The organism is Phreatobacter aquaticus, assembly GCF_005160265.1.
Classification (GTDB): Bacteria; Pseudomonadota; Alphaproteobacteria; order Rhizobiales; family Phreatobacteraceae; genus Phreatobacter; species Phreatobacter aquaticus.
Genome location: NZ_CP039865.1, coordinates 2,375,828 through 2,433,498 on the forward strand (window position 1 = coordinate 2,375,828; position 57,671 = coordinate 2,433,498).

At 65.2% G+C, this 57,671-nt stretch carries 50 protein-coding genes and 1 other RNA gene (2 of these 51 running past the window's edge); 25 read left to right on the forward strand and 26 right to left on the reverse strand.

Translation table 11 applies throughout. From position 1 onward, the window contains the following. Positions 1–292: the 3' end of a class I SAM-dependent methyltransferase gene (locus E8L99_RS11125; RefSeq protein WP_137099597.1), read on the forward strand. The gene continues 332 nt to the left of window position 1, outside the view; the window shows 292 of its 624 coding nt (coding positions 333–624); its start codon lies off the left edge, out of view; the stop codon is at positions 290–292. A 186-nt stretch (positions 293–478) separates the two neighbouring features. On the opposite strand, the gene E8L99_RS11130 is transcribed toward E8L99_RS11125, so the two are convergent. The 6 genes from E8L99_RS11130 to E8L99_RS11155 form a co-directional block, all read right to left on the reverse strand. Further along, positions 479–1,300: a DUF2336 domain-containing protein gene (locus E8L99_RS11130; protein WP_137099598.1), complete on the reverse strand. Its 822-nt coding sequence runs from the start codon at positions 1,298–1,300 to the stop codon at positions 479–481. 132 nt (positions 1,301–1,432) lie between these two features. Next, the gene (locus E8L99_RS11135) at positions 1,433–2,188 is read right to left on the reverse strand and encodes a hypothetical protein (protein ID WP_137099599.1); all 756 of its coding nucleotides are present in this window, start codon (positions 2,186–2,188) and stop codon (positions 1,433–1,435) included. A 35-nt stretch (positions 2,189–2,223) separates the two neighbouring features. Continuing rightward, a complete protein-coding gene (locus E8L99_RS11140; RefSeq protein WP_137099600.1) occupies positions 2,224–2,484 on the reverse strand; it encodes a hypothetical protein in 261 nt (86 codons plus the stop codon). A 143-nt stretch (positions 2,485–2,627) separates the two neighbouring features. Beyond that, entirely contained in the window at positions 2,628–3,062 is a 435-nt protein-coding gene (locus tag E8L99_RS11145; RefSeq protein ID WP_137099601.1) for a TIGR02301 family protein, read from the reverse strand. 53 nt (positions 3,063–3,115) lie between these two features. After that, a complete protein-coding gene (locus E8L99_RS11150; protein ID WP_137099602.1) occupies positions 3,116–3,553 on the reverse strand; it encodes an NUDIX hydrolase in 438 nt (145 codons plus the stop codon). Between the two features lie 36 nt (positions 3,554–3,589). Next, positions 3,590–4,102: a hypothetical protein gene (locus E8L99_RS11155; protein ID WP_137099603.1), complete on the reverse strand. Its 513-nt coding sequence runs from the start codon at positions 4,100–4,102 to the stop codon at positions 3,590–3,592. 118 nt (positions 4,103–4,220) lie between these two features. Here E8L99_RS11155 and E8L99_RS11160 point away from each other — a divergent pair, with 118 nt between their 5' ends. Beyond that, positions 4,221–4,952 carry an SOS response-associated peptidase gene (locus tag E8L99_RS11160; protein WP_137099604.1) on the forward strand — a complete coding sequence of 244 codons (732 nt, stop codon included), beginning with the start codon at positions 4,221–4,223 and terminating at the stop codon, positions 4,950–4,952. 15 nt (positions 4,953–4,967) lie between these two features. Here the strand turns inward: E8L99_RS11160 and E8L99_RS11165 are convergent, their stop codons facing one another. Continuing rightward, positions 4,968–6,413, reverse strand: coding sequence for an FAD-binding oxidoreductase (locus E8L99_RS11165; RefSeq protein WP_137099605.1), 1,446 nt, complete (start codon positions 6,411–6,413; stop codon positions 4,968–4,970). A 155-nt stretch (positions 6,414–6,568) separates the two neighbouring features. Between E8L99_RS11165 and ssrS the strand changes: the two genes are divergently transcribed. From ssrS to E8L99_RS11220, 11 genes are all read left to right on the forward strand, one after another. Continuing rightward, positions 6,569–6,724: non-coding RNA, 6S RNA (gene ssrS / locus E8L99_RS11170), on the forward strand. Between the two features lie 51 nt (positions 6,725–6,775). After that, complete coding sequence (locus E8L99_RS11175; RefSeq protein WP_137099606.1) at positions 6,776–7,705, forward strand: polyprenyl synthetase family protein; 930 nt, start codon at positions 6,776–6,778, stop codon at positions 7,703–7,705. 74 nt (positions 7,706–7,779) lie between these two features. Beyond that, positions 7,780–9,300 (forward strand): ABC transporter substrate-binding protein, encoded by a 1,521-nt coding sequence (locus tag E8L99_RS11180; protein WP_252511339.1) that lies wholly within the window; start codon positions 7,780–7,782, stop codon positions 9,298–9,300. A 60-nt stretch (positions 9,301–9,360) separates the two neighbouring features. Beyond that, entirely contained in the window at positions 9,361–10,278 is a 918-nt protein-coding gene (locus E8L99_RS11185) for an ABC transporter permease (protein WP_137099607.1), read from the forward strand. A gap of 1 nt (position 10,279) precedes the next feature. After that, positions 10,280–11,179, forward strand: coding sequence for an ABC transporter permease (locus E8L99_RS11190; protein ID WP_252511340.1), 900 nt, complete (start codon positions 10,280–10,282; stop codon positions 11,177–11,179). Beyond that, positions 11,176–12,141 (forward strand): ABC transporter ATP-binding protein, encoded by a 966-nt coding sequence (locus tag E8L99_RS11195; RefSeq protein ID WP_137099609.1) that lies wholly within the window; start codon positions 11,176–11,178, stop codon positions 12,139–12,141. The genes E8L99_RS11190 and E8L99_RS11195 overlap by 4 nt, the downstream gene beginning before the upstream one ends. Next, positions 12,138–13,115: an ABC transporter ATP-binding protein gene (locus E8L99_RS11200; RefSeq protein ID WP_137099610.1), complete on the forward strand. Its 978-nt coding sequence runs from the start codon at positions 12,138–12,140 to the stop codon at positions 13,113–13,115. Before E8L99_RS11195 ends, E8L99_RS11200 begins: the two co-directional genes overlap by 4 nt. Positions 13,116–13,154: 39 nt before the next feature. Then, positions 13,155–14,549, forward strand: a complete 1,395-nt coding sequence (locus E8L99_RS11205) for a M20 family metallopeptidase (protein ID WP_137099611.1) — start codon at positions 13,155–13,157, stop codon at positions 14,547–14,549. Next, entirely contained in the window at positions 14,546–15,799 is a 1,254-nt protein-coding gene (locus tag E8L99_RS11210) for an NAD(P)/FAD-dependent oxidoreductase (RefSeq protein WP_137099612.1), read from the forward strand. The genes E8L99_RS11205 and E8L99_RS11210 overlap by 4 nt, the downstream gene beginning before the upstream one ends. 91 nt (positions 15,800–15,890) lie before the next feature. Next, positions 15,891–16,868 (forward strand): TAXI family TRAP transporter solute-binding subunit, encoded by a 978-nt coding sequence (locus tag E8L99_RS11215; RefSeq protein WP_137099613.1) that lies wholly within the window; start codon positions 15,891–15,893, stop codon positions 16,866–16,868. A gap of 77 nt (positions 16,869–16,945) precedes the next feature. Further along, positions 16,946–18,868, forward strand: coding sequence for a TRAP transporter permease (locus E8L99_RS11220; RefSeq protein ID WP_137099614.1), 1,923 nt, complete (start codon positions 16,946–16,948; stop codon positions 18,866–18,868). Positions 18,869–18,930: 62 nt separating this feature from the next. Here E8L99_RS11220 and E8L99_RS11225 read toward each other — a convergent pair whose 3' ends face one another. Both E8L99_RS11225 and typA read right to left on the reverse strand, forming a co-directional pair. Further along, positions 18,931–19,407, reverse strand: coding sequence for a c-type cytochrome (locus E8L99_RS11225; RefSeq protein ID WP_137099615.1), 477 nt, complete (start codon positions 19,405–19,407; stop codon positions 18,931–18,933). Between the two features lie 99 nt (positions 19,408–19,506). Then, complete coding sequence (gene typA / locus E8L99_RS11230; RefSeq protein WP_137099616.1) at positions 19,507–21,330, reverse strand: translational GTPase TypA; 1,824 nt, start codon at positions 21,328–21,330, stop codon at positions 19,507–19,509. Positions 21,331–21,980: 650 nt separating this feature from the next. On the opposite strand from typA, the gene E8L99_RS11235 reads away from it, so the two are divergent. The 3 genes from E8L99_RS11235 (at position 21,981) to E8L99_RS11245 (ending at position 24,223) form a co-directional block, all read left to right on the forward strand. After that, the gene (locus E8L99_RS11235) at positions 21,981–22,331 is read left to right on the forward strand and encodes a hypothetical protein (RefSeq protein WP_137099617.1); all 351 of its coding nucleotides are present in this window, start codon (positions 21,981–21,983) and stop codon (positions 22,329–22,331) included. Between the two features lie 20 nt (positions 22,332–22,351). Beyond that, entirely contained in the window at positions 22,352–23,524 is a 1,173-nt protein-coding gene (locus tag E8L99_RS11240) for a cupin domain-containing protein (protein ID WP_168201647.1), read from the forward strand. A gap of 102 nt (positions 23,525–23,626) precedes the next feature. Then, positions 23,627–24,223 carry a response regulator gene (locus tag E8L99_RS11245; RefSeq protein WP_137099619.1) on the forward strand — a complete coding sequence of 199 codons (597 nt, stop codon included), beginning with the start codon at positions 23,627–23,629 and terminating at the stop codon, positions 24,221–24,223. 19 nt (positions 24,224–24,242) lie between these two features. Here E8L99_RS11245 and E8L99_RS11250 read toward each other — a convergent pair whose 3' ends face one another. Then, on the reverse strand, positions 24,243–25,226 hold the full coding sequence (locus E8L99_RS11250) for a Bug family tripartite tricarboxylate transporter substrate binding protein (RefSeq protein ID WP_168201648.1): 984 nt from the start codon (positions 25,224–25,226) through the stop codon (positions 24,243–24,245). 279 nt (positions 25,227–25,505) lie between these two features. On the opposite strand from E8L99_RS11250, the gene E8L99_RS23785 reads away from it, so the two are divergent. Next, positions 25,506–25,670 carry a hypothetical protein gene (locus E8L99_RS23785; protein WP_168201649.1) on the forward strand — a complete coding sequence of 55 codons (165 nt, stop codon included), beginning with the start codon at positions 25,506–25,508 and terminating at the stop codon, positions 25,668–25,670. A gap of 188 nt (positions 25,671–25,858) precedes the next feature. Here E8L99_RS23785 and E8L99_RS11255 read toward each other — a convergent pair whose 3' ends face one another. The 5 genes from E8L99_RS11255 to E8L99_RS11275 form a co-directional block, all read right to left on the reverse strand. Beyond that, positions 25,859–30,151: a translocation/assembly module TamB domain-containing protein gene (locus E8L99_RS11255; RefSeq protein ID WP_137099621.1), complete on the reverse strand. Its 4,293-nt coding sequence runs from the start codon at positions 30,149–30,151 to the stop codon at positions 25,859–25,861. A 2-nt stretch (positions 30,152–30,153) separates the two neighbouring features. Continuing rightward, the gene (locus E8L99_RS11260; RefSeq protein WP_252511341.1) at positions 30,154–32,064 is read right to left on the reverse strand and encodes an autotransporter assembly complex protein TamA; all 1,911 of its coding nucleotides are present in this window, start codon (positions 32,062–32,064) and stop codon (positions 30,154–30,156) included. A gap of 258 nt (positions 32,065–32,322) precedes the next feature. Further along, entirely contained in the window at positions 32,323–32,586 is a 264-nt protein-coding gene (locus E8L99_RS11265) for a hypothetical protein (RefSeq protein ID WP_137099623.1), read from the reverse strand. Between the two features lie 195 nt (positions 32,587–32,781). Continuing rightward, entirely contained in the window at positions 32,782–33,045 is a 264-nt protein-coding gene (locus E8L99_RS11270) for a hypothetical protein (protein WP_137099623.1), read from the reverse strand. A gap of 105 nt (positions 33,046–33,150) precedes the next feature. Then, positions 33,151–33,600: a cupin domain-containing protein gene (locus tag E8L99_RS11275; RefSeq protein ID WP_137099624.1), complete on the reverse strand. Its 450-nt coding sequence runs from the start codon at positions 33,598–33,600 to the stop codon at positions 33,151–33,153. Between the two features lie 199 nt (positions 33,601–33,799). On the opposite strand from E8L99_RS11275, the gene E8L99_RS11280 reads away from it, so the two are divergent. Beyond that, positions 33,800–35,050: an aminopeptidase gene (locus tag E8L99_RS11280; RefSeq protein WP_137099625.1), complete on the forward strand. Its 1,251-nt coding sequence runs from the start codon at positions 33,800–33,802 to the stop codon at positions 35,048–35,050. A 44-nt stretch (positions 35,051–35,094) separates the two neighbouring features. On the opposite strand, the gene ilvD is transcribed toward E8L99_RS11280, so the two are convergent. The 4 genes from ilvD to E8L99_RS11300 all read right to left on the reverse strand — a co-directional run bounded on the left by ilvD (position 35,095) and on the right by E8L99_RS11300 (position 43,102). Next, entirely contained in the window at positions 35,095–36,936 is a 1,842-nt protein-coding gene (ilvD, locus tag E8L99_RS11285) for a dihydroxy-acid dehydratase (RefSeq protein WP_137099626.1), read from the reverse strand. 141 nt (positions 36,937–37,077) lie between these two features. Then, positions 37,078–40,233, reverse strand: coding sequence for an efflux RND transporter permease subunit (locus E8L99_RS11290; protein WP_137099627.1), 3,156 nt, complete (start codon positions 40,231–40,233; stop codon positions 37,078–37,080). A gap of 11 nt (positions 40,234–40,244) precedes the next feature. After that, positions 40,245–41,375, reverse strand: coding sequence for an efflux RND transporter periplasmic adaptor subunit (locus tag E8L99_RS11295; protein WP_137102081.1), 1,131 nt, complete (start codon positions 41,373–41,375; stop codon positions 40,245–40,247). A gap of 287 nt (positions 41,376–41,662) precedes the next feature. After that, positions 41,663–43,102 carry an aminotransferase-like domain-containing protein gene (locus E8L99_RS11300; RefSeq protein WP_137099628.1) on the reverse strand — a complete coding sequence of 480 codons (1,440 nt, stop codon included), beginning with the start codon at positions 43,100–43,102 and terminating at the stop codon, positions 41,663–41,665. A gap of 244 nt (positions 43,103–43,346) precedes the next feature. Here E8L99_RS11300 and E8L99_RS11305 point away from each other — a divergent pair, with 244 nt between their 5' ends. The 3 genes from E8L99_RS11305 to E8L99_RS11315 all read left to right on the forward strand — a co-directional run bounded on the left by E8L99_RS11305 (position 43,347) and on the right by E8L99_RS11315 (position 46,590). Next, on the forward strand, positions 43,347–44,378 hold the full coding sequence (locus tag E8L99_RS11305) for a Bug family tripartite tricarboxylate transporter substrate binding protein (RefSeq protein ID WP_137099629.1): 1,032 nt from the start codon (positions 43,347–43,349) through the stop codon (positions 44,376–44,378). 45 nt (positions 44,379–44,423) lie between these two features. After that, complete coding sequence (locus tag E8L99_RS11310) at positions 44,424–45,710, forward strand: hydroxymethylglutaryl-CoA reductase, degradative (protein ID WP_137099630.1); 1,287 nt, start codon at positions 44,424–44,426, stop codon at positions 45,708–45,710. 94 nt (positions 45,711–45,804) lie between these two features. Beyond that, entirely contained in the window at positions 45,805–46,590 is a 786-nt protein-coding gene (locus E8L99_RS11315; RefSeq protein WP_137099631.1) for an aspartate racemase/maleate isomerase family protein, read from the forward strand. A 37-nt stretch (positions 46,591–46,627) separates the two neighbouring features. On the opposite strand, the gene E8L99_RS11320 is transcribed toward E8L99_RS11315, so the two are convergent. Beyond that, positions 46,628–47,401, reverse strand: coding sequence for a siderophore-interacting protein (locus E8L99_RS11320; protein WP_137099632.1), 774 nt, complete (start codon positions 47,399–47,401; stop codon positions 46,628–46,630). A gap of 343 nt (positions 47,402–47,744) precedes the next feature. On the opposite strand from E8L99_RS11320, the gene E8L99_RS11325 reads away from it, so the two are divergent. From E8L99_RS11325 to E8L99_RS11335, 3 genes are all read left to right on the forward strand, one after another. After that, a complete protein-coding gene (locus E8L99_RS11325) occupies positions 47,745–49,946 on the forward strand; it encodes a TonB-dependent hemoglobin/transferrin/lactoferrin family receptor (RefSeq protein ID WP_168201651.1) in 2,202 nt (733 codons plus the stop codon). Positions 49,947–50,060: 114 nt separating this feature from the next. Next, on the forward strand, positions 50,061–50,786 hold the full coding sequence (locus E8L99_RS11330) for a ChuX/HutX family heme-like substrate-binding protein (RefSeq protein ID WP_137099634.1): 726 nt from the start codon (positions 50,061–50,063) through the stop codon (positions 50,784–50,786). After that, the gene (locus E8L99_RS11335; protein WP_137099635.1) at positions 50,783–52,456 is read left to right on the forward strand and encodes an ABC transporter ATP-binding protein/permease; all 1,674 of its coding nucleotides are present in this window, start codon (positions 50,783–50,785) and stop codon (positions 52,454–52,456) included. Before E8L99_RS11330 ends, E8L99_RS11335 begins: the two co-directional genes overlap by 4 nt. Positions 52,457–52,475: 19 nt before the next feature. Here E8L99_RS11335 and E8L99_RS11340 read toward each other — a convergent pair whose 3' ends face one another. The 6 genes from E8L99_RS11340 to E8L99_RS11365 form a co-directional block, all read right to left on the reverse strand. Further along, the gene (locus E8L99_RS11340; RefSeq protein WP_137102082.1) at positions 52,476–53,111 is read right to left on the reverse strand and encodes a pyridoxamine 5'-phosphate oxidase family protein; all 636 of its coding nucleotides are present in this window, start codon (positions 53,109–53,111) and stop codon (positions 52,476–52,478) included. 158 nt (positions 53,112–53,269) lie between these two features. Further along, entirely contained in the window at positions 53,270–54,031 is a 762-nt protein-coding gene (locus E8L99_RS11345) for an ABC transporter permease (protein WP_137099636.1), read from the reverse strand. A gap of 8 nt (positions 54,032–54,039) precedes the next feature. Continuing rightward, positions 54,040–54,804 carry an ABC transporter permease gene (locus E8L99_RS11350; protein WP_137099637.1) on the reverse strand — a complete coding sequence of 255 codons (765 nt, stop codon included), beginning with the start codon at positions 54,802–54,804 and terminating at the stop codon, positions 54,040–54,042. Then, the gene (locus tag E8L99_RS11355; protein ID WP_252511342.1) at positions 54,801–55,592 is read right to left on the reverse strand and encodes an ABC transporter ATP-binding protein; all 792 of its coding nucleotides are present in this window, start codon (positions 55,590–55,592) and stop codon (positions 54,801–54,803) included. The genes E8L99_RS11350 and E8L99_RS11355 overlap by 4 nt, the downstream gene beginning before the upstream one ends. A 14-nt stretch (positions 55,593–55,606) precedes the next feature. After that, on the reverse strand, positions 55,607–56,296 hold the full coding sequence (locus E8L99_RS11360; RefSeq protein ID WP_137099639.1) for a GntR family transcriptional regulator: 690 nt from the start codon (positions 56,294–56,296) through the stop codon (positions 55,607–55,609). 8 nt (positions 56,297–56,304) lie between these two features. Next, entirely contained in the window at positions 56,305–57,117 is an 813-nt protein-coding gene (locus E8L99_RS11365) for an ABC transporter substrate-binding protein (RefSeq protein WP_252511343.1), read from the reverse strand. A 232-nt stretch (positions 57,118–57,349) separates the two neighbouring features. Between E8L99_RS11365 and E8L99_RS11370 the strand changes: the two genes are divergently transcribed. Continuing rightward, on the forward strand, positions 57,350–57,671 hold the beginning of the coding sequence (locus E8L99_RS11370) for a fumarylacetoacetate hydrolase family protein (RefSeq protein WP_137102084.1). It continues 665 nt past the right edge of the window; the window shows 322 of its 987 coding nt (coding positions 1–322); the start codon lies at positions 57,350–57,352; its stop codon lies beyond the right edge, outside the window.

Sequence of the window (57,671 nt, forward strand, 5' to 3'; positions counted from 1 at the left end):
CATCCTGCTGACCGCCGTTCTGATGCACCTTGATGAGGGCGACCGGCAGACGGCGATGGCGGTGCTGGCGGGCCTGCTCAAGCCCGGGGGCCGGCTCATCCTGTCGCTGCGCCACGGTCCGGTGCCTCCGGGGCGGCAGATGTTCGATGTCCCGGCCGACGAGGTGACGGCTGTCGGCAGGCGCCATGGGCTGGTCGAACGCCACCGGGCCACGCGCGGCGACATGTTCGATCGCGGCGGCGTCAGCTGGAGCCACCTGGTGCTGGAGACGCCGGTTGGCGGGGCAATGTGATGGGCCGATTGCCACCGGCCTTGCCGTCATGCCCGCCACGAGGGTCGGCGTGACGCAACTGCAGGATGTGCTTTCCCGTGATGTCTTGGAAGAGCGACGCCTCTCTCCTGTTCCACGAAGGCTCCGGATGACAAGCCGGGCGGATCCGGCCTCCGGAGGCCCCGCATGGAACCGGTGGCGCCGATCTCAGACGAAACGCACCCCGATGTGCTTGCCGTCGTGCCAGACCCTTTCACACTCACGGATCACCCCGCCATCCCTGCCGGTGAACACCAGCCGCAAGGCGCGCGGCACCTGATCGGAGGAGCCCATCCTGAGGCGGGCGCCCGTGCGCGAGACGTCGACCAGGGTGCAGGCCGCCACCATTGCGCCCTCGTCGGTCTTGAGTTCTGCCGGGTAGTAGACGGCCTTGCGCACCGACTTGCGGTGCTCGCGCAGGCGCACCTTGCGCCGCGCCTTGATGAGCTCGGGAGCGCGGTCCGAGAAGCTGGCGCCTGGATTGTGCGACAGCGCCCGCATCACGGCCTCGTTGCCATGGACGATCAGGGCATCGGTCAGCGTGCTGGCCAGCTGCGACCGGCGGGCGACGGCCAGAAGATGGGACGGGCCGCGGCGCGAAATGATGCCAAGCAGCGCCTCGTCGTCGAGACACTCCGAATGGATCAGGATCGGCCGCGCCACCTCGATCCAGTCGTCATTGGCCAATTGCTCGACGATGCCGGCCGGCGCATCCGCCTCGGCCGCGACCCATCGGGCGATCTCTTCCTTGACGTCGGGGTCGGCGATGGCGATCAGCCGACCGATGACCTGTTCGAAAATGTCGGCTTCGGTGTCGCTGAGCGTCTCGGTATCGGCGATGAACCGGTCGATCAGGCGCCGGATCTTGCCGGCCAGCCTGTCGCGGCCCGCGTCGGCCAGCAGCTGACCGATCTCGTCCCGCGACGTCTCGCCGGGGCCGGTCGGAACTGGGGCGGACGCGGCCGCGGCTGCAGCTGATTTTTTCGACATGGGGGACCGCTTGCCAAGGCTTCGCGACGCTACGAAATCCAGCAATCATAACGGGTTGAGCATTGCGGATTGCTTAAGCGCTGCCGCGAAAATCCGGGCTGCGGCCGGGTTCGGGCGATGGGCGTGGTCGCCTTATTCGCCCGCCAGGAAGAAGTGGAGCGTTCCGTCCGGGCCGATCCCAAGTCTCCAGAACACCCAGGAATTGAGCGTGCGCATGTCGCGCACGTCCTGCGCGGTCATCAGCCGGTAGAGATCCACCGATTGCTGCGGCGTCAGCGTCGCTAGCGGCACATGGGCGAGATAGGGCCAGACATACATTTCCTGCGGCGTGCCCTTGTTGATATGGGCGGCCGGAAGATCGAGGATGTTCAAGAGGATAGCCAGGATCTCGTGGCCCTGTCCGTCGCCGGAGGCCTGCTTCCAGAAGGCGATCGGGTCGCGTTCCTGGCCGCGCGTGAACACCGGCGTCGTCTCGTTCATCTGGAACACCACGCCGAGCCGCTCGATATTGCCGGACTTCGCCGCCAGGATCAGCTTCTCGCGGGTCGCGCCGACCCGCTCGCGGAGGTCCTCGTTGTCGGGCAAGAGGTCGACCGAAACGGTGCGTGTCGCCGGGCGAGCCGGCTGTGCGGCAGCCGCAGGCGCGGCTTGACGCGGGACTTGGGCCGCAGGGCTCGCTGGAGGGGCGGCAGGGGGTGACGCAGGTGCGCCGTTCGGGCCGGGTGTCACATCGCGGATGGCGGGGCGCAGCGGGCCGCCGGCGGGTGCCTGCGGCTGGGCGGAGGAGGGCAGGCGCGCACGGTCGGACGGCATGATCTGCGCCACCGCGACGCCCAGCGCCAGGGTGGAAATCACCGCTCCGACGATGGCTGCGATGCGCGGGCTCATGCCGGTCTACCCCATGGCATCAAGACGGTGGCAGCTCAGTGTGACGAGCGTTCCACCGTGAACTCACCATTGCGGACGCGCTCGGCCAGCCGCTCGGCGAACACCGCGCTGGCTTCCTCGCCATAGGTCGCGACCATCTCCACGAACGAGGCGAAGATCGCGGCTTGGGCGATGCAGTCGACGTCGAGCCCGTCGAGACGCGCTTCCGCAAAGGCCTCCGAGACATAGCCCATCGCCGCCTGGCGCTGGTCCTCGGCTTCGATCGATCTTGCGTCGGTCACAGGCAGAAAATGCATCATCACGTCCGAAATCGGGCCGCAGAACTGGCCTTACCCCACGACAAGACCCTAGCATGGGTGTCCGGCGCCACGAGCCAATTCTGACCGGAAGGTTAACGCCACCCGGCAATTGCGGTGAAAATGCCGGAACGATCGCGAGGTCAGTTGACGAAGCGGCTGGTGATGTCGCTGACGATCCGCAGGCCCTCGTCGGCATAGCGCCGGGTGGCGACGCGGGCGGCTGCGGTGCAGGTGCGATAGGTCGCCTCGAAACCGCCATAGCCGCGGTTGAAACTCTGGGTCAGGCGGTCGCGGCGCTCGGCGGTGGTGGCTTCGGCATCGATCAGCGCCTGCATTTCGCGGCGCCAGGCACCGGTCTCCGGCGAGGGACACAGGGTGCGCAGATAGTGCAGCGCGCCCATGATCTCCGACAATCGAATTAATTGTGGCTCGTAGGGGGCCTGGAGGAGTGCGTCCGGTACAACCGGAGGTGGTGGAGTGGGTGCTGCGGCGCGCGACTGAGCGAGGGCCGGCGCGGTGGCGAGCGTCAGTCCCAGCAGGGCGGCAAGCGTCAGGGCGGAAGCGAGGCGCAGCATGCCTCCCCATATGCGCCAGCGCCCGCCCGGCCGCAACAGCGGGCTGCGCCCGGTCATCGCGGATCGGCCAGCGCGAAGGCGGCAGCGAGCGCATCGTGCAGCCCCTCGGTGGTCGGCAGGTCTCGCGCCTCGCTGGCACTCACCCACCGGATGTCGGAGGCCTCGGGCGACAGGACGCCTTCGCCGGCGATCCAGCGGGCGGCGAAGGTGACGACGACGAAGTGACGGGAGACCAGGCCCTCGGCGTCCCGGACGATGATGTCGCGGGCGCCGCAGAGACCCACAGGGGCTGCCGTGACCTCGACCTCTTCCATCAGTTCGCGCGCGGCCGCTTCCGCCAGCGTCTCGCCGATCTCGACCACGCCGCCGGGCAGCGAGTAGAGGCCTGCGCCCGGCGCATTGGCGCGGGCGGCAAGCAGCACGCGGCCCTCGCGGATCACGGCGGTGGAGACCGCGAGGATCGGACGGTTCGGATAGGCGCGGTCGGACATCCGGCAGCCTCCGGGCGCGCTTAAGGGAAGCGGGCTCTAGCGATCCATCAGGGCGTCGATGGCGTCCTGTGCGGAGGGCGGCGCCATCAGGTCGTCATCCTCGTCGACGACGGCGTTCATCAGCCCGACCGTGTGGGCGGCGAGCGGTTTCAGCTGGGCTGCCGCCTCGCGGGCAATGACCCCGGCGCGCGGCGTCGGGCCTGCTGCAATCAGGCCAGCGATCACATCGACCATGATCGTGTCCATCTCGGCGACCGCCGCCAGGAACTTGCGCCGGACCACGATCGGCGCCTGCTGGAAGGCAGCGATAGCCAGTTCCTTGTCGCGATAGTTGGAGCGGGCGAAATGGTCCTCATAGGACAGGGGCGTCCAGCCGATCACGTCGTCGATGCAATCCGGCATGGACGGAATCAGCTCGAGAAGCATGATGGCTTCGTTGAAATGGTTGAGGTAATCGGTAGCCAGCCGGGTTTCCGGATGGATGTTGGCTGCCCGCAGACGCTCTGGCGTGAGCTGCGGGGGGGCTTCGTCGATCACCGGGGCAGACATCGAAACCATTCTGGTCCTTCGTGCTTACCCGGCAATCAGCCATGGCTACGGTGAAAGAAGCCTTAAGGAACCACAGGGTCGCCAGGGCAATTCGCATCTGACGGTAAGGGAATGCGGTATGTGCAGCCGTTATGCCATCACGACAGCTCCGGAAGCCCTGCGGGCATCCTTCGGATATGTGGATCTTCCGAACTTCCCGCCGCGCTACAACATCGCCCCGACCCAGCCTGTACCGGTGATCATCTGCGATCACGGGATTCGTCATTTCACCTTGATGCGCTGGGGCTTCATGCCCAGTTGGGTCAAGGAGCCGAAAGACTACCCGCTGATCTTCAACATCCGTGCCGAGACCGCCCGCGAGAAGCCGTCGTTTCGCGCCGCGTTCCTGCGTCGCCGGGCGCTGATGCCCGCCGATGCCTTCTACGAATGGCAGCGCGAGGGGCGGGTCTCCACGCCCTGGATGATCCGCAGCACCGATGGCGCGCCCTTCGCCTTCCCCGCGCTGTGGGAGACCTGGGAGGGGCCGGAGGGGTCGGCCGTCGATACCGTCGCCCTGATCACCACGGCATCGCAGGCGCCGCTCGCGACCATCCATCCGCGCAGCCCGGTGATTCTGAACCGCGCTCTGTGGAGCGAATGGCTCGATCCCGAGACCAAGACCGAGCGGGCCGAGGCCATGCTGACAGCGCCGTCGGCTGACAGCATCGTCCTCAGTCGCATCTCGAAGGCGGTCAACAAGGCCGCCAATGACGGACCTGAGGTTCAGGAGCCCTATCGGGAGACGGCCGAACCGCCACCGGCCCCGAAGAGCCGGAAGGTCGGCGATAGCGGGCAGGGGAGCCTGTTCTGACGGACAGCGCCCGGCTCAGAGCACCTTGCCGGGATTGAGGATGCCCTTGGGGTCGAGCACGGCCTTCAACGTCCGCATCAGGTCGAGTTCGACCGGGTCCTTCACGCCGGGCAGCAGCTCGCGCTTCATCCGGCCGATGCCATGCTCGGCCGAGATCGAGCCGTGATACTTGCCGACAATGCCGTGGACCAGCGCCTGAACCTCGTCCCACCGCCCAAGGAAGGTCGCCTTGTCCATGTCGAGCGGCTGGCTGAGATTGTAGTGGATGTTGCCGTCGCCGAGATGGCCGAACGGCACCACGCGGCAGCCGGGCATCAGCGCCTCGCAGGCGGCATTGGTTTCGGCGATGAAGGCCGGCACCGAGGCGACGGGCACGGACACGTCGTGCTTGATCGAGCCGCCCTCCTGCTTCTGCACCTCGCTCATGCCCTCGCGGATGCGCCAGAACGCATTGCGCTGGTCGATGCTGTCGGCAATCGCCGCGTCCTCGATCAGCCCATCCTCGAAGCCGCTGGAGAGGATCTCCTCGATCGTCTCGCGCAAGCCGCCCGCGGCGGCCGATGACAGTTCCATCAGGCAGTACCAGGGCGAGGGTTGAGCCAGCGGATCGCGCACGCCGGGCATGTGCTTCAGCACGAACTCGAACAGGTTGCGCGGCATCATCTCGAAGCCACTCACGGCCGGCCCCGCCTTCTCCTGGGCCCGCGTCAGCAACGCGAGCGATGCTTCCGGCGACGGTACGCCGACCCAGGCCGCCTCGATCGAGCGGGGTGCGGGCGAAAGCTTCAGCACGGCGCCTGTGATGATGCCGAGGGTGCCCTCGGCACCGATGAACAGGTGCTTCAGGTCGTAGCCCGTATTGTCCTTCTTGAGGGTCCGGAGCCCGTTCCAGATCCGGCCATCGGCCAGCACGACTTCCAGGCCGAGCACGAGGTCGCGGGCCAGGCCATAGGCGACGGCCTGGGTCCCGCCGGCATTGGTGGAGAGGTTGCCGCCGACCGTGCAGGAGCCCTTGGAGCCGATGTTGAGCGGATAGAGCCGGTTGACCTCGGCAGCAGCGTCCTGCGCCTGTTGCAGCGTGACGCCGGCATCGACCGTCATGATGTTGCCGGCCGGGTCGATCGCCCGGATACGGGTCATGCGGTTGAGTGATAGGATGATCTCGGCGCCGTCCTCATGGGGCAGGTGGCCGCCGACCAGGCCCGTGCCGCCGCCCTGGGGCACGATCTTGGTATCGGTCTCGGCGGCAAGCTTGACGATGGCCGCGACCTCTTCGGTGGATCCGGGGCGGAGCACCAGCGAGGTCCGCGTGACATAGAGGTCACGCCAATCCTTCAGATAGGGCTGCTGGTCGTCCGGATCGGTGATCGCATAGCGCTCGCCGACGATCGCCGAGAAGCGCTTGACGAGGTCCTGCGGCAGCGGCGGGGCAAGATGGTCGACGGGCTTTGGCAGAGGCATGGCGGACTTCGGCGTTTCGCTTCGGGGGTCTCGGTCCTTATTGGGCCGGGTGCGGGCGCGGGGTCAACCGGTCAGACCGGATGTCTGGAGTGACGCCATGCGGCCTTTGTGCCGATTGGCTCTTCCGGTTCGGGCCCGCAAGGCCTATCTTGATGACGGAGCTGCGACGTTCGTCAGGGCACAAATTTCCTCGGGGCCTTATCGATCTCTAGGGAGCTGTCCCTGCCCTTGTCCGTGGACTTGGGCACACGGCGCCCACCTACTTAGGTAGGTTCCCGGGATCGCTTGTCCAACGACGAAGCGGCTCCACTTCTCGTCCCCTGCCTCTTGACGGCTGGCGCGTCCTGCGCCACGCCTCGGCCATGGTCGATACGCCTTTCGCGGCCGCCCTTGCCGAGGTCGCAGGCCTTGTCGAGGCGGCCCTCCAGAACATTCTCGATGACGCGCCACTGCCCGGCGAAACGGCTCGGCCCGAGCGGCTGATCGGCGCCATGCGCCATGCCGTGCTGGCCGGCGGCAAGCGGCTGCGGCCGTTCCTGGTGGTCGAGACAGCGCGTCTGTTCGGCGTTCCGGATCAAAGTTCGATCCGCGCCGGAGCCGCCCTCGAACTGGTCCATTGCTACTCGCTGGTCCATGACGACCTGCCGGCCATGGATGACGACGATCTCAGGCGCGGCAGGCCGACTGTTCACAAGGCCTTTGACGACGCGAGCGCCATCCTCGCCGGTGATGCGCTTCTGACCCTGGCCTTCGACGTGATGGCGGATGAACGGGTGGATGCCGATGCCGCGGTGAGGATCCAGCTTGTCCAGGCGCTGGCACGGGCTTCGGGCCTGGGCGGCATGGCCGGTGGCCAGATGCTGGACCTAGCGGCGGAAGGCCGCTTTGGGGACGGCCGGCCCCAACTGCTGGACGATGCGGCGATCCGCCGGCTGCAGGCCATGAAGACTGGCGCGCTCATCCGCTTCGGTTGCGTGGCAGGCGCCATTCTCGGCCGGGCCTCCGCTGCCGAACGGGCGGCGCTTGACGCCTATGGCGCGATCATCGGGCTCGCCTTCCAGATCGCCGACGATCTGATCGACCATGAGGGTGACGCGGCCAGCGCCGGCAAGGCGACTGGCAAGGATGCCGCGCGCGGCAAGGGCACGCTTGTCTCGCTCAACGGGGCAGCCTGGGCGCGCGAGGAACTGGCCCGCCTTGTCGGCGAGGCGGAGACCAAGCTTGCTGCCTTTGGCCCAAGGGCTGACCGGCTGAAAGAGGCCGCCCGCTTCATAGCCATGCGCGATGTTTGAGCACTTCGCCTTGACTCATCACCTGCCGACGTCTCACGATTAGTGAAATCCCTAACGAGCATTGGACGGAGAGCATGATGCGCTGGGTTGTCGGTTTGGTACTGGGCGCAACGCTTGCCTTCGGCATGACGGCGCCTGCGGAGGCGCAGCGCCGCGCCAACACGATCCGCTTCGCCTACGACCAGGTGCCCGAGAACGTCGACCCCTATTTCAACAATGTCCGCATCGGCGTCATCATCGCCCACCACGTCTGGGATACGCTGATCTACCGCGATCCCAAGACCAACGAGTACAAGGGGCAGCTCGCCACCGCCTGGCGCTGGGTCGACGACAAGACGCTCGAGCTCGACCTGCGGCGCGGCGTGAAGTTCCACAACGGCGAAGAGTTCGATGCCGACGACGTCGTCTTCACGCTGAACTATGTGGCCAATCCGGCCAACCGCTCCACCACCCAGTCCAACGTCAACTGGATCGAGCGGGTGGAGAAGGTCGACCAGTTCAAGGTGCGCATCGTCACCCGCCGGCCGTTCCCAGCGGCCATCGAGTATCTGGCCGGGCCGCTGGTGATCCATCCGAACCAGTACTACGAGCAGGTCGGCCCCAAGGGCATGAACGAGAAGCCCGTCGGCACCGGTCCCTACCGCGTGGCGGAGCATCAGATCGGCCGTTCCATCACACTGCAGCGCAATCCCGACTACTTCGGCGAGAGCCCGAAGCCCAAGCCGACCATCGAGCGCGTCGTCATTCGCTTCATTCCCGACCGCCAGACCCAGATCGCCGAGATGCTGTCCGGCGGCCTCGAGTTCGTGATGAACGTCGCCCCCGACCAGGCCGCTCAGATGCGCGCCGTGCCGACGCTGCAGGTCGTGTCGGGCGCCACCATGCGCATCGTCTTCCTGCAGATGGCGACCATGGACAATTCTCCCGCGGCCCCTCTGCGTGACCTGCGCGTCCGCCGCGCCATCGCCCATGCGATCGACCGCAAGACCATGGCAAGCCAGCTCGTCGGTCCCGGCTCCGAGGTGATCAACGCGATCTGCTATCCGAGCCAATTTGGCTGCGATTCCACTGGCGTGATGACCTACGACTACGATCCCGCCAAGGCGCGCCAGCTGCTGGCCGAGGCCGGGTTCCCGAACGGTTTCGATACGGAGATCCACGCCTATCGCGAGCGCAACCAGTCGGAAGCGATGATCAACTACCTGCGCGCTGTCGGCATCCGCGCGACGCTGCGCTTCGGCCAATATGCCGCCATGCGCGAGCAGAGCCGCGCCTTCCGCGTGCCATTGGCGCACCAGACCTGGGGCTCATTCTCGGTCAACGACGTCTCCGCTGCGACCCCGGTCTATTATGGCGGTCTCGACGACGATCTGACCCGCGATCCCAAGGTGGTGGAGCTCCTCAAGCGTGGTGATACGGTCACCGATCCGCAGGCCCGTCTGACCGCCTATCGTGCCGCCCATGCGATCATCGCGGAGCAGGCTTATTCGGTACCGCTCTACAACCTCGTCACCTTCTATGTGGCGGCGAAGGACCTCGACTTCGCGGCCTATCCCGACGAACTTCCGCGGTTCTGGGAAATGCGCTGGAAATGAGCGAAGCTCCCGGCTGCGGCGCCCGCGCCGTGGTCGGAGTTCTAGAAGGCGCATGAACTGATGCTGATCTACACCCTCAAGCGCCTCGGGCTCGCGGCGCTGGTCGCCTTCGCCGTATCCGCGCTGGCCTTCGTGTTGCTGCGTCTCTCCGGAGACGTGGCGATCGCGATTGCCGGCGAGGGCGCGCGCGCCGAGGACATTGCCGCGATCCGCCAGCAATATGGGCTCGATCGCCCGCTGATCATGCAATATCTCGAATGGCTGGGGCGGACGCTGACCGGCGATCTCGGTCAGTCGCTCTACTTCAAGTCGCCGGTGATCGAGCTCATCCGTGAGAAGATCGCGACGACCCTAATCCTTGGCCTTGCCTCGATCGCCTTCGCGCTGATCGTCTCCGTGCCGCTCGGCGTCATGGCGGCGATCTGGCAGAACTCCTGGATCGACAGGCTGTGCCTGGCCATCGCCGTCGTCGGGCAGGCCCTGCCCAACTTCTTCTTCGCACTTTGCCTCGTCATGGTGTTCTCCATCGGTCTGCGCTGGCTGCCGGTCTCCGGCACCGATGGCTGGGAGAACTTCATCATGCCGACTGTGGCGCTGGGCTATTACGTCACGCCGCCCTTCATGCGGCTGGTGCGCGCCGGCATGATCGATGTCCTCGCCTCCGACTATGTCCGCACCGCCCGGGCCAAGGGCCTGCCGCCGCGGACCGTGGTGGTGAAGCACGCGCTGCGCAACGCTCTGGTGCCGGTGGTGGCGCTCACCGCCGTCCAGCTCGGCTTTCTGCTGGGCGGTTCGGTGGTGATCGAGACGGTCTTCGCCCTCGATGGTCTCGGCTATCTCGCCTACCAGTCGATCGCGCAGAAGGATTTCCCGGTGATCCAGGCGGTTCTGATGCTGCTGTCGGTCGGCTATGTCGGCCTGACGCTCGCCGCCGACCTGATCAATGCCTGGCTTGATCCCAGGATCCGGGTGGCCTGACATGACCGATATCCCCAACCCCAATACCTTCGATGTCGCCGAGCCCTCGGCCGCAATTCGCCTGTGGCGTCGCGTGCGCGGGCACAAGGGCCTGATGTTCGGAACAACCCTGTTCCTGATCATCGTGCTGATGGGTCTGACCGCGCCCTTCCTCGCCCCCTACGACCCCTATGACCAGGACCTGATGAACCGCCTCGTGCCACCGGTCTGGTACGAGAAGGGCTCCTGGGCCCATCCGTTCGGTACCGACAATCTCGGCCGCGACTATCTCTCCCGCACGCTCTACGGCGCGCAGATCTCGCTCTTGATCGGCATCGCCGTCATGACGATCTCGGGCGTCATCGGCACGGCGCTCGGCCTGATGGCCGGCTATTTCGGCGGCCGGGTCGACATGGCCGTCACCTTCATCGTCACGACGCGGCTGGCGCTGCCAGTCGTGCTGGTGGCGCTCGCCGTGGTCGCGATGGTCGGCGGCACGCTGCTGATCGTCATCGCTGTTCTCGGTTTCCTCAAATGGGACCGCTTCGCCGTCGTCATGCGCTCGGCGACCCAGCAGGTTCGCTCGCTCGACTATGTCGCCGCCGCGGAGGCCGCCGGCGCCTCGACGCCGCGCATCATCTTCGGCGAAATCCTGCCCAATGTGGCCCCGCAGCTCATCGTCGTGGCAACCGTGGAGGCGGCGAGCGCCATCCTGCTGGAAGCAGCGCTTTCGTTCCTCGGCCTTGGCGTGCAGCCGCCCTTGCCCTCGTGGGGCCTGATGATCTCGGAGGCCAAGAACTTCATGTTCTTCTCGTTCTGGCTGATCGCCATTCCCGGCACCGCGCTGGCTCTGCTGGTTCTCGCCATCAACATGATGGGTGACGGCCTGCGCGACGTGACCGCGCCGGAGGGGCGCTCATGACCGCCGTCCTCGACGTTGCCGATCTCAGGGTCGACCTGCCGGTGGCTGCCGGCACGCTCCATGCGGTGCGGGGCATCTCGTTTTCCATCGAGCGGGGCGAGACGCTCTGCCTGGTCGGCGAATCCGGCTGCGGCAAGTCGATGACCGCCTTCTCGGTGATGGACCTTCTGCCGCCGCGCGCGATCCGCTCGGCAAGCCGCCTGTCACTCGCGGGCGAGGATCTGGTCGCGGCAGGTCCTGCGCGCTGGAATGCGCTGCGCGGCGACCGGATGGCGATGATCTTCCAGGAGCCGATGACGGCGCTGAACCCCGCCTACACGATCGGCGAGCAGCTCACCGAGCACTACCGCCTGCACAAGCGCTCGAGCGCCGAGGAGGCGCGCGAGCGCGCCATCTTCCTGCTCGACAAGGTCGGCATCGCCAATGCCGGTCAGCGCCTGGGGCAATATCCCCACCAGCTCTCGGGCGGTCTTCGCCAGCGCGTGATGATCGCCATGGCGCTGATGTGCGGCCCGGACCTGATTGTCGCCGACGAGCCGACGACCGCCCTCGACGTGACCATACAGGCGCAGATCCTGCGGCTCCTGATGGACCTGCAGAAGGAGTTCGGGGTCGCGCTGCTGCTCATTACCCACGACCTCGGCGTGGTCGCGCGCATGGCCCACCGTGTCGCGGTCATGTATGCGGGCGAGATCGTCGAGACCGGCACCTCAGCCGAGGTCTTCGGGTCACCCAAGCACCCCTACACCCGCGGCCTGATGGACTGCATCCCGGTGCCGGGCCGGACCCTGCCGGGCGATCGCCTCGGCTCCATTCCCGGCGTGGTGCCGTCCCTCGTCGGCGACATCTCGGGCTGCGTCTTCCGCACCCGTTGCTCGCTTGCGGAAGCGGCCTGTGCTGGCGTGGTCCCCACCCACCGCCTTGGCGGCCACGCCTGGACCTGCATCAAGGAGGCCGCATGAGCGCGCTCCTGACCATTTCCGATGTCACGCGCTCGTTCGAGGTGAGCCAGGGCCTGTTTGCCCGCAAGAAGACGCTGCACGCGGTCAATGGCATCAACCTCACCGTCGAGAAGGGCGAGGTACTCGGCATCGTCGGTGAATCCGGCTGCGGGAAGTCGACACTTGCCAAGATGATCCTGGGGCTCCTGCCGGCAACCTCCGGAACGATCGCGCTCGACGGCCAGGACATGCGCTCGCTGGATCGCAAGGCAGTCGCGCGGCGCATCCAGCCGGTGTTCCAGGATCCCTATTCTTCGCTCAACCCGCGCAAGACCATCGCCCAGATCGTCGCCTTTCCGCTGGCGGTTCACGGTCTCGGCTCGGGCGAGGAACAACGCAACCGCGCGCTCGCCGTACTCGACAAGGTCGGCCTGCCCAAGCGCTTCGCGGATCGCTATCCGAATCAGCTCTCCGGCGGCCAGCGCCAGCGTGTGGCCATTGCCCGCGCCCTCGTCATGGAGCCGGAACTGGTTGTCTGCGACGAACCGACATCGGCGCTCGACGTCTCGGTGCAATCGCAGATCCTGAACCTGCTGCTCGATCTCCGCCGCGATTTCGGCCTGACCTATGTGTTCATCTCGCACAATCTGGCAGTCGTCGAGCACATCGCGACGCGGGTTGCCGTGATGTATCTCGGACGGGTGGTGGAGCGCACAGAGACGGCGCGGCTGTTCCATGCGCCCAGGCACCCCTACACCAAGGCACTCCTTGCCTCCGTGCTGACCCCCGAGCCCGGTGGCGGTATCCCCGAGACCGGACTTGGTCTTGCCTTCCCGGACCCGCTCAATCCGCCGCCTGGCTGCCCGTTCCATCCGCGTTGCCCCAGCGCCTTCGACGCTTGCCGCACCGTGGTGCCGCGGCCGATCGAGGATGAGGCGGGCTATGTTGCATGCCACCTTCACGATCCGGACATGGCGAAGGCGCTCGCTGCCTGAGCTAAGGTCCGCTCATCCGACATCGAGACCGAGCCTGACATGACACGCGCCGCCGCCATTTCCGCTGCCCACAAGACCTTCGACGACGGCCGCCTGAAGGCGATCTTCGCCCGGCGCATCGCCATCCCGACCGAGAGCCAGAACCCGGACCGCGCAGCCGATCTGGCGCGCTATCTGACCGACGAGATGAAGCCGAGCCTTGAGGTGCTGGGCTTCACTTGCACGCTCCTGACCCATCCCAATGCCCGCGCGCCGTTCCTGCTCGCGGAGCGCATCGAGGACCCGGCCCTCGTCACTGTCCTTGGCTACGGCCATGGCGATGTCGTGCGCGGAATGGAAGGCCAGTGGCGCGATGGCCGCGATCCCTGGGTGCTCGATGACACGGGCTCGCGCTGGTATGGCCGCGGCGTCGTCGACAACAAGGGCCAGCACACGATCAACATCGAGGCGCTGCGCTGCGTGCTCGAAACGCGCGGCCGCCTCGGCTTCAACGTGCGCTATCTCATCGAAATGGGCGAGGAGGTCGGCTCCATCGGTCTTCATGATCTCGCCCGCGAGCATCGCGACCTGTTCCTGGCGGACATCCTGATCGGTTCCGATGGCCCGCGCCTGACCGCGGAGCGGCCGACCATGTGCCTTGGCTCGCGCGGCGCCTACCGCATCGATCTCGAGATCAAGGCGCGCGACGGCGGCAACCATTCCGGCAACTGGGGCGGCCTCCTGTCGAATCCGGCGGCGCGGCTCTCCCACGCGATCTCGACCATCATCGGCCCGACAGGCCAGGTGCGTGTCCATGAACTGCTGCCGAAGGAACTGCCGGACTCGGTCAAGCGGGCGCTGGCCGACATTGAGCCCCAGAGCGGCCAGGGCGATCCGCAGATCGAGCCCTGGTGGGGCGAGCCCGGCTTCACCGAGGCCGAGAAGGTCTATGGCTGGAACACGTTCGAGGTGCTGGCGCTGGGATCGGGCGACATCGTCAACCCGCAGAATGCCGTGCCAGGCTCGGCCAAGGCCGTCTGCCAGATCCGCACCGTCGTCGGCTCGGATCCCGATGGCTTCATCCCGGCGATCAAGCGCCATCTCGTGCGCCAAGGCTTCCCCGATGTCGAGGTGACGAGCGGCCGCGACTCCGCCTTCAAGGCAACCCGCACAGATCCCGACCATCCCTGGGTGCAATGGGCGGCAGCCTCCATCCAGCAGACGACCGGCAAGAAGACGGCCGTCATCCCGAATGCCGGCGGCTCGCTGCCGAATGACGTATTCGCCGAGATCATCGGCATGCCGACCATTTGGGTTCCGCATTCCTATCCCGGCTGCTCGCAACACGCCCCCAACGAGCACGTTCCCTCCGAGCTTCTGCGCGAGGCGATTGGTCTGATGGCAGGGCTCTACTGGGATCTCGGCGAAGGCGGCCACCCGAAGGTCGTGCGATGAGCGGCGCAGGACGCGTTGACGTCGCCATTGTCGGTGGCGGCATGGTCGGCAGCGCGAGCGCGCTTGCCTGTCTTGAGCGCGGGATGACGGTTGCGCTGATCGATCCAGGCGAAATTCGCGATGCGGCCAGCTACGGCAATGCCGGTGTCATCTCGCGCGGCTCGCTGTTTCCGATGGCGATGCCGGGCCTTCTCTCGAAGCTGCCGCGATATGCCCTGAACCAGGATCCGGCTGTGCGGGTCGACTACGGCTCGCTCTTGTCGGTGATGCCATGGCTCATGGCGTTCGTGAGGCGGTGCAACGTCGCATCCGTGCGCGAGGTTGCCAAAGCCCTCGATCCCTTCTGCGCCGGTGCCTATGACGAGCACTGGCGGGTCGCCGGCGAGATCGGCGCACGCCACCTGATCGAGAAGCGCGGCTGGATCAAGCTCTACAGGACAGAGGAAGCGTTCGCCTCATCGGCCTTCGAACGCGAAATTCTCGCGCAGTACAATGTTGCAACCGAACTGATCGACGGAGCCGAGCTGCCCCAGTTCGAGCCGGCGTTGAAACGGCGCTTTGCCAAGGGCCTCTGGTTCACGGAGACAGGGTCGGTCACCGATCCAGGCGGTCTTGTCCAGCTCTATGGCGAGGCCGCGCGGTTGCGCGGCGCCGATATCGTCAAGGCTCGGGCCTCCTCGATCGCGGAGACCGCCAACGGTGCTGCCGTCCGCCTGGAAGGCGGCAGAACGATCGAGGCCGGGACAGTTGTTTTGGCAGCCGGAGCCGCTGGCGGCGATCTCGCGCGGACCCTGGGCTACCGTTTCCCGTTCGCCGCCGAGCGTGGCTACCACCGGCACTTCGCCGATGCAGGCGAGTTCAAACTGTCCAGGCCGATCCACGATACCGGCGGCGCCTATGTCGTCTCTCCGATGCAGGCAGGGCTTCGCGTGCTGAGTGGCGTACAACTCGCTCGCCACGGTGTACCCCTGAACCCGGTCCAGCTCGTTCATGCCGAGGCCGAGGCGGGCGGAACAGTTGCGCTGGGGGCGTCGCTGGAACAGGAGCCATGGGGTGGTTCGCGGCCGTCGACACCGGACGGCCTGCCGATCATCGGGCGCGCGCCGCGCCATCCTCATGTGATCTTTGCCTTCGGCCACGGCCATATCGGCCTCGGCACGGGGCCGATCACCGGCAAGCTGGTGGCGGAACTGGCGACCGGTGCCAAGCCATCGGTCCCGTTGGAGCCATTTCGCGCGGAACGCTGGTGAAACCCGCCGGAACCGGTTGCCAGCTGCGGATGGCTGGCTAGACTGTGGCCACAATGGGGCAGATGGCCCCGCTTACAAAGGCGGATCGGACATGTTGAAGCGGATCGTAGCGGCCGTCGGACTGGTTGTTCTGGCGGCGACCGGCGCCTCGGCGCAGACCATCGAATGGCGTGGCGGATCGATCGGCGGCGGCTGGTACACGATCGTCTCCGGAGCCGCCAAGCTGCTGGAGGACAAGGTGCCGGGCCTGACGGTGAAGGCCGTTCCGGGCGGCGGCGCCGCCAATCCGATCGCGGTACAGCAGGGCCAGGCTCAGCTCGCCATGTCGATCGATATCTTTGCTTCCATGGCCGCAGGCGCGACCGGCACGTATCAGGGCCGTCCTGTCTCCGACAAGCTGCGGATGATCGGGCAGTCCTTCGGCGACACCCCATTCCACTTCATCCGCGCGCCCGGCCAGACCATGGACATCGCCACGCTGTTCAAGGAAGGCCGCAACATCCGCTTCGGTGGTGCCTCCAACGGCGCGACCGACGAGATCGCGCTGCGCTGGCTGCTCGCCCATTACGGCCAGACCTATGACAGCCTTCGTGCCCGCGGCTGGCGCTTCACCCTGGCCGCCTATGCCGACCTGGCTTCGGCCTATCGCGACAACCAGATCGACTATGCCTTCTTCGCGCTTGGCCTTCCCGGCTCGGCGGTCGTCGACATGGCGACCGGCCGTGACGGCGAGTTGCTCGACATTCCCCAGGACGTGCTGGACGGCTTCAAGCAGCGCCATGGAATGGGATCCGGCAGCATTCCCGCCGCCACCTATCCGCGCTTCCAGGGCAGCCGCGGCGCCGTGAAGACCCTGGTGATGGCCACCACCCTGATCACCTCCGCCGATGTGCCGGACGACGTCATCTACCGCGTCACCAAGGCCATCTGCGAGAACGTCGCGGAACTGCCGCGCATCCACAGTTCGCTCGCCGATTATCGCTGCGAGACGGCGGTGCGAGATCGGCCGGTTCCGGTCCATCCGGGTGCGCTGCGCTACTATCGCGAACGCGGTTTCGCGCCGAACTAAGCTCCGGACTGTAGTGTTCAAGGCTCGGGCGGAGGCGCCCGGGCCGCTTTTCCTTTGGCGATAACCCGGGATCTTCCATGCGCGACCTGAAGGGTCCTGTCTTCTGGCTGGCTGCGGCCCTTGCCGTCTCGGCGTCGCTGTTCCACCTCTGGACGGGCGGGTTCGGCTTCATGGAGCCGCGCGAGCAGCGCTCGGTCCATCTGCTTCTGCTCCTGCCGCTGGCCTTTCTGCTCTATCCCGCCACCGAGCACTCGCCGAAAGACCGCCCGAGCGTCATTGATGCCATACTTTGCGCGCTCGCCATCCTGCCCTGCCTCTATTCCCTGGGCTGCGCCAATGGTGGTCCCTATTGTGCGTCGATCATCAACCTGCGCTTCGAGACGGTTGATCCTGTTTTCCCGATCGAGTGGGTGCTGGGCACCATCGCCGTTGTGCTGGTTCTTGAAGCACTCCGCCGTGCGGTGACGCCGATCCTGGCTGGCCTTGTCGCACTTGGCATCATCTATCTCTTCGTGACCGAGTATATGCCGGGCATTCTGTTCTTTCGCGACATTCCCGCGACCCAGATTGTCGAGACGCTCTATCTGTTCAATTCGCTCGGCATTTTCGGGTCGATCACCGGCATCTCCGCGACCATGGTCGCCATGTTCATCATCTTCGGCGCCTTCATCGAGGGATCGGGCGTCGGCCGCCTGTTCCACAATCTCGGCATGAAGGTCGCAGGGCGCCAGGCGGGCGGTCCCGCCAAGGTCGAGGTGGTGTCGTCAGCCCTGTTCGGCACGATTTCGGGCTCGTCAGTTGCCAATGTCTTTGCCACCGGCTCATTCACCATCCCCGCGATGATCAAACTCGGCTACCGCAAGCAATTTGCTGCAGGCGTCGAGGCGGCATCATCCGTTGGCGGGCAGATCATGCCACCGGTGATGGGGGCAGGGGCCTTCATCATGGCCGAAATCACGAATATCCCCTACCAGACCATCGCAATCGGGGCGATCGCAGGGTCACTGCTCTACTTCTTCATGATCCTGATCAGCGTCCATTTTGAGGCCAAGCGGCTGCGGCTGGTCGGCTGCGATCCGTCGGAAATTCCCGACTGGAGCGAGGTGGTCAAGGACGCGCATCTGCTTCTGCCGGTTTTCGTCATGGTCGGCGCCATGGGATTCGGCTATTCGCCGGCCTTCTCGGCGTTCTGGGGCGTGGTCACCATGGTCCCGGCGTCGTGGCTTCGGCACCATACCCGGCTCTATCCTGCCGATGTGCTGCGCATGCTGGCAGTGGGTGGCCGCAACATGGTCGTGGTGGCCCTAGCCTGTGCAGGTGCCGGCATGTTTGTCGCCTGCCTGACCGTCACCGGCATGGTGATCTCGTTCTCCACCATCGTCACCGGTCTTGCCGGCTCCAATCTCTATCTCGCCGGCATCCTGATCGCGATCACGGTGCTGATCCTCGGCATGGGCGTTCCGACCACGGCGGCCTACATCATCGGCGCGGCGATCGGCGCGCCGATCCTGCAGAAGCTCGGGGTGCCGGAGCTCCCGGCCCATATGTTCGTCTTCTATTTCTCGATCCTTGCCGATGCCACGCCGCCAGTGTCGGTCGCATCCTATGCTGCGGCCTCGATCGCGCGATGTTCGCCAATGGCTGCCGGTGTCGTCGCGTTCCGGCTGGCGATCGCCGGTTTCGTGGTCGGGTTTTCCTATCTCCACTCATCAGCGCTGCTGCTGCAGGACAGCTGGTCGGAGATTATTGGCGAGTTTCTCGCCAATGCGGCGGGCCTCACGCTGCTGGCCGCGGGCTTTTTCGGGTTCTTCCGCGCGCCGCTGCCCATGGCGCTCCGCTTGCCGCTCATTCCCTTCGGCATCGCACTCGCCCTGGCTGACGCGGTGCCGGTCTGGTACCGGGTAGCAACGGCGCTGGCTGTCCTGCTTGTGATGTATGTCGCGCAGAAGGCCGCAGCCGAACGCGAAGGACAAGCCGTGCTGGCTGAACGAACGTCCTGACACCCCGACAGTAAAACGGCGGCCTTGATGGGCCGCCGTTCCAGCAGGAATGACAGGGGTCGTTACGGCTTCGGCTGTGTCGTTGTGTCAGCCGAAGGCGGCGTGGCAGCCGCAGGAGCCGCCGGGGTAGCCGCAGCCGCCGCGCGCGGGCTGCCGTCCGGGTTGAACAGCGCGAGATAGCCGATCAGGTTCTTGATCTGGTCGTCATTGCGCAGGCCAGCGAAGACCATGCGCGTGCCGGGCGTCACAGTGCGCGGATCCCGGATGTAGGCGGCGAAATTCTCTTCGCTCCAGACTTTCGCGGTGACTTCCGGTGTCTTGTAGGCCGGCGAGTAATTGTACCCGGCGACCGATCCGGCGGTACGCCCGAAAAGCCCATTCAACTGGGGGCCGACACCGTTGCGGGCCGTTGGCCCGACCTGGTGGCAGGCGCGGCATTGCGCAAACACCGCCTGGCCCGGGTGCGGGGGGGCATCCTGGGCGGAGGCAATGGACGCAGACAGCAGGAGACCGGCGGCAGAGGCGATGATGATGCGCATAGTGTTCCTCAACGGACTGATCTTGGAAGCGGGGAACGTGGTCAGGACATAGTGCCCCGACCGCGTCCGTTCAATCCGCCCAAGGTCTACTGCGGCAAATCACGCAACGGCCTCGCGGCTCTTCTCGGCCCGCTTGCGCTCGTTCGGATCGAGATGGGTCTTGCGCAGACGGATGGACTTCGGCGTCACCTCGACGAGTTCGTCGTCCTGGATCCAGGCCAGCGACTTCTCCAGCGTCATCCGGATCGGCGGCGTGAGGCGAACAGCCTCGTCCTTCGATGTCGTGCGGATGTTGGTGAGCTTCTTGCCCTTCAGCACGTTCACTTCCAGGTCATTGTCCCGGTTGTGGATGCCGATGATCATGCCGCGATAGATCTTGACGCCGGGATCGATGATCATCGGGCCGCGATCTTCCAGGTTCCACATGGCATAGGCGACCGCTTCGCCGATATCATTGGAGATCAGGACGCCATTCACGCGGCCGGCAATCTCACCCTTGTAGGGTTCGTAGGCCTTGAACAGGCGGTTCATGATCGCGGTGCCGCGCGTGTCCGTCATCAACTCGCCCTGATAGCCGATCAGGCCGCGGGTCGGCGCATGAAACACGAGGCGCAGACGGTTGCCGCCGGAGGGGCGCATCTCGACCATCTCGGCCTTGCGCTCGCTCATCTTCTGCACGACGACGCCGGAATGCTCTTCGTCGACGTCGATCAGCACTTCCTCGATGGGCTCAAGCGTCGCACCGTTCTCACCCTTCTGGTAGACGACACGCGGACGCGACACGGCCAGTTCGAAGCCTTCGCGACGCATCGTCTCGATCAAGATCGCGAGCTGCAATTCGCCGCGGCCCGAGACGAAGAACGAGTCCTTGTCCGGGCTCTCCTCAATCTTCAGGGTCACATTGCCCTCGGCCTCCTTCAGCAGGCGGTCGCGGATCATGCGGCTGGTGACCTTGTCACCCTCGGTGCCGGCCAGCGGCGAGTCGTTGACGATGAAGCTCATCATGACGGTCGGCGGATCGATCGGCTGGGCCTGGATCGGCGTATCGACCGAAAGATCACAGAACGTGTCGGCGACCGAACCCTTCGACAGGCCGGCAATGGCGACGATATCGCCGGCCACGCCTTCTTCGATCGGCTGGCGCTCGATGCCGCGGAAGGCGAGAATCTTCGATACGCGGCCGGTCTCCACCACGGCGCCGTCGCGCGACAGAACCTTGATCTGCTGGTTGGGCTTCACAGTGCCCGACGAGATGCGCCCGGTGATCATGCGGCCGAGGAACGGATTGGCCTCGAGCAGGGTTCCGAGCATCCGGAAGCCACCCTCTTCGACCTTGGTCTGCGGCACGTGCTTCAGGACGAGATCGAACAGCGGACCAAGACCCTGATCGATCGGGCCCTCGGGCTTCTCGGCCATCCAGCCCTCGCGGCCTGACCCGTAGAGGATCGGGAAGTCGAGCTGCTCGTCGGTCGCGTCGAGTGCGGCGAACAGATCGAACACCTCATTGATGACCTCGACATGGCGCGCGTCGGGACGATCGATCTTGTTGATGGCGACAATCGGCTTCAGGCCGATCTTCAGGGCCTTGCCGACCACGAACTTGGTCTGCGGCATCGGCCCTTCGGCTGCGTCCACCAGAACGATCGCGCCGTCCACCATGGAGAGGATGCGCTCCACCTCGCCGCCGAAATCGGCGTGGCCAGGGGTATCGACGATGTTGATCCGCGTGTCCTTCCAGACGACCGAGGTCGCCTTGGCCAGGATCGTGATGCCACGCTCCTTTTCGAGATCGTTGGAGTCCATCACGCGTTCGGCGACGCGCTGGTTCTCTCGGAACGAGCCCGATTGCTGCAGGAGCTTGTCGACCAGCGTAGTCTTGCCGTGGTCGACGTGGGCGATGATGGCGATGTTGCGCATTTTCATGGGAAGGGGCGTCCGGTCGCGGAAAGCGAAAAAGCGGACCCCCGAGATCGCGGGCCCGCATGCCTTGTTGCGGTGCACTTATAGGACGCGGGCCACCGGCGCAATCAAAACAGCACGAAGAGACGCGATTGTGCCGTGCAATCATTGCCCTCGCATTATGGGAGACCCTTGCAGAATGCGAGTCTCAATCCGCGAGAGAGTGGCTTGATTGCATCAACCGAGATCGAGAGGTTGTGGGCGTGGGGTCCGCAACCCACCACATTTAGCGAATATGGCTCGGAGGTTGGCGTGGCATGCCGGGTGCACAACTGAATTCGAACCGGCATCTGGTATTGCGTCGCCGGCTCACTGGCTAGGATGGGAGGGGACCGCAATCTGCGACCCCTTGAAAGCGATCTCCTCCCCTCCATCCCACCAACATCCTCACACCGTCCATCATCGATCGGTCCGTTCCCGGAACGCGGCCATGCCGGGACGCGTGCATATGCCAGCCCCCGAACACAGTCGTTCCGCCAGCAACGTCTGAACCTGTCGGTACGTAAATTGCCGCTTGAGGCTGCCAGCGGAATTGTGCAAATGTTTCCCGATTAGAACGGCTAGAAACTAGCCGTCACGCGAGCGCGTCGGGCAAATCGACGAGGGAGGCTGCAGTGACCGATTCCAATAAGATCGACGCCGAAAAGGCAGACGACCTCGAGGCCCCGTCGAATCCGCTCGACCGCCGCTTGTTCATGTTCAAGACGCTGCTCGGTGCGGCTGCACTGACCGCTGCGACCGCCGTGACCACGTCGACACCGGCCGAGGCCCAGCGCCTGCGAGTGACCGACAGCGATCCCTACGATCGCGAGGGTCGTGGCCGTGGTCGATTCGTACGCCGGCGTGGCACTGACGCCGATCCCTATGATGCCGAGGGCAGGGGCCGGGTGCGGACCTATCGCCGCCGTGTGCGCGTGACGGACAATGATCCGCGCGATCCGCGCGGTGGTGGACGCGGCTGGTAGAGCGGCCTGATATCATGACCTTGGCCACCGCCGCCTTTGAGCTCGCGTTCGCCGGCTTGAAGGCCGAGGACGGCCTTAAGCTGCGCGAAGCGGGCTCGATGCGCCATTTCAAGGCGCAGGACCGTTCCCGCTTCGGCAAGCTGCTGTCCATCCGCGATCTCGACGCGTTCCTGGCGACGGGCTCTGCACAGGTGCCCCGGGTGGCCATGGCGGATTCAGGGCGGAATGGCTCTGCCGCCGTGCCGGAGGAAGATTTCACCTTTGGCGACGGAAAGGTTGACCCCTCCAAACTCTTTCCACTCTTCGATGCCGGTGCGACGCTTGTCGTCTCGCAGTTCCATGAACTGCACCCGCCGCTGGCCGACTTCTGCCGTGGGCTGGAGAAGGTCTTCCAGCACGGTGTCCAGGCCAATATCTATCTGACACCGCCCGGTGCCCAGGGATTTCGCACCCATTTCGACACGCATGATGTGTTGGTGCTGCAGGTGTCGGGCAAGAAGCAATGGCGCGTCTGGAGCGACACGGCCCAGCCTCACGCGACGCGCCGGACACCCTGGGATGGCGCTATCTACAAGCCCGACCAGTCGAAAGCGAACGACCTCCTGCTGGAGGCCGGGGATGTTCTCTATGTGCCGCGCGGCGTGCTTCACGATGCATCGGTGCAGCCGGGTGGCGAACCGTCCCTGCACATCACTGTCGGTTTTCTGGACCAGACCTGGGCCGATGCGCTGAAGGCGGCCATCGACCAACTCGAGCAGACTGAGCCGAAGCTCCGCGAGGCTTTCCCGATGTGGCGCCTGGGTGACGAGGCGAGCCGTCCGGCGCTGGTCAAGGCTGCGGCCGAGCGGGCCGCCATCATCGGTAGCCAATCGGGCGTCGACCTCGCGGCCATGCATTTTCTGCAGGCGCTTGCTCAGGATCGCATGCCGATGTCGGGCAGGACGCTGGTAGCGCCGGCGCTGGGTGCGGATGACCGGCTCGTTCTGGCGGACGCCGTCCATCATTACGTCGTTCCGGTCGGGGATGGCGCGGAACTGCGTTGGTCCGGTGCGCCTGTGCCTTTGACCATGGTCGAACTGGGCTGGCTGGAAAAGCTGTCGCAAGGCGTCTCGCCAACGGCGCTTGGCGGCGGTGAGGCCGCACTGGCATTCTGCCGACGGCTGTTTGCTGTAGGCCTGCTGGTCCGTATCTGATCGCCACGCCCCAACCGTTTGTTAACCCTGCGGTGCGATGGTGCCGCTAGGTAAGTGGCAGGCGTACCAGCGGTGGCGACCTCATCACGGCAACGATTGATCATGGTCGCGCATCCGCTCGCCTTTCAGCGGCGGCTGATCCGGTCGGCGCTGTCCGGCCTTGGGCGATTCCACGAATCCCGCACTGGCTTTGATGTCATCGAAGCGGCGGAGCGTCTTCGCCCCGACCTCATTGTGATGAACCGCAAGCTTCATGGGCTGGACGCTCTGGAATCGACCAAGCTCCTGAGAAGTTCGGCCAGCGAACTGCGCTTTGTGTCGATCATCATGCTAAGCGGCGACACCACGCAGGCCATGCTGAAGGCGGCCCTCGCCGCTGGCGTCAACGACATTGTCGCCAAGCCGTTCAGCCTGGCGATCATGCGGCGGCGCTCGGAAATCCTTCTGCAGGAGCCACTGCCATTCCTGAGGACGCGGACCTTCTTCGGCCCCGTCCCGCGCTCTGAGCGCATTGCCGCCGATGTCATCCAGAAAGCCAGCGCATTGCGCACGACGTCGCTGACATGTGCAATCCGCATGCAGCCGGTTGACCAGGAGCGCTGTCCGCTGACGCGCAACTGCGTCTGCCGGCGCTATGTCAAAGGTCAAGCGCCACCGCCGGTTCACACCGGCAGCGGCTTTGAAGTGGTCGAACTCTAGCCGCGCGTGCGGGAAGGCTTCAATCGACGCGCGCGCCGGAAGCCTTCACGACCTCCGCCCACCTTGGCAGTTCACGCTCGACACGGGCCCGCAGGACATCGGGGCCCTTCATTGTTGAGACGGCCCCCATCTGTTCGAAACGGGCCCGGAATGCTGGATCCTCGCCAATCTTGATCAGCTCCGCCGTCAGACGCTTGGCAATTGCCTCCGGAATGCCCTTCGGCGCCAGCATCCCAGACCAGGAGGTGACATCGAAATCGGGGATGCCGCTCTCCATCATTGTCGCGACATCAGACAGGCCTGGCCAGCGCTTGGCGGTCGACACGGCGATCGGACGAATCTGATTGCCCTGGATCTGGCCGAGGATGGTCGGCAAGTTGTCGAACATGAAGTCGATGCGTCCGGCGATCAGATCCTGCACCGCCACGGCGCCAGTCCGATAAGGCACGTGGAGCAGCTCAAGGCCGGTGCGGCGGGCGAAATATTCCGTACCCAGATGGCCTGTCGTTCCGATGCCGGGGGTGCCATACGACACCTTGCCGGCGCCGCGCTGCTTGGCCCACGCGATGAACTCCTGGATGTTCTTCGCCGGGTTCTGCGGATTGACAACGAAGACGTTCGGAATCTCGTAGATGTCGGCGAGATAGGTGAAGTCAGTCTGCGGATTGAATGGCAGCGTGCGGTAGAGCGCAACATGGGCCGAAAGCGGCCCGATCGTCGAAACACCGAATGTATAGCCATCGGGCTGCGACCGGGCGATCGCATTGACACCGACATTGCCGGCTGCGCCCGGGCGGTTCTCAACGATGACCGACTGCCCGAGAGCCGCGCCCAACCGCTCTGCGATCACCCTTGCCAGAACATCAGTCGAGCCGCCTGGAGGAAAAGGCACGATCATGGTCAGGGGGCGATTGGGGAAGCCGTCCTGGGCCGAAGCCGAGCGAAATGCGGGCGCGGCGAGGCCAGCCCCAAGGGCTGCAAGGGTGGTCCGGCGCGTGATCATGCGAATGTCCTCCATCTCGGCCTCATCATACGGCCTTCACCTCAGAATGACCGAGCAGGCCGTGGCCTTGCAAGCACGCTCTCTGTCGCAATGACGATGGCGCCAGCGCGTGGCCACAGAAGTCTGACCGCGCCTTTTGAGATGCGTGGCTGACAGGCGTGCCGCCAAATGTGGGGCCCGAGGGAACGATCATTTGCCGGCGTCGTTTTCAAGAGGCGGGATAGTCATCGTCACTCAAGGCGGCGGCGGTATCCGACTCTTGAAACGAGGAGACCCCACATGTTCAACAGACGAAGCTTCTTCACGACGCTTTTTGCCGGTGCAGCGATCGCCGGATTGGCTGTCTCGCAGCGCGCTGACGCCAGCGAACTGCTGGAAATGCAGGGCACGCAGAGCCCCCTGCGCCTTCGCCGATTTCGCCCGGTCTTGGCAATGGTGGCATGACCCGCAGCGGCGCAACCCAGCGCGGTGAGGCACGTCGCGGCCGCTGGTATCGCCGCAATCGCCGGATGCATCGCCGTCGGTGGATGCGCCGCAACGCCATGTGATAGCCGCCGTTCGACCGGCTGCTGTCCCGACGGCCCGCCATCTGGCGGGCCGTTTTCGTTTCCGCTCCCGATCACGTCGGTCTGCTAGTATTCGAGTTCCGTTCCAACGCCCACGGACGCCCGCCCGTCGGCACCGATTTCCGTCTGGATCCGCAGCCGCCGCGTCAGGTCGATATCGACGCCGACAGCGCTGTTCTCCGGTTTGCTGCCCGCCCTCACACCCAGGCGTATCCGGTCGTTGATCGCGCGCGACACCCCGACGGCCGGGCCACTTGTTCCCGTTGTCACGTCGAGGTTGTCGACGCCCAAGGCCCGTCGCGCGCGCTCGAAAGCATCTGAACCGCTACCGCTGCCCGACAATTGCACCACGGCTTGGGCCAACTGAAGAGCTTGAAACGGCGACAGGCCGCCTGCGGCGCGCTGAAACAGCAGGCGCGACAAGACCTCGTCCTGTGGCAGGCTCGGCGTCGAGGACAACACGAACTCCGGCTCGTTCGCCCGCCCACGGATACCGATCGTCGCGACAATGTCGGTTGCCCGCGTCTCCGCGACGAAATCGAGATCGGGAACGAGATCGCCACCACCGAACGTGACGCGGCCGCGGGTGAAATCGAGCCGTTGGGTCAAGAGCGACAGGCGTCCACGCCGAAGCTCGAAAGCGCCATTGGCCCTGAGATCGTTGGTTGTTCCCGAAAGGCGCACCTGCCCACCAAGCTCGGCATCAATGCCACGCCCACGAACGAAGACGCGGGACGGAGCATCGATCGCAAGATCGACCGTGGCATTGAAGACCGCCGCCCGCCGTTGTGCCGTAGCGCGCTGGCGGGCAATCTGGGCAAGCCTCGCGCGCGTCTGGGGCGGCGGCGCCACGTGCCGTGCATCGCGGAAGGGCTCTGTATTGCTCGGAAGCCGGTCAGGGACGCGCACCTCCAGCGTCTGCACATCAATCCGGCCACTGATGCGTGGCTGGGTTGCCAGGGGGCCGGTGACTGTCATGTCCAGACTGGCGTTCATCGTCACGACATCGCTGGAGACAAGTTCCGCATTGCGCGCCGCGATCCGCAGATTGGCTGGAAAGCCACGTTGGGCATCGGCATCCACCTGGCCGGTCACCGTAAGCGTGCCGCCGTTCTTGGCCCGTGCAGTCAGCCGCTCGATCACGAGTGACGTACCCCGCCCGATGACGCGACCCTCTATCCCGGTCAGGCTCACGCCCTGAAGCGGGTCGGAGAACGAGCCGCCGGTCAATGTGGCGCTGCCCTGCACCTCAGGGTTCGACCGCGACCCGCGCAGCGCTCCATCGATCGCCACGCGCCCGGCGACGCGACGCCCGCTTCCTGCCAGTGACGCATTGAGGAGACCAGCATCAAGGGTCCCACGGCCCCGCAGATCAAGCGCGTCCGCTGGGCCTATCGGGACCGATCCGCTGACGTCAAACGCAATGGTGCGGCCGCCAGCTATCCGGGCGTTGACGCTTGCCCGCTCGCCCTGGGCTTCGCCTCGCGCCGTGATGTCGAGTGCCGGAATGCCAGCCTCTCGTGTCTGCGGCAGGCTGAAGCCACGCAGGCTTGCCTCATAGGGGCCGCGAGGCGCTGAGGCGGGGCCGCTGAGAGTCGCTCGGGCATCGAGCGTGCCACGGAGCCCGGTTCCGGGCGCGACGATATCGATTGCGGCGAGAGGGACCGCTCGAGCTGCAACGGAGATATCGAGATTGCTGCCGATCCGGCCGCTCACGTCGACGGCGCCGCCAAGGACCGCAAGCGACAGCTTGTCCGTCCTGACCGACCCATCGGAGAAAAGCAGGCTCGCTGGGGCCGTCAGCGTGATGCGTCCGCCCTGTCTCGTCGCAGCGAACGACGCGAGGTCGAGCCGAAGCGTTTCGCCTGGCACCAGCCTGCCGGTGCTGGCGACCTGGAACCCACGCGCCTCGGCGCTCAATGTCAGGTCGCTTCCGGCTGGCGTCCCGACCGCTTTCAGTGCGATGCGCTGGATCGTCTCGCCGCCAGCGACGAGCCGGTCGATGGACACATCGCCATTGACCACCGGACGGCCGAACAGATCCTCGCCGGTCAGGTTGGCGCGGATCGCGTTGAGCGACAGGCCGCCGGCAATGATGCGCCCGCCCACGGCCTGAAGCGCGGCGCGCTGCCGACCGTCCTGCGCATTGGCATCGATCGTTGCCTGAAGGCTACCGCGCAACTGTGTCAGGACGAGAGGCGAGAGATCGTTGAGGTCGCTGGCCGATAGGGTGATGCGTCCGGTTGCCAGCCGGTTCGGCGATATCTCGCCCTGTCCCTGTGCGGAGGCAGTACCGAGGCGGGCCTCCAGTCGCGAGAGGGTCCACGTGCCCGCCGCATCCTTCGCTGCCTGGACATGCGCCGAGAGCGGCTTGCCATCGACCAGGCCTCCGATATTCAGCGTGACCGTGGGTGTCGAGGCAGTCTGGCGGGCCGCGAGTGTCAGCCGCAGATCCCGCACCGGCCGATCAAGCGCCCGGACGTCTCGTGCATCCAGGAGCAGTGACACGTCGGGATCGTCGACCTTGCCGGCGAGATGTGCGCTGGCCTCCGCCGCACCGGCGAGCCTTGGGTCAACCTGCTTGAGCTCCGGCAGGCCGAGGCTTGCCCGCAGATCGAAAGTTCCGTTGGCCATGCCGCCATTGAGGGTCGATGCGACATGCTGGCCTCGCAGGGTCAGGCTTTCGAACCGCAGACTGTCCGGACCTCGTCGGATGGTGCCGGCGATCGTCGCCTGACGGCCCATCAAACGGTCGGCGATGGGGTCACCAAGGGTCAGATTGGTCGCGCGGCCATCGACATTCGCGGCGAGGGACGTCGCAGGGTTTCCAGACAGCGCCGCAGTGACCACCGCCTCACCGGACAAGGTCCGGCCAGCGAGCCGCGATATCGCGCGGAGCCGCGTGATCTCGACGCGTGCGCGACCCTCCAGGACTTTTGCTCCGGCGCGGCCGGCATAGGCCAGTCTGAGATTGGGCGTTGTTGCAGACAGCTCAGAGATGTCAGCAACGGAATCGCCATCGATCATGGCGCGGAAATTGACCGCGACTCGGTCGCCCAGCGCTTCGGAGAACCCCCGATCGGCGAGCGCAAGTCCCTCGGCGCGCCCTTCAAGCGCAAGGCCGTAGCGCTGGCGGGCATCCTCGGGCGCGGGCTCCGCCGACAATGTTGCGGTCAGCGAGCCGAGCGTGATCTGGCTATTTGCTAGGTCACGAAGCGTCAAGCGGCCAGCGATGCGCGGCCTCGCCACCGGTCCCTTGGCGCTCGCGTCGAAAACCAGTTGTCCGAGCGAACCGTCGCCCCGGCGCGTTTGCTGGCCATTGTTCGGCAAGGCCCGGGCGGAAGCCGTCACGTCGAGGATCTGGTTCGCGTCGAGCTTGCCGGCGATTGTCAGTTCGGCAAGGTCCGAGGCCAATCTCAGGTTTTCGATGCCATAGGCGCCGCTATCCTCGAACACGACATCGCTGGTGAGGGCGGTCGTCCCGGCGAACACTGTACCTACCGCCGGCGGAAGCAGGTTCTCGATATGCGCGGTCAGTCGCAGACCAAGACGGCGCAGCGCACCGGTGCGGAAAAGCCGTGCTTCGCCGATGGCATCGGTACCGGCGCCAGCTGCAAAGGCGATACGGGCGCGCCAATCATCAAGCCGCCCGGCTCCTGTCAGATCGAGCTTGACCGGTGGCAGCCCGGGCAGGTTGGCGAGACGGGCCGCAACGCCGCCTGCCGGTTCATCGTGCAGCAGGGTCAAGTCCAGCTGTTCGGTCGCGGGTGCAAAGGCAAGCTTCAGCGTCGTCGTGCCCGGCGCATCCAGCCTGCGAATATCGAGGCTGGTGTTCAGCCCCTCTGCGGGCGGGCCAAGCGTCGCATTGCCCGTGGCTGAGAAGCGCGCAGCAAGCCCGATAACCGGCTCGCCCAGAACAAGCTCTGCGACGGAGAGCCTGCCGATTTCGACCTTGAGCGGCAGCTCCGGGAGGATCGGGTCGGTGCTATTGGCTGGGACCGCAGCCGGATCGCGCGCCGGCCTACGCGAGAATTCGATCCTGCCGATCTCGAGATTCTGGATTTCCAGCCGCCGCGACAGCAGTGCGACCCGGCGCCAGACGAGCCTGATCGTATCGATCTTCAGATAGACGCCATCGGCATCCGCCACCGATACATCCCGGATCATCGCATCCGACGACAGCGGTCCTTCCACGGATCCGACGGTCACCCGCGATGTCGGGGTCGACAGGACGCGCGAGATGAAGCTTGCCAGCACGCCCTGGTCTTCCTGCGCGCGGGGCGTCGACGCCTGGATCATCAGGCCGAAGCCGATGATCAGGACGAGGGGCAGGAAATGGCGGAGCCTGATGTTGCGCATGGTCAGAACGCCTGTCCGATGCCGACATAGATGGCGTAGGGCCGTTCCCCGGGGCGTCTGCCTAGCGGCACGGCAACGTCGAAGCGGATCGGGCCGATGGCGGTATAATAGCGCAAGCCCAGACCGGCGGCGTAGCGCAGAGGCGCGGAACCGTCCGGGTAGGATGACGCATAGGCCTGACCGACATCGAAGAACGGCACAAGGCCAATCGTCTCGCTCACCTTGATGCGCGCTTCCACGGAGGCCTCAAGGAGGCTTTTGCCGCCGATCACATTGCCGAAGATGTCGCGCGGGCCGAGGCTCTTGTAGTCATAGCCGCGCACCGAGCCGCCCCCGCCGGAATAGAACCGTCGGGCCGCCGGTATATCCAGCAGCGTACCCCCGACGATCGACCCGAGGCCGATCCTGCCGGCGAGAATGTAACGCGCCTCGTCGTCGATCGCATAATAGGCCGAGGCCTGAGCCTTGCCGACGGCGAAGACATCAGGCGCGTCGCCAAAGCCGTGATAGGGCGTGATCGACGCGGTAACGCGAACGCCACGCGTTGGATCCAGTGCCCGGTCGGTCGTGTCGTAGGTTACCGACACCGGAACGCCGATCAGCCCGTAATCGACGCGCCGCAAGGGATCGACCGAGCGGCCGATTTCACCCTCAAGCCCGATCTGCATCGAGAAGGCATCTGTGAACCGATGGCGGATCGCCGTGGTGACGTTGATCAGCTGGCTCGTGTAGAAATTGGTCAGCTCGCGCTGGATATAGGCGTCGAACAGGAAGTCGTTGCGGGTGCCCCAGAGCGCCGGTTTGAGGAACGACATCGACAGGCGACCGCCGATGTCGTCGACGTTTAAGCCGCGCCGGCTGCTGCCGCCCGGCCAGTTCTGGTTGCCGGTGAAATAGAACAGGTCAGCGTCGAACCTGAGCCGCTCCGCCCCGCCGAACAGGTTCCTGTGCGCCCAATAGGCTTTGAGCGCCGGGCCGTCGACAGTGGAATATCGGACCGACCCGCCGACCACGCGCGGCAGCCGTTCGGTGATCTCGACGTCCAACGGCAGATTGCCCTCGGCATCAAGTGCCGTGGCCTCCCGTACACGCACCCCGCCGATGGCCTCGATCCGCAGGATCGACTTGCGGATGTCGTTCACCGCGCGGCGGGAATAAGGATCGCCCGGTTGCGCGTAAATGAAGGACCGCACGACGGCGGGGTCGACAGTCTGCGCGCCTTTGACCGCTGTCCGGCCGAGGCCGGCTCTGGCTCGCGGATCGACGAGCAGCACGAGATCGACCGTTTGTGTGCGATGGTCGATGATCGGAACCCGTCGAGAGACCTTTACGAAAGGGTGGCCACGGTCGCGAAAATGGTCTGAAAGCTCAGCCGCCGCATTGAGGACGCTCGACGTCCGCGCGGGTTCTCCGGCCTTCACCGGGACGACGCGCTGTGGGAGGATGTCGCCACTGAACGGCGCCTGCCCGTGCTCCTCCAGCACCTGGACAGATCCGAAGCGATAGAGTGGTCCCGGCTCTACGACAATTGCGACGGGCACCAGGGCCCGTCCACGCAACTGATCCAGCGCTGCGCGTGCGGAAGCCGACAGGGTCCGCTCAAGCATGACCGATTGCCCGCCGATCGTGATCGAAGCGCGCGCTGCATAATAGCCGGAGCCCCAGAGCGCATCGACAATGCGAGGGAGGTCGGCCTCGGCGCGCCGGACCAGTTCGTCACCGGATTGGGGGGGCTCGAGACGCAGCCGATAGAGGGTCGAGACATCGCGGATCGCGCCCAAGGCCTGATCGTCGCCGCCAAGCCCGGTGATGTCCAGCTGATAGGCGACTGTCTGGGCCGACACCGAGGGCTTGTCGGAGCCGAACAGACCAAAGAAATTCTGGGCAAGCGCCTCCGGCGCAGTACCTGCCATCAGGGAGGCTGCAAGCAGAACAAGGCCAGCGCGGGATCGTCCCTTCCCGATAGGCAGCATTCCTGACCTTTCAACTCAAACGCACCAGGGCAGGCGAGGACCGTGCTGCCCAGGCGCCAACACCTCCCCCAACAACGCAGTCTAGGTGAAAGTGGTTGCGATGTCGCTACCGTGAGGACGGGGCTGAACGTCACAACGCAAAACCCCGGCTCTGGTGAGCCGGGGTTTCGGAAGTCTGGGGAAGTGGGCTTTCAGCGATCAGTTGCAGACGCGGACCGTGCGGCGCTCCATGCCGTAGGGGGTGTCGACCCACTGGCGGGTGAGGAAGCATTCGCGGGCCGGCGCGGCATAGGCGTTGGCGGCGATGGCGGCAGCGGCGCCACCGACGATCAGGCCGGCAGCCAGGCCACCGAAGCCGATGCCACGGTGACGGAAGCCGTGGGCTTCGGCGGAGGGGGCGGTTGCGGCCATCAGGGAGGCGGCGGCGACGGCGGCGAGAGCGAGGGTCTTGAAGCGGGTCATGGCGGGTCTCCTTGGAGGTTCGGGTGGGGCTTGATCGCCCCGGTCCTCCATGGGTCGCGGCGCGCCGGAAAAAGGTTCGAGGCCGGACCGAAAAATGTTCGAAATATGTTGGGCCGTTGAGCCGGACCCCAAACGCAAAACCCCGGCTCTGGGGAGCCGGGGTTTCGGGAGACTGGGGAAGTGGGCTGTCAGCGATCAGTTGCAGACGCGGACCGTGCGGCGCTCCATGCCGTAGGGGGTATCGACCCACTGGCGGGTGAGGAAGCATTCGCGGGCCGGAGCGGCATAGGCGTTGGCGGCGATGGCGGCAGCGGCGCCACCGACGATCAGGCCGGCGGCGAGGCCACCGAAGCCGATCCCACGGTGACGGAAGCCGTGGGCTTCGGCGGAAGGAGCGGTGGCAGCCATCAGGGAGGCGGCGGCGACGGCGGCGAGGGCGAGGGTCTTGAAGCGGGTCATGGCAGGTCTCCTTGGAGGTTCGGGTGGGGCTTGATCGCCCCGGTCCTCCATGGGTCGCGGCTTCAGGCCAGAAGGTTCATCGCTCCGCCGAAAAAATCGCGCGCGTCAGGCATTGGCTTCAGGAGGCAGGAAATTCACCTCATGCCGGGCGGAAATGGCCACCACCTCCGCCGGATCGGCGACATTGTGCAGGTTGTTGAACAATTCCTCGAGCATCCGGGCGGGCGACACCCAGAACAGTGCGCGGGCCGGCTTGTCGGACTTGTTGAAATAGCCGTGCGGAATGCCACGGGGCAGTCGAACGAGATCGCCCGCCTTCGCCTTGACCCACTGGCCGTCGAGTTTCAGGTCGAGCACTCCCTCCTGGACCAGGATGAACTCGTCCTGCGTCGGATGGATGTGGACGGGCACGAACTGGCCCGGCTCGCTGTTGGTCTCGAAGGCGAAGGTCGCCTCGCAGACCGCCTTCGGGAAATAGACCTGGCCGAGGATGTTCCACGTCTTCCCGGCATAGCCGCTGCCGCCAGCAGTGATACCCTTTTCCAGTGTCGTCATGGCCTGCTCCTGAGCCTGTGGTCGTCTGGTTGGCAGCGTGCAGGAACAGCGGCGGGGGTTCAATGCCAAAGGCCGCACGCCTGCACACCGGCTCGACAACCTGACGCCGCCAGGCGCCTGCGGTCCTCTCTGAGGGGCGGACAGAATCCGGGGATCGCGCTATGACGGCACACCGAACTCCTTCAGCCGGTGTCCCATCATGTCATCCGCCTCTGCCTCGTCTCCCATCGATCCCGTCAAGCTCGACCGCCTCGCCGAGGTCGCGGTCAAGATCGGGCTCGGCCTCCAGCCCGGCCAGGACCTGTTCCTGACCGCGCCCGTCGCGGCACTGCCCCTGGTCCGCCGGATCGCCGAACATGCCTACAAGGCTGGCGCGGGTCTGGTCACGCCGCTTCTGTCGGATGATCAAGTGACGCTCGCCCGCTACCGCTTTGGCGCGGATGCCAGCTTCGACCGGGCTGCAGGCTGGCTCTATGACGGCCTCGGCAAGGCCTTCGATGCCAATACGGCGCGGCTTGCCATTGTCGGCGACAATCCGATGCTGCTTGCCGCCGAGGATCCGGCGAAGGTTGCCCGAGCCAGCAAGGCCAATTCCCTTGCCTATCGCCCGGCGCTCGAGAAGATCACCAATTTCGCGGTCAACTGGAACATCGTCGCCTATCCTGGTCCTGCTTGGGCTGCCCAGGTCTTTCCGGGCGAAGCTGAGGATGTCGCAGTCACAAAGCTCGCCGAGGCGATCTTCAGCGCCTCGCGCGTTGATACCGACGATGCTGTCGCCGCCTGGGCCGCTCACAATGCCGGTCTCAAGCGGCGCACCGCCTGGCTCAATGATCTGCGGTTTGCCTCGCTGCATTTCACTGGGCCAGGGACGGATCTCCTCGTTGGCCTCGCCGACGGCCACGAATGGCAGGGCGGCGCCTCCAAGGCCCGCAACGGCATCATCTGCAATCCCAACATCCCGACGGAAGAGGTGTTCACCACCCCCCATGCCCGCCGAGTCGAGGGCTATGTGTCGAGCACCAAGCCCCTGTCCTATCAGGGCTCGCTGATCGACGAGATCCGGGTGCGCTTCGAGGGCGGTCGGATTGTCGACGCCAAGGCGAGCAAGGGCGAAACGGTGCTCGGCAAGGTGCTGGACACCGACGAGGGCGCGCGCCGCCTCGGCGAGGTGGCGCTCGTGCCGCATTCTTCCCCGATCTCGAAAAGCGGCTTGCTGTTCTTCAACACGCTGTTCGACGAGAACGCGGCCTGCCACATCGCGCTGGGCCAGTGCTATTCGAAGTGCTTCCTTGATGGCGCCTCGCTCAGCCCCGACCAGATCGCCGCCCAGGGCGGCAATACCAGCCTCATCCATATCGACTGGATGATTGGCTCGGGCGACATCGACATTGACGGCATCGCAGCCGACGGAACGCGCGTTCCGGTCTTCCGCAAGGGTGAGTGGGTCTGACGCGCAGGGATCGGGCCGGCCAGATGCCGGCCCTGTCCCTTAGATCAATCGACCACCCGCACGGCGCCCTTGGCGGCGCTCGTGGTGAGAGCCGCATAGGCCTTGAGCGCGGTGGTCACCTTGCGCTTGCGCGGTGCCGCCGGCTTCCAGGCATCCTTGCCCTTCGCCTCCATCGCGGCCCGGCGGCGGGTGAGTTCCTCGTCCGATATGCGCACCCCAATCGTGCGGTTGGGGATATCGATGTCGATGATATCGCCTTCTTCGACCAGGCCAATTGCGCCGCCCTCGGCCGCTTCCGGCGAGGCATGGCCGATGGACAGACCTGACGTCCCACCTGAGAACCGACCGTCGGTGATCAGGGCGCAGGCCTTTCCAAGGCCCTTCGACTTCAGATAGCTCGTCGGATAGAGCATTTCCTGCATGCCGGGGCCACCGCGCGGTCCCTCATAGCGGATCACCACCACGTCGCCGGCTTTGATCTTGTTGGTCAGGATCGCGTCGACGGACGCGTCCTGGCTCTCGAACACCCGGGCGGGGCCTGAAAACTTCAGGATCGACGCATCGACACCGGCCGTCTTCACGATGCAGCCGTCGAGCGCGATATTGCCGGAGAGCACGGCAAGGCCGCCGTCCTTCGAATAGGCATGCTCGGCTTTGCGGATCACGCCCTTCTCGCGGTCGAGATCGAGCTGTTCGAAGCGCCGGTTCTGGCTGAAGGCGACCTGCGTCGGCACGCCGCCGGGGGCCGCGCTGAAGAATGTACGGACGCTCTCGCTGTCGGTCACCGCGACGTCCCAACGCCCGATGGCTGCGGCCATGCTTTCACTGTGAACTGTCGGCAGGTCGGTGTGGATCAGCCCGGCGCGCGCGAGTTCACCAAGGATCGCCATGATGCCGCCGGCGCGGTGCACGTCTTCCATGTGCACATTGGCAACCGAGGGAGCGACCTTGCAGAGAACCGGAACCCGGCGCGACAGACGGTCGATGTCCTCCATCGTGAAGTCGATCTCGCCCTCATAGGCTGCAGCCAGAAGGTGCAGGACGGTATTGGTCGAGCCGCCCATGGCGATGTCGAGGGTCATGGCATTCTCGAAGGCCTTGAACGAGGCGATCGAGCGCGGCAGCACCGAGAAGTCGTCCTGCTCGTAGTGGCGGCGGGCAAGATCGACGATCAGGTGGCCGGCCTCGACGAACAGGCGCTTGCGGTCGGCGTGGGTTGCTAGGACAGAGCCATTGCCGGGCAGGGCAAGACCCAGGGCCTCGGTGAGGCAGTTCATCGAATTGGCGGTGAACATGCCCGAGCAGGAGCCGCAGGTCGGGCAGGCCGAGCGTTCGATGACGTCCACGACCGCATCGGAAATGCGGTCGTCCGCCGCGGCAACCATGGCATCGACGAGGTCGACCTTCTTCAGCACGCCCTCGGCAATGAACTTGCCGGCTTCCATCGGCCCGCCAGACACGAAGACCGTCGGGATGTTGAGCCGCAGCGATGCCATCAGCATGCCGGGCGTGATCTTGTCGCAGTTCGAGATACACACCATCGCGTCCGCGCAATGCGCGTTGACCATGTACTCGACGCTGTCGGCGATGATCTCGCGCGACGGCAGCGAATAGAGCATGCCGTCATGGCCCATGGCGATGCCGTCATCGACCGCGATCGTGTTGAATTCCTTGGCGACACCGCCCGCCTTCTCGATCTCCGCCGCCACCAGCTGGCCAAGGTCCTTCAGGTGCACGTGGCCAGGAACGAACTGGGTGAACGAGTTGACCACTGCGATGATCGGCTTGCCGAAATCGCCGTCCTTCATGCCGGTTGCGCGCCACAGGCCGCGGGCGCCGGCCATGTTGCGGCCATGGGTGGTCGTGCGGGAGCGATAGACTGGCATGGACGGATCTCGTCTTCTGGCGTTTTGCTTGGTGGCGTTTCGGGCCGTGCGCGGCGGGCACACTCTTAGCGTGCCATGCCAGGGCCCGCCAGCCGAAGCGGCGGACCCGTGGCCATGAATTCGCGCAGGGCTCCGCTTGCCTCAGTGATCCGAACTGGGGCCCGGGGGCGCCGGCTCCACCTTGTTCTCTGGTCCGTCGTTCTTCTTGCCGCCGCCGAAAAGTCTCGACACGACGACGAAGAAGATCGGGACGAAGAACACGGCAAGGACAGTCGCCGAGATCATGCCGCCCAGCACGCCGGTGCCGATGGCCTTCTGGCTGCCCGCGGACGCACCGGTTGCGATCGCCAGCGGCAGCACGCCGAGAGCAAAGGCCATCGACGTCATGATGATCGGTCGGAACCGGAGATGCGAGGCCTCGATGGTCGCCTCGATCAGACCCTTGCCCTCCGCGCGCAGATCCTTGGCGAACTCGATGATGAGAATGGCATTCTTGGCCGAAAGCCCGATGATCGCGATCAGACCGACCTTGAAATAGACGTCGTTCGGCATGTCACGCAGGGTGACAGCCAAAACCGACCCGATGATGCCGAGCGGCACCACCATGATCACCGAGATCGGGATCGACCAGCTTTCATAGAGCGCCGCAAGGCACAGGAACACCAGTATGCAGGAGATCGCGAGCAGGAGCGGTGCCTGCGATCCCGACTGGATTTCCTGCAGCGACTGCCCGGTCCACTCGTAGCCGAATCCCGGCGGCAGTTCGGCTGCCAGTCGCTGCATCTCGTTGATCGCATCGCCCGACGAATAGCCCGGGGCGGAGGCGCCGCTGATGCGGATCGAGGGATAGCCGTTGTAGCCGATGATCTGCGAGGGTCCGCGCTGCCACTCGATCCGCGAGAAGGCCGACAGCGGCACCATGCCGCCATTGGCATTGCGCACGTTGAGATTGAGCATCTCGGCGGTCTGCATGCGATTTTCGGCGGTGGCCTGGACCAGCACGCGCTGCAGGCGGCCGGCATTCGGGAAGTCGTTGATATAGGCGGAGCCGAGATTGGTTGTGATCGTCGAGTTGATGTCGGCGAAGGTGACCCCGAACGTGTTGGCCTTCTCGCGGTCGATGATCAGGCTGACCTGTGCGGCATCCGGCAGGCCTTCGACGAAGACCTGTGTCAGGATGCGGCTGCGCATGGCACCGGCGAGCAACTGGTCGCGCGCGGCGGCAAGCTGCTGCTGCGTCTGGCCGGCGCGAGCCTGCAGCCGGAAAGAGAAACCATTGGAATTGCCCAGGCCCTGGATCGGCGGCGGCGACAGGCCGAAGACGATGGCATCACGCACCTGGCTGAGCGCAATCGTGCCGCGCAGAGCGATGGCAGAGGCCACGTCGCGCGGACCGCGTACACTCCAGTCCTTCAGGGTGACGAAAGCCAGCGCCGCGTTCTGGCCGAGGCCGAAGAAGCTGAACCCCTTGACGGTGACGATGCGGTCGACCGCCGGTTCCGAGGCGAACTGCTTCTCCGCCCTCTCGATAGCCACCATCGTACGATTGACGGTTGCGTCCGACGGGGCCTGGAAATTGACGATGACATAGCCCTGGTCCTCGTTCGGCAGGAACGACGTGGGCAGGCGCAGATAGAGATAGCCCATGCCCGCGAGGAGGATCAGATAGATCACCATGTAGCGTCCGCCGCGCCGGACCAGATGGCCGACGACGCTGCTGTAGCCACGCGAGGTCTTGTTGAAGCCCCGGTTGAACCAGCCGAAGAAGCCGCGTTTCTCGTGGTGGTGGCCGGCTTCGACCGGCTTCAGGAAGGTGGCGGCAAGGGCGGGCGTCAGGCTCAACGCCAGGAAGGCGGAGAACAGGATCGACACCACCATGGTGAGGCTGAACTGTTTGTAGATGACACCGACGGCGCCAGGGAAGAAGGCGAGCGGGATGAACACTGACACCAGCACCACCGAGATGCCGATGACGGCGCTGGTGATCTGGCCCATGGCCTTGCGGGTGGCCTCGCGCGGTGGCAGGCCCTCTTCGGACATGATCCGTTCGACGTTCTCCACCACGACGATCGCGTCATCGACGAGGATGCCGATGGCCAGAACCATGGCGAACATGGTGAGCACGTTGATGGAGAAGCCCGTCACATACATGACGGCGCAGGTGCCGAGCAGCGCCACCGGCACGACGATGGCCGGGATCAGCGTGTAGCGCAGGTTCTGCAGGAACAGGAACATCACCAGGAAGACCAGCACCATGGCTTCCGCCAGCGTGTGCAGAACCTTCTCGATCGACACCTTCACGAACGGCGATGTGTCGTAGGGCACGGCATGTTCGACACCCGGGGGGAAGAAGCGGGCGAGTTCGGCCATGCGCGCCTTCACCGCCTCGGAGGTCGCCATGGCATTGCCGGTGGGCGCCAGCTGGACGCCGATGGCTGCCGCGGGCTTGCCGTTGAGACGCGCCGAAGTCGCATAGGACTGGCCGCCGACCTCGATGCGCGCGACGTCGCGCAACCGCACGAGCGAGCCGTCGCGGTTGGCGCGCAGCACGATCGATCCGAACTCGTCCGGGGACGACAATTGGCCCTTGACCATGACCGTCGCCGTGACCTGCTGGTTCACCGGGTTGGGCAAGGCGCCGATGCTGCCGGCGGCAACCTGGGCATTCTGGGCGGTCACTGCGGTGACGATGTCGGATGCGGTCAGGTTGAGGCCGACCATGCGGTCGGGATCCATCCAGATGCGCATCGAGCGCTCGGTTGCGAAGAGCTGGGCGCGCCCGACGCCGGGGACGCGGCGGATCTCGCCGAGCAGGTTCCGGCTCATGTAGTCGCCGAGGCCGATATCATCCATCGACCCGTCGGTGGAGGTGAGGGTCACAACCATGAGGAAGTTGGAGCGAGCCTGGTCGACCTGCACGCCCTGCTGGCTCACAGAGCGCGGCAGGCGGGGTTCGACGCGGCGCACGCGGTTCTGGACCTCGACGGCCGCTGCGGCGCCATTGGTCCCGGGCTTGAAAGTGACGGTGATGCTGATGGAGCCGGTCGTGTCGGCGACCGACTCGAAATAGAGCAGTCCCTCGATGCCGTTCAGCTCTTCCTCGATCGGTCGCGTCACGGCCTGGTAGGCGTCCTCGGGCGAGGCGCCCGGATAGGCCGTGTTGACGGTGATCTGCGGCGGCGCGACGTCCGGATATTGCGCGATCGGCAATTGCGGTATCGCGATGATGCCGGCGAGCATGATCAGGATCGAGACGACCCAGGCGAAGATCGGCCGGTCGATGAAAAACTGGGGCATGGAAGCGGTCCTTACCGGCCGGAACCGCTGGGCGCAGCGGCCGTGGGGCCGCTCGGGGTCCACGGCTGGGCGGTGACCTTGCCGCCAGGTCGAAGCCGCTGGAAGCCTTCGACCACCACTCGGTCACCGGCGGCGAGCCCGTCATCGATGACGGCGCGGGTGCCGACGACCCGGCTGGTGCGCACGACTCTCAGTTCCACCGTGTCGTCTGTCTTCACGATGTAGAGCTGTGCCCGCCCTGCGGTATCCCGCTGGATGGCCTGCTGCGGGACGGCGATCGCATTTTGCTGAACGCCCTGCTCGATCAGAACGCGCACATACATGCCGGGCAGCAGGTCGCCATTGGGATTGGGAAATTCGCCACGCAGCGTCACCTGGCCGGTACCGGCATCGACGGTCGCCTCCGAGAAGAGAAGCCGACCCGGATGCGGATAAGCGCTGCCATCATCCATGAACAGCCTGACGCGGGCCTCATCCGTCGGATTGCCGGCCGAAAGAGCCCCGGCCTGAACTGCACGCCGCAGGCGGATAAGGTCGGTCGCCGACTGGGTGAAGTCGGCATAGACGGGATCGAGCTGCTGGATCGTGGCAAGCGCTTCCGAACCGTTGGCGGCGACCAGTGCCCCTTCGGTGATCAGAGCGCGGCCGATCCGCCCACTGATGGGTGCCGTGATGTCGGCATATTGCAGATTGAGCTGAGCGGAGGCGAGGCCAGCCTTGGCGCTGGCGACATCGGCATCGGCCTGCGCCAACGCGGCAACTGCGCTATCGAGCTGCTGCGGGCTCGCAACGTTGCGCACGCGCAGCTGTTCGGTGCGCTCGTTCTGCTGTTGGGCCAAAAGGCGCGTGGCCTCGGCGCGCTGCAGGGTTGCTTGCGAGCGCTGAACTTCGACGCGGAACGGCTCCGGGTCGATTCGATAGAGCACGTCACCAGCCTTCACCAGGCTCCCCTGCTGAAACACCCGTGCCACGATGATCCCGGAGACGCGCGGCCGCACCTGGGCGATCCGCGTCGGCGCGATGCGTCCGGGCAGTTCGTTGGTGATCGGAATGGCTTCCAGCTGAACGGTCACGATGCCGACGGGCGGCGGCGGCGGACCCTGCTGGGCAGACGCCGCGTCCAAACCGAGTGCGATCGTCATGGCGGACAGAAGCAGCGCTGCGCTGAAGCGCGATCGGGGGGAAAATGTCACGAAAGCCTCATGTGGCAGTTTGGGATGGGCAGAATCGGCAAGCATCCACCCCGATACACATCTGCAAATGTATATGGCGGATCGCCGAGACGCCTCAACTGAATTGCGCGAAGTGAACCATCAAATCATTGCGATGCACCATCAGCGGAATTCATGCAGCGGGGCAGGATTGTCGCGAGCACGACCATCCGTCCCTTGATTGGATTTTCGGCAATCTGGCAGGCTTCGCCAAGCGCTCACAAGCTGTTTCCAATCCTATGGACGGCGACGCGTTGAACCGTCGAACGCAAGGTGCGAGACAGAAAGTCCAGGAAGCGCTGATCGCTGGCATGGGCAACGTTGATCCGGATAGCCGGGTTGCGGTCGCTGTCCCGCTCTGGCGAGAAGACCTGACCTGGCGCCAGGAAGATGCTCTCGGCTGCCGCTTGCCGGCAGAGCGCGATCTCATCCGTGCCTTCCGGCAGCCGAGCCCAGAGATAGAAGCCGCCATCCGGGCGCTGGATGCTGAGACCCAGGCCTGCCAGATCGCCGAGCGCTGCTTCGGTCGCGCTCTCGATGCGCGCCCGCAGCCGGCGCAGATGGCGGAGATAGTGCCCTCCGGCGATCAGGTCGAAGACGAAGCGCTCGACATATTGGGAGGTTGCGGCAACCGACAGCATCTTGATGTCCGTCAGGGTACCGGCGAGCGCGGGTGAGGCCGCGAGATAGCCAACTCGCAGCGAAGCCGACAGAGTCTTCGAGAAGGTGCCGACATAGATCACGCGATCCAACTGATCGAGAGCGGCAAGACGCGGAGCATTGGCCGGCAGGATATCTGCGAACGGATCGTCCTCGACGATCAGGAAGCCGTGGCGATGGGCAGCCTGCAGCACCCCATAGGCGGCTGCAGGCGACAGGCCTCCGCCAGTCGGGTTGTGGGCCAGCGATTGGGTGAAGAACACCTTGGGACGTTCCTGCGTGAGCTTCGCCTGGAGGTCCTGTAGGCAAGGGCCATCCATGCCTCGCTTGATCCCGACAACCCTGGCCTTCGCGAGCTTCAGCTTGCCGAAGAGGGGGTAATATCCGGGGTCATCGACGAACACGGTATCGCCGGGTTCGATCAACTGGCGCACGATCAGGTCCAGTGCGTGGTTGGCCCCGAGTGTCAGCAGAATCTGCTCCGGCGCGGCCTTGATCGACCTGTGGCCGAGCGATACGGCGATGCGTTCGCGCAGCGGGCGGTAGCCCCATGAACTGCCATAGCCGTGCTCGACCGTTTCGCCGCGATGCCATTTCCGGCCGCCGAAATGCGCACCGAGCTCGGAGTTTTCCATCCAGCTCGGCGGTGGCCGGCCGTCACCGGGGCGAACTTCGTAGTGCTGCTCGAACTGCTCGCGCAGAAGCGAGACCAGATCGAGCGCCTCGGCCACATTGGCACGGGGAGCCAGGCTCGGAGGCCGCGCATCGATGGCGACGAAATAGCCGGAACCCGCACGTGCCACGAGATGGCCGGAGGCGACCAGCCTGTCATAGGCTTCTGCCATCGTGTTCTTGGAGACGCCCTGGTCAGCCGCGGCTCGCCGCACCGAAGCCACCCGCTCGCCGGGCTTCAGCGCGCCGTTGTCGATCAAGGCCGCGATATCACCGACGATCCTGTCGGTTCGCGTCGCCCGGCGCTGGAAATCCCGGTCATCCACCACGGCTGTCCCATCCGATTTGCCTGCACAGATGCCGTTGAAATTCGACAAACTGTCCCTTGTCGGATCGTTGTTTACTGGGACAATTCAGTCAACTGTGCCAGTTCCAAAAGGGCCAGAAATCCAGGTCGAGGAAACCCGGACACGCAAGCATCCGCAGTCGGTCATCAACCTCCTCATGCCGAGAAGGCCCGGGTGATCCGCTTCGCTGTCCGCAACAGAGACGCTCTGAGGAGGAGACACCATGTCTGAGATCACCGGCAAGCCCGCGGGCACACCGCATGCGCTGCTCGACCGTCGCGCCTTTGTTGGCGCCGCGCTCTCCGCACCTCTGGCGCTGCCGGCGTCAGAAGCCTTGGCGCAGGCGGCATCAACCGACTGGCCGGCACGCGCCGTTACCATCGTGGAAGGCTACCCGCCGGGCGGCCTCACGGATGTCACGAGCCGGATTGTCGCCGAGCATATGGCCCGGACCCTCAATGCATCGGTCGTCGTCGAAAACCGGCCGGGCGCTGCGACCTCGGTGGCTGCGACCGGCGTCGCACGGGCCCAGCCCGATGGCTACACGCTGCTGATGGGCACGACGACGCTGGCGATCAACCGGACGCTCCAGCCCAATCTGACGCCCCGCGAGCCGGACAAGGAACTGGCGCCGATCGGCATGGTGTTCCGCACCGCCTTCATCCTGCATGTCCATCCCTCGCTGCCGGTAAAGACGGTTGGCGAACTGGTGGCGCACTGCAAGGCCAATCCCGGCAAGATCGCCTTCGGATCGCCTGGCACTGGCTCGGTCAGCCATCTCTGCCTCGAAATCTTCAAGGCCCAGGCCGGTATCGACATCCTGCACGTCCCCTATCGCGGCGGCGGTGGCGCGGCCCTTGATCTGCAGGCAGGTCGCATTCACGCGGTGTTCCAGGGCGTGCAGGAGGCCATGGCCTTCATCCAGGCCGGCAACACCCGTGGCCTCGGCGTCTCCGTAAAGAGCGGCGTACCGCTGTTCCCCGATCTGCCGCCGATCGCGAACACGGTTCCGGGCTTCGGCGAGGTGACCTTCTGGCAGGGTCTGTTCGCACCGGCAGCAACCCCGCCTGCCATCATTGCCAAGGTGGGCGATGCGCTCAGCAAGGCGACCGAGGATCCGGCCTTGCGCGCCAGGCTCGCCGCCCAGGGGATCGACGTGCTGACCGGCGATGCCGCGGCTCTCCGCGCGATGCTGGCCAGCGAGACCCAGCGCTGGGGCGACGTCATTCGCACCGCCAACATCAAGCTGGAGTGAGGACGAAGCAGCGTCCTTCCCCTTCCGTCCGATCGAGAGCCTGACATGTCGAAGTCCCCCCAGCCCGCCGCGAACTCCCGCATTCCAGGCTTTCACAGAATGACAACCGATGAGCGGAGGGCGGCTGTGGCCGCCTTCTGCGGGCTCGACGAGGAATCGGTGGCGCAGCTTGCCATGCCCGGCAACCTCGATGCCCATATCGCCGATCACATGATCGAAAACGTCGTCGGTACGATCGCGATCCCGATCGGTGTCGCGACCAATATGAAGGTCGATGGCCAGGATGTGCTGGTGCCGATGGCGACCGAGGAATCCTCGGTGGTCGCGGCTGTCTGCAATGCCGCCAAGCAGTGTTACGACGCTGGCGGCTTCACGACGTCGATCTCTGGTACGCTGATGATCGCGCAGATCCAGCTGCTTGGCGTCAGCGACCCTCAGAGCGCCCGCATCCGAATTCTGGAACGGCGCGACGAGATCGCCGCAGCCTGCAATGCCTGCGATCCGCTGCTGGTGAAGCTCGGCGGCGGCTTCCGTGATCTCGAGGTGCGCGTCGTGCCGACCCGTGGCGGCGAAATCGTCGTCACCCATCTCATCGTGGATACCCGCGATGCGATGGGCGCCAATGCTGTGAACACGATGGCAGAGGCGCTGGCGCCCTCCATCGAGGCCTGGACCGGCGGCCGCGTGCTGCTGCGCATCCTGTCCAATCTTGCCGATCGCCGTCTGGCCCGCGCCCGTGCCGTCTGGCCGGCGGATGCCATCGGAGGGCCCGCCGTTCGCGATGCGATGATCGCCGCCTATCAGTTCGCCGAAGCCGATCCCTATCGCGCGGCCACCCACAACAAGGGCATCATGAACGGCGTCTCGGCCGTCGTACTGGCGACCGGCAACGACACCCGCGCGGTCGAGGCGGGCGCCCATGCCTTTGCTGCACGGACCGGTCGCTACAAGAGCCTGACCAATTGGGAAGTGACGGCGGACGGCAGCCTGGCGGGCACGCTCGAAATGCCGCTGGCTGTCGGCCTCGTTGGCGGTGCGACCAAGGTCCACCCCACAGCGCGAGCCTGCATCAAGCTGCTCGGCGTCACGACCGCAGAGCAACTGGCACGAATCATTGCCGCCGTTGGCCTGGCGCAGAATTTCGCCGCCATGCGGGTGCTTGCAACCGAAGGTGTGCAGAAGGGCCACATGTCGCTGCATGCCAAGAACATTGCGATCGTGGTTGGTGCCGTTGGCGACGAGATCGAGACCCTGGCTGCCATCCTGATTGGCCGCCGCCAGGTCCGGCAGGATGTCGCCGAGGCGGAACTGGCCAAGCTCCGGCAGGGGTGATCGGCGGTCACCTTGCATCGTCCGACAGCAGGCCTTGTCCGGGCGAGGGCAAGAGGGCATGACTTCTCGCCAGCAAACGGCGAGGCGACCCGAGATGCAGGCGGACAATTGGGGCGTTGTAGCCCGTATCGGCATCTTCATCGTCGCGACTGAGGTCGTGCCCGAGGCCGAATGGTGGGCCATGGCTCCGCAGGGCGTATCGGTTCATGCCGCTCGGGTATCCGCTTCCGCGCCCTGGGCCACCTGGCGCGATGACCGAAGCGGGGTCGATCTCGCACCCGACATGGTGCGGGGTTGCAGTGCGTTCCAGCAGGTTCGCCCGTCCGTGGCGGTTTTGGCCCATTCATCGAGCAGCTTTGTCGGCGGCCCAGGGTGGGACGATGCCGTGATCGCCGAGATGGTTGCGCGCCTGTCACCCCAGACAACGGCCACGACCAACGGCCTTGATCTGCGTCTGGCGCTAGCCCGGTTGGGCCTCGCCCGTCCATTCCTTGTCATGCCGGCCTGGATGACCGACCGGCTCGTCGAGAGCGCCGTCGCCTATTTTGCGGCCTTTGGTTTGTCGATCGCCTCGGCCTGGCGCCACCAGCCGGCAAGCCAATGGCAGGGCATTGCGCCGCAGGATCTCTACGGTCGCGGCATGGCGATCGACCAGGAGACGGACAGCCTGCTTGATCAGGTCTGCCGGCATTGCCCACCAGAGGCAGACAGCGTTCTACTGGCCGGCACGGGCCTGCGCTGTGCAGGGATCATTGATGCCATCGAAGCGCGGCTGAAGCGCCCTGTCGTGACCGCCAATCAGGCAAGCCTCTGGCGGGCGCTTGAGGTCTCAGGGTGCCGGAGGCCGATCGAAGGCTACGGCACCCTCCTGAGGGCGTAGAGGCAACCGGCGGGAGCGGAGGCTTTTGCCGGGAGAGCTAGCGCGCCTTTGCATTCGATTCCGAGACGCTCTGCTTGGAATCCGCTTGGCCCTTGACCCAGTATCCGCTCGCCTTGAGCCAGGCCAGGGGATGCTGAATCTCCTCGACAACATGCTGCCGCAGCGCCGCGGCGACCTTGGCCTCGGCTGCGATCCAGATAAGACCATCGCCCGGCGGCATTGGCTGGTTGCGCAAGGCCGCAAGGAGCGGTTCCGGGTCGGCGGATTGTTCGGCGGCCCGATGAATCCAAATGCCCCGGTGGTCAGCCTTCGTTTCGAAACGTTGCTGCTCGGTGGCCGCGGTGACGGCCACGATTGACGTGACCTTGGTCCCCGCCGCCATGCTCTCGATCCAGCGGCCGATTGCTGGCAAGGCCGTTTCATCGCCGATCAACAACCACCAATCGAAGTCGTTGGGGAACAGAACAGAGCCTCGGGGACCGGCGATCTCTGCTTCATCGCCGGGCTTTGCCTGCATCGCCCATTGGGTCACCGGGCCGGCCTCGTGGAGCGCGAAGTCGATGGTCAACTCGCCGGTCGCCGCATCGAACCGGCGCGGCGTGTAGTCGCGCCGTTCCACAGGCTCGGATCCTGGCACAATGACCTTGATGTGATCATCGGCGGCGAGGCTGGTGAAGCCTGCCAGGGCCGGGCCTGCCAATGTCAGCCGGAGCATCCTGGGCGTAACGAATTCAGTCCGGCGGACGACGACCCGTCGCAGATGGAGGTCGTGCCGGACTCGGGTAATCGGGTGTTTCTCTGACTCTTCCATGGTTCCTCCTGAGGAGACGTCACCAGCCTGTTGGACGCGCGGAGCACCAAAGCGCAGCAGGCTATGATCGTGAGCGCGCCGGACAAGTGTCGAGCCTGGCTGCGATCCCGATCGAACTTGCCATGTTGCAGGCCGGCGCATTGCGCTGTTGATGCCTGCAGGAATTCTGTGAGTCAATTTGTTGACAAAAAAAATCAAGATATATAGGCATGCTCCAAGCGACGCCTCGTGAGGGGAGGCGACGCTCCAGCCAGCTCGCCGCAAGCCAGCCAGCCATCATCTTGGTCAGGCAAAGGGTTTGGGGCACATGGCTCTTTCACGAGAATTGGCGCTTAGGGCGTCTATGTCCGCATGCGCGCTCGCTGCATCGATCTGCGCGGCCACGGCACAGTCGGTTGGTGGTGACGAAATCACGGTCACTGCCACCCGCGAGGAGCGCCAGCGACTGGACGTTCCGGCAACCATCGACGTCATATCCCGCCAGCAGATGGATGAACGCCAGGTCCGCGACATCCAGGATGTCGTGCGTTACACGCCGGGCGTTTCAGTGGAGCGAGTCACCTCCGGCACCGATCCTTGGAAGAACCTCGGTGGCTTCACGGTTCGCGGCATGTCCGGCAACCGTGTTGCCATCACGGTGGACGGCGCCCGCACCATTGAGCGGATCACCGACGGCACGCGCGACCTGATCGACCTTCCCTACATGAAGTCGATCGAGATCATGCGTGGCCCGGCTTCGGTGCTCTGGGGCGCCGATGCGCTCGGCGGTCTCGTCGCCTTCCGCACCCTTGATCCGCAGGATCTCATTCGGGGCAACCCGCGGGGCTGGGGCGCACGACTGCAAACGAGCTTCGACAGTTTCACCCGCTCCATCGTCAAGACGGCAATGGCCGGCGTGACGCTCTCGCCCAATATCGAGGCGATCTTTTCGTTGAGCCACGGCACCGCGCTGCAGCCGACTTATTCGACGGCCCGCGCAGATGGCGGCAGCTGGGGCTGCCCGGCCACCCGCGCAATTGCCTGCAACATCACCGACCCATTCCGGGCCCAGAACTGGAACGGCTTCGGCAAGGTGATCTGGCGCCCCGCGGACGACCACGAGTTTCGTCTGACCTATGAGCGCTACAGCAAGGCAACGATCACCACGCAGCTCTATGATTTTGGCGTGATCTCGTCCAACTGGCAGAACGGAAATTATCCGCGCTTGCAGGAGCTGGAGCGGCAGCGGGCCACATTGTCCCATGCCTGGACGCCGGCCTGGGGCTGGATCGATGCGGTCCGTTGGAATCTGACCTATTCGCCGCAGCGCCGCGACCTCGACAGCACGCGCTGGCAGACGGGCACGGGCGCCAATGCCGGGCAGACGCGCACGGTTCACGACATCCTGAACTATTCCGAGAAGTTCTATCAGAGCGACATCCAGTTCACGTCGCACTTCAATCTCGGACCCTCGCTCCACACCCTGACCTACGGCTTCCAGGGTGATATCGCCAAGACCGACTATTACCGCGAGAGCGTGACCACCAACCTGACAACCGGCGCTTCCACCACGACAATCGCCGGCGGCTTCAACTTCGCCAATGCGACGACAGTGCGGGCCGATGGCTATCTGCAGGACGAGATCAAGCTGATCGATGGCCGCTGGACGATCACGCCCGGTGGGCGCCTCGCCACCTATCGCATCACGCCACGTATTGGCGCGGGCTATGTGGTCGACCCCGCGGCGCCGCCGCGCGAACTCACCTCCACGCGGTTCATTCCGCAGGTCGGGACCATCTTCAAACTGACCGACGTCTATTCCGTCTATGCCCGCTATGCCGAGGGCTTCAAGATGCCGACGGCCCAGCAACTCTACATGTCGCTGCCCGGTACGTCCTTCAATCTTGTGCCCAACCCGAACCTGAACCCGGAGAGTTCGCGCACTTGGGAGGCCGGATTCCGGGGGCGTTATGAGCGCGGCTGGTTCTCGCTTGGCGTCTTCCACTCCACCTACAAAGACTTCATCGCAACCCTTCAGCAGGTGGCCGGGACGAACGACTACACGTCGCTCAATCTCGCCTCTGTCGTACTCTGGGGGGTTGAGGGTTCCGCCGAATATCGGGTGACCGACGACCTGATCCTCAATGCCGGCTTCTCCTATCAGTTCGGCAATCAGCGAGCGACGCCGACCTCCGCCGTCACGGCCTTCGATGCTGCCAGCCCATTCAATGGAACGCTCGGACTGCGCTGGTTCAAGCGGGAATGGAATCTCGATGGCGAAGTGGTCGGGCGCTTTTCGGCGCCGGTCACGCGCGTGAGCTCCGCGACCTATTACAAGCCCGGCGGCTGGTTCGTGCTCGACACCTTCGTCAACTGGAAGCCCCAGTCGAACGTGACCCTCCGCGCCGGTGTGCAGAACATCTTCGATACGCGCTATTTCCAGAATCTCGGAACGGGCACGACCTACCCGATCACGCCGACCACATCACAGGCGCAATCGAACCCGCTGGAACTGCAAGTTGCGCCGGGCCGCACACTCAAGCTCTCCGCAACCGCTGACTTCTGACACCCCAGCCGCCGGCCCGCCCGTGCCCGGGCGGCCGTGCAGCATGGCGGCCTGGCCTCTCCTCCCAGAGTGCCGGCCGCCCACCCGCCTCCAATCCAACCTAGCGAGCATGCCATGACCACCGATACGCGTCCCATTCGAGAGGCTCTGACCTGCGGCGTTGCCGCAGCTCTTGCCTGCACACGCGGCATGGGCCGCGTCATGCTCTCGGTCTCCGACAAGGGGACAACCCACGAGCGAATTGGTGTCGTCGACCGCGTTGTCGCGGATACGACTTCAGTCACGCTCTCAGGCTCGGCGCACGATGCCCGGATCGACCTGTCCATCGTGACCGCCGTCGTCGTCGACCGATCCGGCAAGATGAGGGACAAGGCCATGCCGCGCCTGGAATTCCAGGACTCGGCCGGCACCGCCTTGTTCAGTGTGATCGGCCTCGAAGGGATCGAGCCATTCGATCAGGCTTTGGCCGGGGTCGAGCCTGGAACGACTTTGCCCGAGAAGCTGAAGCCAGTGCCCTCCGGCGGTGGCCAAGCCGCCGACGTTGATCCAGAGGATGTGGGTGCTCGCCCCCTCCATGCGGCAAGAGAGAACGGCGACACTGTCAGCATCATCTATCGCGGCAATGGGTTGGAGCAGCGCTGGAGCGGCACGATTGCCGAGATCAAACCGATGATGGGCTTCTTCAACATCATCCAGACCGACTTTCACCTGCACTTGAAGGCTGGCGCTGTCAGCAGGTGGCGGCAGGAGCCGACCGATGTCGGCGTCGAACTCCATGCACAGGATGGCGAGGGGCGAGATATCGGCCTGGTGCTCCGCGGGCCGGCCAACCTGTCGTGAGGATCGTTCTGAGCCAGATCTGGCGTCTCGCGGTTATCTGCGCGTGGCAGCCGGGAGGGCGGTTCGGCATCGCCCTCTTCGCGGTCGTCTTCGCTTTGGGGCTTGTCAGCGTCCAGATCACGGTGCGGCTGATCCGCTGGACCAATGATTTCTACAACGCGCTCCAACGCGTCGACGTGGCGGAGGCAATCAACCAGATTGGCGTCTTCTTCCTGCTGGTGGCGATCAGTGCAGCGCTTCATCTGGCGTCGGCTTACCTGCGCAAGATGTTGCAGATCCGCTGGCGGAAAGTGCTGACCGACGTGATGCTGGGCCACTGGCTCGCCGGCAAGGCGTACTGGCACATGCGTGACCGGACCGAGCACGGGCTGGACAATCCAGACCAGCGGATTGCCGATGACTGCCGGATCTTCGTCTATCGGCTGACCACCGAAGCGCTCGAACTGATCACCAATATCGTCGCACTCGTCACCTATTTCGCCATCCTGTGGAACCTCTCGACATTCCCGCTCAGCTTCCAACTGTTCGGGGTGGATATCTCGATTGCCCGCTACATGGTGTGGGCGGCGCCGATCTATGTGGCGATCTCCAGCGGTGTCACCCATTGGCTCGGCGCTCCCCTGGTGCCGTTGAATGTCCAGCAGCAGAAGACCGAAGCCGATTTTCGCTTTGCCCTGTCGCGGTTTCGAGGTGCGGGCGAGCAGGTCGCGCTCATCGGCGGCGAGGCCGCGGAACGGCGTCTATTCCAGCAACGCTTCGAGGCGATCATTCTGAACTGGCGACAATTGATGAACCGCGAGTTCATCCTCGGCTGTTTCACCCGGCCCTACATGCAGACCGTGTTGCGCATTCCGCTGTTCCTGGCGCTGCCGGCCTTTCTCGCCGGGCGGCTGACATTTGGTGGTCTGATGCAGATCGGATCGGCGTTCCAGAACGTGGTGACGACGCTCTCCTGGTTCATCTTTTCCTACCGCGATCTCGCTGAGCTGGCATCGGCCGCCAAGCGCCTCGACAATTTCCGCGAGGCGGCCGTCACAGCCTCCATGACCGAGAGCGGCACAACCCGGGGGAAGGGGGCCTCCCTTCGTCTCGGGAACGTTGAACTCCACCAGCCAGACGGTCGGTCGATCCTGCGGATCGATGGCATCGATGTGGCACCTGGCGAAACAGTCTGGCTTCGCGGTCGCTCGGGGCTTGGCAAGACAACGCTGGCCCGCACGGTCGCAGGCATCTGGCCCCACGGCACAGGCCGGATCGACTACCCGCCAGGGCACCTCGTCGTCCTGCCCCAGCAGGCTTACCTGCCGATCGGTTCGGTCGCGGATGCCGCTGTCTATCCGGCCGATGCCGCCAACCTTGATCACGGAGATATCGCTGCCGCATTGACGCTGGTTGGGCTCACGCGGCTTGCCGCGGCGGCCAGTCTCGACGCGGACGTCTCAACACTCGGCCTGTCCGGCGGAGAACGGCAGCGGCTGGTGCTGGCGCGGCTCCTGATTGACCGTCCCGATCATGTCTTGCTGGACGAGGCGACCAGCGCATTGGACGAGGAGGCCGAGGCGGCCGTCCTGTCCGCGCTTCGCCGTGAGCTTCCCGATGCGACCTTCGTCATTATCGCGCATCGCGAGCCGAAGGGGCTTGGGTCGGTTCGAACCATCACGCTCGAGTGAGGCGGCGACCGGCAAAGCCTCAGTAAAGTCTTGTCCGGTAGCCCTCTTCCATCGCCTTCTCCGCGACATCGACCTCGATCGCGGCTGTCTGCTCCGCGATGATCCGGCCGAGTGTCGGGAAGCTGTGGCGCTCGATCTGGGTTGCCGGGTCCCAGAGCTTCGATCGCATCAGCGCCTTGCCACAATGGAAATAGGCCTCCTCGACACGGACCTTGAGCCCGATCGTCGGCACGATGTCCTGCACGGCGAGAGGCGCGAGCAAGGCGGGGTCCTGCGTGATCTCGGCCTTGCCATTGATCCGCAGCGTCTCGTTGACCCCCGGGACGAAGAAGATCAGGCCGATACCGGGCGAAGCCAGGACATTGGCGAAGCTGTCGACGCGATTGTTGCCGCGACGGTCCGGAATGAGCAGGCTGGTATCGTCGAGAACGGCGACGAAGCCTGGCCCGTCGCCGCGCGGGCTCGCATCCGCATTGCCCTGTCCATCGCTTGAGGCGAGGACCAGGAATGGTGAGAGCGCAATGAAGTCACGGCAGAACTTGTCGAGCCGCGTGAGGACCTTCTTCTCCGCAAGCGGACTGACCTGCCCGAAATGGGTCCGCAGGTCTCCCTGGGATGTCACAAGCGGCTTGTTCTCGTCCCTCTGACGCCTCATCGCGCGCCGGTCTTCAAATGTGCTGTCGCTCATGTCGCAGGTTCCACCTCGGAAGGGCTGTCGAAGAGACGGTGTTCAGGAATCGCATTGGGCAAGCCGGGTCTACCGGCTTTGACCAGGCAGGAGAAGGCGATACCCGTCAGGTCAGCCTCGACGTTTCAGTGGCCTGCTCTGCGCCAGGTAAGGAGGCGGTGCTCGACAAAGGAAATCGCCGCGGCCGCGACATAGCCAACGATACCGAGCAGGATCACGCCAGCGAACAGGTCCGGCGCGCGGAACATGCGGGCGGAAATCAGGATCCATTGCCCAAGACCGCTGAGGCCAGCGACGATCTCGCAGACCACGGACAGGATCAGAGCAACGGTCAGGCTCACCCGCATGCCGCTGAGAATGTCCGGCATGGCGGAGGGCAGGGAGATCTTCGCGATGGTCTCAAGGCGCGACAGATTGAGCGCCCTAGCCACTTCGAGCAACCGGGGCTCTACGCTGGCAAAACCCTGGATCGTCGCCAGCAGCATGGGCCAGAGCGTGCCGAAAGCGATGACGAAAATCGCCATGCCCTCGCTGAGCCCATAGAGCGCAATGGCGACCGGGATGATCGCGGAGACTGGCAGCGGTCGCAGGAATTCCAGCGACGGCGCGACATAGATCCGCGCGCGGCGCGATGAGCCGATGAGCGAACCGAGCACGATGGCGGCGATGCAGGCCACCAGCCAGCCCAAGGCCATGTGCTGCAGTGTGCCGAGAAGCTTGGCCCCAAGGTCGCGGGAGGCGAAGCCGTTGATCAGGGCCGCCCATGCGCGGTCCGGTCCAGGCAGGAAGATCGGTGAGATCAGCCGCGCGTTGGCGACCATCTGCCAGAGCCAGATGAGGCCGGCGGCAAATGCGAAGCTGGCACACCGCCAGGCGAGGCGTCGCATGTCGATCATCATCGGTCGCCCTCGGCAAGAGCCGCGCGCCCGAAGAGGTGGCGTTGGGCAAACAGCAGGACCGCGTTCCAGAGGAAGCCGACAAGCCCGATCCACACGAGATAGGCCAGCATCAGGTCGGGCCGAAGCGCTTGCTGCGCCGTCATCATCGCGTGCCCGAGACCCTGAGGATTCATGGTGATCTCGGCGGTCACTGCAACAATCAGGGCGGCGCTGGCTGCAAGCCGGAAACCAACAAATATTCCCGGCAGGGCGGCAGGAAGGACAATCTTGGTCACGCGTGCGATGGGCGAAAGCCGCAGCGCCCTTGCGACCTCCATCAGCCGGGGTTCGACGCCTCGCACCGCCGCCCTCGTCATGATCAGGGTGGCGAACATGCAGGTCTTGGCGACGATGCTGATCTCCAGGAGATAGCCGAAGCCGAACACCATCAGTGCGATCGGTAGCAGGGCGACGGAGGGGATCGGCCGAATGGATTCGATCGGCACTTCGAGCAGATGGTCGATCGGCGGCAGCAGGCCGATGAGGATGCCGATGGCGAGCCCGATGGCGGCGCCAAGCATCAGGCCTGCAAGGGCCCCGATCAGGGTATCTCCCGTGGCGAGAAGGATCGAACCGTCGCCGAGGGCAGCCGCGAGCGCGATCACCACCTCCGACGGTGGTGCGAGAGCATCGCTCTTGATCGGCGAAATCCGCAGCCACGCCTCAAGAGCCAGAACGGCAGCGGCCGGCAGAACGAGGCCCCTCAGGCGGTCTCCGTTCATGCTGCGCCGCCTTCGGACGCCTTGATGAAGTCAAACAGGATGCGCCTGAGCCGCAGGAATTCCGGCTCCTCCCGGGTGGTCAACTGGTTGCGTGGTCGCGGCAGATCGACCTTCAGCTCGATGCCGATGCGGCCGGGATGGGGCAGGAGGCCGATCACCCGGTCGCCGAGATAGATCGCTTCTTCGAGATCGTGCGTCACGAAGATCACCGTTGCGCCCGTATCGGCGGCCAGCATCAGGACCTCGTCCTGGAGCGACTGGCGCGTCATCGCGTCGAGCGCTCCGAATGGCTCGTCCATCAGCAGGGCCTGGGGATTTTGGGCAAGGCACCGCGCGATCTGCAGCCGTTGCTGCATGCCGCCCGACATTTCCGCGGGGTACTTGTCTCCATGGTCGCCGAGGCCGACCTTGGCGAGGCCTTCCCGGATCAGGCGGGGGCGGTCCGACTTCGGCACTTTGGCAGCTTCAAGCGCGAGCGAAATATTGGCGCTCGCCGTACGCCATGGCAGCAGGGCCTTGCCATAGTCCTGGAAGATGATCGCGATGTCCTGGCGCGGCGTCCTCATCGTCTTGCCGTCGAAACGCACATCGCCGCCCGATGGCTGGTAGAGCCCGGCAGCAAGCCTGAGTGCTGTCGTCTTCCCGCAACCGGATGCGCCGACGATGCAGACGAACTCGCCACGGCGAACGTCGAGACTGAGGCCGTCGATGATCAGCTTGCCGCCAAGCGACAATGAGACCTGCTCGAACCTGTAGAGGGGCGTACCGTCGGGGTGGGGTTCGGCCATGGCGGGAGCAGGTTTCATGTCTCTGGATAAACGTAGTTGAGGGTCGACCTCAGGTGGGACGACAGTTCCTCGCGGGCGACGGTGAAATCGCGCGACAGCACTCTGTCGGCCATGCGTGCATGCGATGCGATGAAGCGCTGCGGATCGGAGAAGCCGCGCATCATGACGCGACGGTAGCGATAGGCCTGGTCGTAAAGGTTCGAAGCCGCATCGAGCAGTCGCGGCGATCCGCATGCGCTGATCAGTGCGTGGTGGAAGTCCTTATGAAGCGCATCGAACTCCTCCGTGCCCTCGCCAAACGCCTTGCCATGGCGCTCCACATAGCGCTTGAGCCGATGGAGGCTGGACAGGATTGTTGCCTCCCAGGCGTCTGCCCCCCGTTCTATTGAGAGCCGGATGGCCTCTGACTCGATCAGCAGCCGGATGGTGGTGATATCGTTCAGGTCGTCCTTGCTGACCGCTGGCACGCGAAATCCGCGCTGACCTATCGCGATGATGAGGCCAAGCGACACCAGCCGCGACAGAGCTTCCCTCAAGGGGGTCGCGCCAATCTCGTAGCGCGCGACCAGTTCCGCGATCCGAAGCTTTGCTCCCGGTGGAAGAGTCCCGCCGAGAATGTCACGTTGCACAAGCGCGATGGCGCGGTCGGTCAGCGTATCCGGAGGCACGGCGGAGGTGTCTGCAACAAGGGCCGTGCGTGCCATGGGCTGTCCTATGGAAGGATGAACGAGTTCACATCGGGAGTCCCTTGCAGCAGTTTCTGCTGGGTCATGACCTCGACCCACCAGCGCAGGTTGTCACCGGTGAGGGAAGGGTTGGCGCGTGAGCGCGGGACCGAGCGCACAAGCGCCATTTGCTGCCGGGTGAACTTTGCGATCGATTCCGATGCCTTGTCGTCATCGGTGTTGACGATCTCGGCGGCCTCGCGGATCGCTGCCCGGAATCCGGCAACGGCTTGCGGGTTCTGGGCGGCCCAGCTGCGTGCGGCGGCATAGAAGATGATCGGATCGGTGCGCGCGAGTTCGGCGACATAGCGGGCGCCGATCGTGCCGACGCGGGCCTCCAGCATGCGGGCAACGGTCGGCTCGCCGGCGAGGACCACATCGACCGCCTGTGAGCGGATCACATCGCTCATGGTCGGGAAGCTGACCTCGACGAAATTGACCTTCGAAGGGTCAACCCCGTTGTCCATCAGCCACTTCACGAACAGCACGTGGAGATAGGCACCGAAGCCGGGAGCGCCGACCTTCCTGCCGATGAAGTCGGCGGGCTTTGTCAGTGTCAGCCCATTGCGCACGAAGGCCGCAACGAGCGGGTTGGTCGCAGGCGACATCACCGATGCTCCCGCCACACCAACGATCGGCAGGCCGCCATCGGCCGCCTGCAGGAAGACGCTCGATGTCGGGCCGCCGATCTGGATGGAATTCGACAGCAGGGCCGCCGGGATGTTTGAATTGATGCCGATCAGCACCATTTCCGCTTCGATCCCATGCTTGCGGAAGATGCCCTGGTCGATCGCGACCATGGCTGACGCGCAGTCTGTCGTCGCGGTGCAGCCGATCTTGATGCGGTGCTGCGCGCTGGCGCTGCCTGCCATGAATACACTGGTGCCGATCACTGCCGCGACTAGCGCAGCCAGGCCTTTTGCCATCCAAGCCATGGAAATCTCTCCCTGTGTGCGAGCCAAGGCGCTGCTTGACTCGTCCTTCTTTATCGATATTTCATGCATATATATTTTTTCAAAGCAAGGGCAGACGATGAAACTCGCAACCTTTCGGCATCAGGGGACAGAGCGCATCGGCATTGTGCACTCCAACGATTCCGGCCTTTTCGACCTCGCGCTTGCGGCTAAGCGCGGCGGCCAGGATGCCGGTGCCTTCGGTTCCATGCTCGATCTGATCGATGCGGGTGACCGTGGCCTCGACGCGACCCGGACGATCTTTCAGTCCCGCGTCAACGAGGCGGACCTGACGCACAAGGTCTCGGATGTCGAACTGTTGGCGCCGCTGCCGGTGCCCCGCCAGATGCGGGACGCGATGTCGTTTCCGATCCACATCCTCCAGGGACCGAGGGGCGGCG

Coding starts and splice junctions, on each gene's coding strand:
- E8L99_RS11130 (WP_137099598.1), bottom strand. CDS start 1,300: ATGTCGAAAAAATCAGCTGCAGCCGCGGCCGCGTCCGCCCCAGTTCCG.
- E8L99_RS11135 (WP_137099599.1), bottom strand. CDS start 2,188: ATGAGCCCGCGCATCGCAGCCATCGTCGGAGCGGTGATTTCCACCCTG.
- E8L99_RS11140 (WP_137099600.1), bottom strand. CDS start 2,484: ATGCATTTTCTGCCTGTGACCGACGCAAGATCGATCGAAGCCGAGGAC.
- E8L99_RS11145 (WP_137099601.1), bottom strand. CDS start 3,062: ATGCTGCGCCTCGCTTCCGCCCTGACGCTTGCCGCCCTGCTGGGACTG.
- E8L99_RS11150 (WP_137099602.1), bottom strand. CDS start 3,553: ATGTCCGACCGCGCCTATCCGAACCGTCCGATCCTCGCGGTCTCCACC.
- E8L99_RS11155 (WP_137099603.1), bottom strand. CDS start 4,102: ATGTCTGCCCCGGTGATCGACGAAGCCCCCCCGCAGCTCACGCCAGAG.
- E8L99_RS11160 (WP_137099604.1), top strand. CDS start 4,221: ATGTGCAGCCGTTATGCCATCACGACAGCTCCGGAAGCCCTGCGGGCA.
- E8L99_RS11165 (WP_137099605.1), bottom strand. CDS start 6,413: ATGCCTCTGCCAAAGCCCGTCGACCATCTTGCCCCGCCGCTGCCGCAG.
- E8L99_RS11175 (WP_137099606.1), top strand. CDS start 6,776: ATGGTCGATACGCCTTTCGCGGCCGCCCTTGCCGAGGTCGCAGGCCTT.
- E8L99_RS11180 (WP_252511339.1), top strand. CDS start 7,780: ATGATGCGCTGGGTTGTCGGTTTGGTACTGGGCGCAACGCTTGCCTTC.
- E8L99_RS11185 (WP_137099607.1), top strand. CDS start 9,361: ATGCTGATCTACACCCTCAAGCGCCTCGGGCTCGCGGCGCTGGTCGCC.
- E8L99_RS11190 (WP_252511340.1), top strand. CDS start 10,280: ATGACCGATATCCCCAACCCCAATACCTTCGATGTCGCCGAGCCCTCG.
- E8L99_RS11195 (WP_137099609.1), top strand. CDS start 11,176: ATGACCGCCGTCCTCGACGTTGCCGATCTCAGGGTCGACCTGCCGGTG.
- E8L99_RS11200 (WP_137099610.1), top strand. CDS start 12,138: ATGAGCGCGCTCCTGACCATTTCCGATGTCACGCGCTCGTTCGAGGTG.
- E8L99_RS11205 (WP_137099611.1), top strand. CDS start 13,155: ATGACACGCGCCGCCGCCATTTCCGCTGCCCACAAGACCTTCGACGAC.
- E8L99_RS11210 (WP_137099612.1), top strand. CDS start 14,546: ATGAGCGGCGCAGGACGCGTTGACGTCGCCATTGTCGGTGGCGGCATG.
- E8L99_RS11215 (WP_137099613.1), top strand. CDS start 15,891: ATGTTGAAGCGGATCGTAGCGGCCGTCGGACTGGTTGTTCTGGCGGCG.
- E8L99_RS11220 (WP_137099614.1), top strand. CDS start 16,946: ATGCGCGACCTGAAGGGTCCTGTCTTCTGGCTGGCTGCGGCCCTTGCC.
- E8L99_RS11225 (WP_137099615.1), bottom strand. CDS start 19,407: ATGCGCATCATCATCGCCTCTGCCGCCGGTCTCCTGCTGTCTGCGTCC.
- typA (WP_137099616.1), bottom strand. CDS start 21,330: ATGAAAATGCGCAACATCGCCATCATCGCCCACGTCGACCACGGCAAG.
- E8L99_RS11245 (WP_137099619.1), top strand. CDS start 23,627: ATGGTCGCGCATCCGCTCGCCTTTCAGCGGCGGCTGATCCGGTCGGCG.
- E8L99_RS11250 (WP_168201648.1), bottom strand. CDS start 25,226: ATGATCACGCGCCGGACCACCCTTGCAGCCCTTGGGGCTGGCCTCGCC.
- E8L99_RS23785 (WP_168201649.1), top strand. CDS start 25,506: ATGTTCAACAGACGAAGCTTCTTCACGACGCTTTTTGCCGGTGCAGCG.
- E8L99_RS11255 (WP_137099621.1), bottom strand. CDS start 30,151: ATGCGCAACATCAGGCTCCGCCATTTCCTGCCCCTCGTCCTGATCATC.
- E8L99_RS11260 (WP_252511341.1), bottom strand. CDS start 32,064: ATGGCAGGTACTGCGCCGGAGGCGCTTGCCCAGAATTTCTTTGGTCTG.
- E8L99_RS11265 (WP_137099623.1), bottom strand. CDS start 32,586: ATGACCCGCTTCAAGACCCTCGCTCTCGCCGCCGTCGCCGCCGCCTCC.
- E8L99_RS11270 (WP_137099623.1), bottom strand. CDS start 33,045: ATGACCCGCTTCAAGACCCTCGCCCTCGCCGCCGTCGCCGCCGCCTCC.
- E8L99_RS11275 (WP_137099624.1), bottom strand. CDS start 33,600: ATGACGACACTGGAAAAGGGTATCACTGCTGGCGGCAGCGGCTATGCC.
- E8L99_RS11280 (WP_137099625.1), top strand. CDS start 33,800: ATGTCATCCGCCTCTGCCTCGTCTCCCATCGATCCCGTCAAGCTCGAC.
- ilvD (WP_137099626.1), bottom strand. CDS start 36,936: ATGCCAGTCTATCGCTCCCGCACGACCACCCATGGCCGCAACATGGCC.
- E8L99_RS11290 (WP_137099627.1), bottom strand. CDS start 40,233: ATGCCCCAGTTTTTCATCGACCGGCCGATCTTCGCCTGGGTCGTCTCG.
- E8L99_RS11295 (WP_137102081.1), bottom strand. CDS start 41,375: ATGACGATCGCACTCGGTTTGGACGCGGCGTCTGCCCAGCAGGGTCCG.
- E8L99_RS11305 (WP_137099629.1), top strand. CDS start 43,347: ATGTCTGAGATCACCGGCAAGCCCGCGGGCACACCGCATGCGCTGCTC.
- E8L99_RS11310 (WP_137099630.1), top strand. CDS start 44,424: ATGTCGAAGTCCCCCCAGCCCGCCGCGAACTCCCGCATTCCAGGCTTT.
- E8L99_RS11315 (WP_137099631.1), top strand. CDS start 45,805: ATGCAGGCGGACAATTGGGGCGTTGTAGCCCGTATCGGCATCTTCATC.
- E8L99_RS11320 (WP_137099632.1), bottom strand. CDS start 47,401: ATGGAAGAGTCAGAGAAACACCCGATTACCCGAGTCCGGCACGACCTC.
- E8L99_RS11325 (WP_168201651.1), top strand. CDS start 47,745: ATGTCCGCATGCGCGCTCGCTGCATCGATCTGCGCGGCCACGGCACAG.
- E8L99_RS11330 (WP_137099634.1), top strand. CDS start 50,061: ATGACCACCGATACGCGTCCCATTCGAGAGGCTCTGACCTGCGGCGTT.
- E8L99_RS11340 (WP_137102082.1), bottom strand. CDS start 53,111: ATGAGGCGTCAGAGGGACGAGAACAAGCCGCTTGTGACATCCCAGGGA.
- E8L99_RS11345 (WP_137099636.1), bottom strand. CDS start 54,031: ATGCGACGCCTCGCCTGGCGGTGTGCCAGCTTCGCATTTGCCGCCGGC.
- E8L99_RS11350 (WP_137099637.1), bottom strand. CDS start 54,804: ATGAACGGAGACCGCCTGAGGGGCCTCGTTCTGCCGGCCGCTGCCGTT.
- E8L99_RS11355 (WP_252511342.1), bottom strand. CDS start 55,592: ATGGCCGAACCCCACCCCGACGGTACGCCCCTCTACAGGTTCGAGCAG.
- E8L99_RS11360 (WP_137099639.1), bottom strand. CDS start 56,296: ATGGCACGCACGGCCCTTGTTGCAGACACCTCCGCCGTGCCTCCGGAT.
- E8L99_RS11365 (WP_252511343.1), bottom strand. CDS start 57,117: ATGGTCGCGATCGACCAGGGCATCTTCCGCAAGCATGGGATCGAAGCG.